Origin of the sequence: uncultured Roseobacter sp., from assembly GCF_947495275.1 — a bacterium.
Classification (GTDB): Bacteria; Pseudomonadota; Alphaproteobacteria; order Rhodobacterales; family Rhodobacteraceae; genus Roseobacter.
Map to the genome: position 1 here is coordinate 1 of NZ_CANLYL010000017.1, position 57,671 is coordinate 57,671.

Consider the following 57,671-nt stretch of genomic DNA (forward strand, 5'->3'; position numbering starts at 1 on the left):
ATGCCGCCGTCGCCATGGCCGGTGTCATCATCGTCGTCATCATGATCAGCGTCATCGTCATGGTCGTCGCCGCCGTGGTCCATGCCACCATCGCCGTGGCCGGTGTCATCATCATCGTCGTCGTCGTCATGATCATGGTCCGTTGCACTGTCTTCTGTGCCTACAACAACCCGACCGTCGTCATCATCACCGTGATCCATGTCGTCATCATCGTCATCGTGAGGCATGGCGAGGACATCGGAGTGCTTTGCAGTACCGGTTCCGGGTCTCTCTGAGATACCGGCAACAGCGGCGGCCCCAAAGCTCATCAAGCTAAAGAAAAAAGCCAACATCTTAACGGACCTCCAGAAGGAGGGCGTCGATCGATGGACGATCCGGGGTGATTTCACGACGTGAATTGGCATTCTGTGAGAATGCTATCACTTTTTTCAAAGTTGTAGACATTTGGCAGCCTGTTTCGGAGTTACAGCGCCCTCAAACGGTCAAATTTGAGGGATTGATGTAACCTATGGTTAAGTTTTGTGGTGCTTTATGGTTAACGGCGTGACCGTCAGTGGTTTTTTTTGTGCCCAAAATATGGCCACGAGTTGCCATACGTCCTCTTGGTCTGCTCTCTGATTTCAAAGGCTTTTTATGGACCTTGATTGTCAGGGCCAATAACAGGGGGCACAGGCAAGCATCAAGGCGCTTACCGGGTGGCAAGAAAATTCCGACCCGAATTTTCTCGCATTGGTTGTATGTGCCAATTCTTGCCCAATGAGGCAGGCAGAATGGAATCCGATCTACGGTTCGCTGGAAATATTTTGCAAATCACAACCCCAGAGCGAGGTTACTGCATGCATTAAATACAAGAGGTTAGGGCCCCGCGGCGCGGCGCGCGCCGCTGTGAGCGGTAACAGAGGCATGTGGCGTTGCGGCAAAAAACTGCCGATATACGCGCTGCGCGATTTTAAGCGGATTACCGCTGCTGCAAAACAGGCCGTTTCGGGTGCAAAGGCAGGTCAGGCCCTCTCAATGATTTTCGCAGGCCATATTTTGCCTCACCTGACCCCGGGTAAATACGGGATTTCCGCCGATAACCTGCGCCTCAGATCTTCATTTTCTTGAAGAGACTCTCCGGAATATTGCGGATCACCAGCATAATTATGCGCCAGAGGCCCCGCACATAGATGACATTCTGGCGGGTAATACTCGCGCGATGCACGGCATCGGCAACCTCCTCGGGGGCTGCGGTCAGCTTGGCAGGCAGCTCCATATCCTCGGTCATCTTGGTTGCGACAAAACCGGGGAGCACGGTCACGACATGCACACCTTCCCTGGCCAGACGGTTGCGCAGCCCGGACAAAAAGGCGGTAAACCCGGCCTTGGCGGACCCGTAGACATAGTTGGTCGCCCGGCCCCGGTCGCCTGCAACCGAGCTGATGCCCACAAGCACGCCCGAGCCCCGCGCCTCAAACCGGTTGGCAAGCTCGGACAGGATCAGCGCAGGCCCTTCGAAGTTGGAGCGCAGGACTGTTGTGGCTGCCGACATATCGGTCTCGTTGTCGGATTGCTCCCCCATCAGGCCCACAGCACAGATGGCAACATGCGGCAGAGACGGCAACCCGTCGACAAATCCGGCAAAGCTGCCTGTGTCCAGAGCATCGAAATCATGCAAGCTGACCTCTGTGCTGTAGCGCAGGGCAATGTCGTCCCGCTCGGCGCTCAGGGATTGCGCATCCCGCGCGGCCAGCTGAATGGGATGACCCGCCTTGGCAAAGCGGTGGGCAATCGCCAGCGCCATATCAGAGCGGGCACCAAGAATGAGAACCGGGCGGACGGTCATAGGGCCAGCCTCCGGGCCTGTGCCGACATAAAGGCCACCTGTCGCTGTTTGTCGTCTCGCATTTTCAAAAAATCCTCTGTTCGGGGGTCGGAGTGCCGCAGGGTTTCAGCCGTCATCCGGCTGTCCTTGGCCAGATAAAACCGCCCGCCATGTTCCAGTGTAATCTCATCAAGCCGGGTCATCAGGGCCAGTGTGCGCCGGTTGACCGGGAAATCGAGCGCCAGCGTGTAGCCTTCCATCGGAAAGGAAAACCGGCTTTCCTGCGCGCCCATGCGTTTGAGTACGGCCAGGAACGATCCTGCCCCGGCATTTGAAATCTCTTCCAGCAGGCGGTGCATGCCCTGGCGCGAGCTTTCCAGTGGCAAGACGCATTGGAACTGGGCAAAACCGCGGCGTCCGTAAATCCGGTTCCAGTTCAGAATGGCATCCAGCGGATAGAAATAGCTGTCCCAATCGACCAGCCCTTCACCCGCATTCCGGGTCCCGTTCCAGTAATAAAGCGCGTTGAAGGCCCGCACGGTCCAGCCGTTCATCAGCCCGGTAGGGGGTGCGAAGGGGACGGACAATTTGCGTTTCGTACCGGTTTCAAAAGGTTTGCGCCTGCGTGGTTTGGGCAAATCTTCCAGCGTGGCATGCTCGCCCAGCATCACCAGGGACCGCCCGCGCCCAGCACCTTTGCTCAAACAATCAATCCAGGCCACGGAATAGGTGGCGTCCTGAGCGGCCTCAAAGGCGTCAATGGTCGTCTCCAGATCAGGTGTTGGGTGCAGGGTCTGGCGGATCCAGCCCGTTTCCACCGCCCGCAGACGCAAGGCCGCGCGCAGGATCACCCCGGTCAGCCCCATGCCGCCCAGTGTCCAGGAAAAAAGCTCTTTGTTTTTCCGGGGCGAACAACGGATGATCTTGCCATCCGCACCCATCAGGTCGATCCAATCGATAAAATTGCCCAAGCTGCCGTCAACATGGTGGTTCTTGCCATGCACATCCGCAGCAATCATGCCCCCCAAGGTCACGAATTTGGTGCCAGGTGTGACCGGCAGAAACCAGCCCCGGGGCAGAAAGCCGGAAATGATGTCGGCCGCCAGCACCCCAGCCTCAGCCACCAGCACCCCGGTTTTCTCATTAAAGGAAATCATCCGGTTAAAGTGGCGCATGTGGATGGTATTTTCGGTGCTGATCGCACTGTCGCCATAGGCACGCCCATTGCCGCGCGCGATGCCATCACCTTCTGCGACAAGGGCTTGCAGCCTGTCCTCGTTCCGGGGGGCAGAGACGCGGGCGGCATGCTTTGGAAACAGCCCCCAGCCCGACAGGGTCATGTTGCAGGCTCCAGAGCGTGATCGGTGAACACAAAGCGCCGGTCGAGGTTGTATTTCACCACATAGCCGACCGCGAGCCCCAGCACAGCCCCCAGTTCCCGCATGGCATCGGTCTGCCAGATCATCCAGAAAGCCGTCTCGGTCCCCCAGAAGATTGCCGTCGTGATCAGACCCATCGCCGTATAAAGCGTGAATTTCTTGCCATGGGCTTTCACCCCGGTGCTGTGGTCGGCAAAAATCCAGCGTTTGTCGAGAACGTATTTCACCACCAGCCCCACAAGGGTACCGGCTGCCACTGCCGCCATGAACCACAGGGCGGTTTCTCCCCCCGACAGCACCAGTCGCTGGGTGGCCAGATTGGCCAGTGTCGCGATCACCGCAAAGACAGTGTAGCGAAAGACAAGCGTGCGCAGGGTCAAATGACAGCTCCGATCGCGGCGCAGGCAAAGATCACCAGCGCACAAATCCGGCTGTTGCGGTCTTTGGCTGCAAAAAGGACCGGGTCATCATCCATATGCCCGCGGTGGGTAATCATGACGATCCGGCTGATCCAGTAGAGCAGCACAAAACAAATCCCCCAAAGGGCTGCCGGGGTTGCGTAAAGCTCAACCACCCCTGGCGAATTCACATAAAGCGCCATCACCAGAACCGAAACATAACCCGCCCCCAGTGACATCATCGAAATGATCTCCAGATCCTTGACGGTATAGCCGCGTCCGCTGACGTCGAGCTTGCCGCGTTCAGCCATATCCACCAGTTCCGCCTGACGTTTGATCGCCGCCATCGAAAAGAAAAAGAAGATCGAGAAAGCCAGAAGCCAGACTGACAGCTCAAGCCCCGTTGCCACGCCACCGGCGATGATCCGCATGGTATAAAGCCCGGCCAGCACGCAGATATCCACCACCGCCCGCCGTTTGAGAGTGATCGAATAGGCCAGTGTCGCCAGATAATAAACCAGCATCGTCAGCGCAAAGCCCCCCCCCAGAACCAGGGACAACCCGGCCCCCACCAGCAGAAGGCCACCCGCCATGCCGGTGCCATGGGCGATCTTGATGCTGCCTGAGGCAAAGGGCCGGTTGCACTTGCGCGGATGCAATCGGTCAACGCGCAGGTCCAGCAGGTCATTGAGCACATAGACGCTGGAGGCAATCAGTGAAAAGGCGATGAAAGCGGCAAAGCTTTGCATCAGGGTGGCCCCGGTCAACTGATGCGCGGTCAGCATGGGCAGGAACACCAGAACGTTCTTGAGCCATTGATGGGGCCTGAGCGCCTTGAGATAGGGCTTGAGGCTTTGCGCGGTTGTGGTGAGCGCCTCGACCTCAACACCCAACCCGTCAACTTTCGTCTGCAGAGCGTCGGAGATATTGACCGGGATCGCCAGATCCGCCGCCTGCCAGACCGGCAGATCAGCCACGGAATCGCCCATATAGGCGAAGCGGGAGCCCTTGAATGTCTCTTTCAGAAACTGCGCTTTTGCCGCCCCCTTCAGATTGGTTTTTCCATCTGATCCGTGCACTTCATCAAAAATATCAAGATGTTGGCCGATCTCATCTGCAAGGGACTGATCTGTGGCCGTCACAAGAGCGGTCCGCACACCTTCGGCGCGGCGTGCCTGAACATAGGCGATCACCTCGTCGTCATAAGGCAGGGTCGTGACGTCAACGCCGGCAGTCTGCGATAAATATTGCTTCATGGCGGCTTTGCCGCCGGTGAGGGCTGCTGCGGTACGCAGAGGGCTGCGCCAATCCTGCCCTAGGGCTGACCAGAAGCTCTCGTAGAGCATATCCGACCGCAGCAAAGTGCCATCGAGATCAACAATCAGGATGTCTGTGGGGAAGGGAGTGTTGCTCAATTTGCCTGCTCAATCTTCATGTACGAACCATGGTCTGGCATAAGGCACCATAGCTTAACCGATAAATAAACGATAAATTGCGGCCCTAACGAGGCGCTTGCGGGATAATTTTGATCTTCTGGGGAACCGTTAGCATATTTCGCCAGCACCCTGCCAGACTGGTTTTCGCCAGACCCATCAACCGTTGAGCGCTAATCAGCTGCCGACCAGAAAGACATCCATTCTTTCTGAAGCGCCTCATTCAGGCCGCTGTCTTTGAGCCCTTCTGGAGCAAAGCGCCGAAAAGAACGGCGGGCCAGATCCTTTGCCTCGCTTCTTTCCAGCATATCCAGTGCGATATGCGCCCAGATGTCCCGCTCCTCGGCTGAGCCTGCGGATCCGCTGGCCAGATAAGCAAGATAGCCAAAGCGATAGGTGGCATCCGTTTGATTGAGCATTGCGTGTATGCGCGCGCGCAGCTTGGCCACCAGAGGTTTTTGCGGATCGGTAATGACCGGCAGGTTCTGCGCCGTCTGTGCCGAATACTGACCTTTGAGCGCGGCCAGGGCAGAAGGGATTTGCCCGTGGTATATATGACGTCTGTAACCCCAGTAGTGATCAACAAGATCATCTGCCAGTTGCATCTCGCCATCCCGAGGCAACAAGGCACCCAGGACAAATTGCTCGATGTTGAAGACCGGCTCGATTTCATAAAGCCTGCGCATCAATGTACAAGCCTCTTCCAGTGCCTCCGACATTGTCGGCATGACGCCAATCAGCCCGGAATTATACATCCGCGCTGACGGGGAGACCACGTCATCCAGACCCGCTGCCGCCGCTTTCCCCAGAAGCGATGACCAGCTGTGCAGATCACTCAACGCCCCTTCTGTGGCATGCATCACAGCACTGGTTTCGGTAATCCGGTCAAAAAGGAGCTGCGGGCTTTTCCTGAACGCGGTATCGGTGTCAACGAAACAGACCTTGCCGCCTGCAATCTCCAACGCCTTCCTGAGCGCGAAAATCTTTATGGCGTGATTATAGGTGCCTTCGAGCGTCCAGAGCCTGCGCTCTTCGTCACTCATGACATAGGATGTCACCGGCAGGTCGGGCCGCTGATTTGCCGCATCGCAAAACAGCAGGACCTGCAGGTCGGGCCGCTCTTCTTTTGCCTCGCGAAACGCAGACAGCACACTATAACTCAGTTCCTGCTGATACTTCTGGTTCGACCCGTAGACGAGATAGAGGAGTGTGTGCCCAGCATCTGCGCGCGGCATGGAAGCGTTCCTTCAACTGTTCCGGAAAACGGGTAGCCCAAGGCGCCCTCAGGTAACAACCACAAACGGGGTCCGGCAACGAAAAACGGCGGCCCGAAGACCGCCGTTTTCAAAACTGTTTTGATCGCAGATCAGGCTGCTTTTTTGTCCTTGCGACGGCGTGCAACGCCGAAGCCTGCCAGGGCTGTACCCATCAGCAGGATACCTGCTGGAACTGGTACCTGGCTGACGCTGATGTTCACGTCGAGGAACTCACCGGAGAAACCGGTCCAGCTCAGAACCAGGTACTGGTCATCCTGTGCAGGGCCAGAGAAGGCTGTCCCCAGGCTACCTGAGAAACCAAAGCCAAGATCGGCCAGGTTGACTGAACCCAGGGAAACATCGCCTGGCTCGTCAAACCACTCCAGTGTGGCTGTTGTGAATGTGTCACCAAACAGACCGAGGTTCACAGTCGCTGCAACGGCAGAGGCTGGAATCACGTTGGAGAAGAAATCCAGACGAACGCTGCCGCTGGACGGATCAGCTGGCGCTTCTACTGTGAAGTCGCAGTTGTACGAGTCACCATTGGCGATGTCGAAATTTCCACCAAGTGGGCCGCCGGCGTCGCAAGTCTCAACGACTGCTGCACTGGCCGCGAAAGGAGCTGCCATCACGATGGCTGCGGCTCCCAAAGTTGTTTTAAAGTTCATACTTATAACTCCTGTTAAATTTACGATACGCAATATTTCTACGTACACTACGAACGTTACCCAGTGAGAATTTACCTTTCTTTAAGGAATAACGGAAGGCATTTCTGGCTTGCGGCAGCAGAAACAACCTTTAGTAGAAAAAGCCTCGAACAGGGCGCCTGAAACCCGATAAATTGTCCCTGACGTGGAAACAATCGGTTAGAATCTGTGAAGTTGACGGCAAAAACCACCAATCTCTGCGCGTATTTGTGCGAAGGTGCTTCGGGCATTTCGGCTAAAATTAGCCCATTTATGGGCATTCACACGAATCATTTGATTATTTTGATTCTTCTGGTCTGGCGGGTTTGGAGGCCGGGATTTCAGCCCAGAGTTGCGCCACAAGGGCGGTTGTGGCACAGCAATATGACGACATAGTACCGCCGTATTGGCGTGCAGATATACGTCAGGTAATTTTTTGGTTCTCAGGGTCATTATGAAACGTTCTTACTGGTTGCTATTATTCTTTATTGCCCTTCTGGGCGGGCTCTATTTCGGTGGTACCTATGCGTATAAGAACCGCCTCTATGCGCCGTTCAGCGATCTGATCAGCGATGAAACGAAAAAGACCCTCAAGGATACGGTGCTGATCTTTCAGAGAAAGGCCGAGCTTGAGGGAGAGGTCGCAGCGCTTGAAAGACGGATTGATCAGTTTGACGACGTGCAGGAACTCTTTGAGACCGCGTTGCTCAACAACCCGAACCTGCCCGAAGACCTGCCCTTCTACTTTGTCTCCGAGCAGAGCTTCGAGACCGATCGGGATCGGTTCTCCATGGTCAGCTACGAAACCCCCTTCGTCCCGCTTTCCCATTTCGGCCGCCGGGCCTATGTCGAATTCCATGACGGTGCGTTGTTGCTGATCACGGCAAAAGGCACCGTTGGACGGGTGCCGCTTGAAAAGATCGAGGGCGATGCCTTCAGGATGGAGGCGCTGCACACCAACCTGCCGGAGCTGATCCCGAACCCGGAATTCTATGAATTCGGACAGCTGAGCATCAAGGACGCGCTGGTCAAGGATGACCGGCTGCTTCTGTCTTACTCCAAAACCCTGTCCGAAGGCTGTTATACGCTCGCAATCGCCGCCGCGGACCTGGGCGGTGACACCCTGACTTTCGCGGATATCTTCGTGCCGGACGAATGTGTCCGGGAAGAGAACGATTACGGTGAATTCGCCGCCAATCAGACCGGCGGCCGGATGCTGTCGACGGGGCCGGACACGCTATTGTTCTCAACGGGTGAGTGGATGGTGCGGGACCTGGCACAGGACCCGCAGAGCCTTTTTGGCAAAATCGTCGAAATTGATCTGACCACGTCCGAATTTGTGGTGAAATCCATGGGGCACCGCAATCCGCAGGGGCTCTATTTCGATCCGGAGGCAAATATCATCGTGACCTCGGAGCACGGCCCTGACGGGGGGGATGAGGTCAACATCAACCGCACGCCGGATGGTGATCCTGAAAATTTTGGCTGGCCCATTGCCTCTTATGGAGAGCACTACAACACCGGCCAGAAATATTACGACAAGGCCCCGCTTTACAAATCGCACGCAGATCACGGGTTTCTGGAGCCGGAACTGCATTTTGAGCCGTCCCTCAGTCCTGCGCAAATTCTCAGAATGGCCCCCGATCCGCGGGATCCTGACCGCTATGCCCTGCTGATGGGCTCCATGGGGTTTGACTATCGGGAGGGTGACGAGTCCTTGTATATCTTTGACCTGGATGAAGATTTCAGGATCACGTCGCGTGAACGCATCGTTGTGGATGACCGGGTTCGCGATATGATCCACCTGCCGGGCACGCAACGCTATGTGCTGTTTCTCGAAGGGGAAGCCTACGAGCTTGGCACCATTGCGATGGTGACCGTGAACCCTTGAGAAACCCTGTTGGCCCTCAGCGGGCAGCGGGCGGTCGTTTTGCCAGAATGGCACTTTTGTGCCGGGGCGATCTTTGGCATGTGAACCCGGCCTGAGACAGGATTTCGGTGCAGTTCTCGATTGTGGCAGGTGCATGGACCTCAAGGTTCAGCGCGCCGGTACGCTGAAGCCAGCCCGCCTGCGGGTCGAGAACCGCGTGCTCGGCACCCTCGATGTCCATCTTCATGAAATCGATCCAGTCGACACCCACTTCCTGCATGAGCGTATCAATGGAAATCGCCCGCACGGTCACCTGTGAAGCGCTGCTTGCGTCCTGATCCCCGGAGATATGATACCCCCATTCCTCATCGCTTTTCGAATAGGTCACCTCGCCGTTCTCGGACCAGATGGCCGCGTGAACAATCTCGCAGCGCGCACCAAGGGCTGCCGTGTTGCGGCGCGCCATGGCCACATTATCCTGATCAAGTTCGACACCAAAAACCCGTGCGTGAGGGTAGAGGGTTCCGAAATCAAAGCACGAAAACCCCACATTGGCGCCCAGATCGAATATCACCGGTTTTTCCGCCAGGGGGTCTGCGGGCAGATGGTATTTCCCCCAGAAGACATCCCATAAAACCTCCGCGTCGCTGGTTCCGGGACGACAAAAGAGCGTGGCCCCAGGCTTGCGGCGCAGGTTCAAGGCCACCTCCTGCGGCCCGCCCTTTGCAGCGGGTGCCACCTGGTTTTTGCGTAGCGTGGAAAAAGCGCGCACATCGTCGATGCCGGAAAAAAACATCATGTAGCGCATGAACCAACCGACTTTTGAAACCAATGACATGAAAGATGACCTTTTTCAAAATGAGCCCGGGCGCGCTAAAATTATCACCATATAACACATCTGGTGGCGGCCTGCGTCTCACCAGACTGTCCTAGAAAACAAGGCGGGTTCAAAATACATACTTCAAGAGTCGTGAGGCAGGCGAATCTCCGCTATAGGGAGGTAAGACCGGGCACCCGATAACCGGGTGTCCCTGAAACGAGAGTAATGAGTCCCGATGACACCTGGATCCGTCCTTTTGTTTGTGCATCCGCCCTTTTACAAACAGGGCGACAAGGTATTTTTCGACACGCAGGCCCAGAACGGATTGCGTCTGTGGGCGGATAATTTCGAGGCGGTCAGGATCATGGCCCCGCTGGTGGATGCCCCCCCCGAAGGCCCGCCTTCCGATACGACAGACCTGCAACCCTTTCTGGACAAGCACCCGACCGTTGAACCGGTGATGCTACCCCGCCGCGGCACGCTGCGGTTCATGAAAGACCTCGGACCGGGCAAAAAGGTTATCCGCGCGCAGATCGAGGCCTCGCAATATCTGGTTTTCGGATTTTCCGGCTACATCGGGGACTGGGGGACCGTGGCGTGCCGGATGGCGCTCCGGATGGGACGGCCCTATGCGATTTTCAAAGATGGCGTGGCGCATCGCGTGGCCCGGGTCTCGCAGCAGAAAGAGCAGAGGTCTTTGCTGCGCCGCCTGCGCAATGGTCTGGAAAACACCTTGATGAAATACAGCGACCGCCATGTGGTACGGGGCGCAAAACTGGCGCTTCTGCATGGGCAGGACACGATGGAGTATTACGGTCCTTTCGCCAGCGACCCGCGTCTGGTGCATGACATTCACATCTCCAAGGCGGACCGGATCCCGCAGGCCGATCTGGATCGCAGGCTGGCGGAACGCGATCCGGGGCGTTTGCAGGTGGCTTACGCCGGTCGTGTCGAAGAGATCAAAGGGCCCGGTCACTGGATTTCCGCGCTTCGGAATGCCCTGCGCGATGGTGTGCAGATCACCGCTAAATGGTATGGCACCGGGACCCTTTACGACGAGCATAAAGCGCAGGTGGCCGAGCAAGGGCTGGAGGAAGCAATCCGTTTCATGGGCTTCGTCGCCCATAAACAGATGCTGTCCGAAATCCGTCAGGCTGATGTCTTTGTCTTCACCCATATGACAGAGGAATCGCCCCGCTGTCTGATCGAAGCGCTGTCAGCGGGGCTGCCGCTGGTGGGTTATGACAACGCTTTTGTACGGGATCTGGTAGGCTCCTCGCAGGCGGGTCTTTTTGTGCCACGCGGGGATGTCGATGCGCTGACCGCAGCCCTGAAAGGGCTGGCCAATGATCCCGAACAGCTCAAGGCCATGGCCCTGGATGCGCGCAGGGTAGCCGAACCTCTCAACGACGAAGATGTGTTCCTGCATCGCAGTGACATTATCAAAAACGCCCTTTAAACCGCCTCGGAAGGCCCCGGGCAAAGCCGCGGGCCAGCGCGCGGGAAATGCAACCATGTTCAGACGCATCTTTATTACGGGGACAGCCGGCTTTATCGGCTTTCACCTGGCAAAACGTCTTCTCGCCGAAGGGTTTCAGGTCCATGGCTATGACGGCATGACCGATTATTACGATGTCACGCTGAAACAGCGCCGTCATGCCATGCTGTTGCAGCATCCTAAATTCACCATGACCGAAGGCATGTTGGAAGATCACGCCTTGCTGGACCGCGTCACGGATAGTTTTGCCCCGGATGTGATTGTGCACCTCGCTGGTCAGGCGGGGGTGCGCTACAGCCTGGAAAACCCGCGTTCTTATATCGACAGCAATGTGGTCGGCACCTTCAACGTGATGGAAGCTGCCCGCAGGCTGAAAGTGCAGCATCTGCTGATGGCCTCGACCTCCTCTGTCTACGGGGCCAACGAGGATATGCCCTTTGCAGAGACTGAAAAAGCCGACACGCAGCTCACCATCTATGCCGCAACCAAGAAAGCAAACGAGAGCATGGCGCATTCTTATGCGCACCTGTGGGATCTGCCCACGACCATGTTCCGCTTCTTTACGGTCTATGGCACCTGGGGTCGGCCGGATCTGGCGCTTTACAAATTTGTCGATGCCATCCTCGATGACCGTCCGATTGATATCTACAACCACGGCGACATGTACCGCGATTTCACTTATGTGGACGATCTGGTGCGCGGCATCCGGTTGCTGATGGATGCGGTGCCTGAACGCCCTGCAAGCCGCGATGACATTCCGGAAGGGGATAGCCTGTCGCCGGTGGCGCCCTACCGGGTGGTCAATATCGGCAATTCCGACAAGGTGCGGTTGCTGGATTTCGTGGATGCCATCGAAGACAGCCTCGGCAAGAAAGCGCAGCGCAACTATATGGACATGCAAATGGGCGATGTGCCTGCCACCTGGGCCAATGCCGATCTGCTGCACAGGCTGACAGGCTATCGCCCCCAAACAGATTTTCGCGAAGGTATCGAGGCCTTCGTGACGTGGTTCCGTGACTACTACGGGAAATGATGAACGAAGGGTATGAATGTGCACCCCCTGGATAAGCTGACCCTTGCCGTCATCGGCCTTGGCTATGTCGGCCTGCCCCTGGCCGTGGAATTTGGCAAATCCCGCCCGGTGGTTGGTTTTGACACCAATGCCCTGCGCATCACCCAGCTGCGCGCGGGCCATGACGTCACGCAGGAGGTCGCCCCCGGAGAGCTGTCAGAGGCGCGACATTTGTCCTTTTCCGACGCGCTGGAGGATCTGGCGGGCTGCAATACCTATATCGTTGCGGTTCCGACCCCCATCGACGTCAACAACCGGCCCGAGCTTACCCCGCTCATCAAGGCCTCGGAGACCGTGGGGCAAGTCCTGAAACAAGGCGACATCGTGATTTACGAATCCACCGTCTTCCCGGGGGCGACCGAGGAAGTCTGCGTCCCGATCCTGGAACGGGTTTCGGGTCTGAAACTGAACGCAGGTTTTTTCGCAGGCTACAGCCCCGAGCGGATCAACCCCGGCGATACCGCACATCGGCTGCCCTCCATCTGCAAGGTCACATCAGGCTCGACCCCGGAGGCAGCAGATCTGATTGATGCGCTTTACGCCAGCATCATCACGGCGGGCACCTACAGGGCAGAAAGCATTCGTGTCGCGGAAGCGGCAAAAGTAATCGAAAACACACAGCGCGATCTCAACATCGCGCTGATCAACGAGCTGGCTGTCATTTTCAACAAGCTTGAGATTGACACCGAGGCGGTCCTGAAAGCGGCAGGCACCAAATGGAATTTCCTGCCCTTCCGCCCCGGTCTGGTGGGGGGGCACTGCATTGGCGTCGATCCTTATTACCTGACCCACAAGGCGCAGGCGATCGGCCATCATCCCGAAATCATTCTGGCCGGGCGGCGGATCAATGACGGGATGGCCGATTACGTGGCCAGCCAGATGGTGAAAACCATGCTGCGCAAGGATATCTCCGTAGGGCAGGCCCGGGTACTGGTGATGGGCATGACCTTCAAGGAGAACTGCCCGGATGTGCGCAATACCAAGGTCATCGATATGATCACCGCCCTGCAGGACTATGGCATCACAACAGATGTCATCGACCCTTGTGCAAATACCTCCGAGGCAAAGCGGCAGCACGGTATTGAGCTGATAGAGACGCCAGAACCTGCGTCCTATGACGGGATCATTCTGGCGGTGCCGCACGAGGGTTTCAGAAGCATGGACGTTGCTGAAATACGCGCTCTGGGCAAAACCCCCCATGTCTTTTGCGATCTGAAAAGTGTTTTTGACAAGCGCGACAGTGACCTGCGGCTGTAAACCGGCGCCCTACCCCGTTTTCATATCACCGGCGGCCCGACACATAGGACATCAGGTCGGAGACGATCTTTTCCGGCGTGTCAGCCTTCAGCCAGCATACCTGCCTTTTTGCTTCCAGCGTATGGGTTGAACGTGCATAGGTGAAAGCTTGGCATTTGCTGTTGTCTTCACAGGCTGCCACACATTCCCCGAGATTGCGCACCCGCATCATCTGGAAATCATTACTGCCTGGAATATCCGTATTATCGAGGATTTCCAGCTGGTCGCTCTCGACCACCTGATCTGCCTGCGCAAAGGCGTCCAGATCCTCGTTTGTCAGCAACCATCCTTCCGGCGCGGGAGGCTGCGGCGGTGCCGATTGCTGATGATAGGGCTTTATTCTGGTATAGTAGTGATGCAGCCCTGTTGCGGTGGCGAGCGCGCCCCCAACGGTGCCACCAATGCCCAAAGCCAGAAAATCACGGCGCGCCAGTTTCATGAAGACTCTCCCAGATGGTCCCCCAGCCGCAGGGCCAGGGCAACAAGTGTCAGTGTCGGGTTGGCATATCCGCCGGTGGTAAAGACGGATGATCCCGCGATGGACAGGTTGCTGTAGCCATGGACCCGGCAATTGCCGTCCACAACGCTTGATCCCGGATCATCTCCCATACGCGTGGTACCCATGATGTGCCCGCCCCCTTCAACCGCACGGTAGATCACCTCGTTGTCGATCCTCATGCGCCCCTTGCCTTCGCGCGCAAGGATGCCCCCCATTTGCCGAAGATAGGTGTCGATGGTGCGTAGCGTGTCACCGGAAATCACGCAATTCGCCCGCAGGCGCGGCATGCCGGAAGGGTCGTGCCCTTCGGCAAGTGTCACGCGGTTCAGCGGGTCAGGTGGCATTTCAGAACGCGCCCAGACATCATAGGCACGGGCGCTCCCGCCTAAGGCCCGGACAATATATTGCTCCACATGATCTTCGAGATCGACGTCCTGCTCGAGCAGTTGAAAAGAGGCATCAAGCCGCCCGTTTTGCTCAAAGAGATCATCCGTCGGCACCAGCGCCGGCTCCGCCGAGCCGAAACTCTCCGGGAGTTCCTCGAAAACCATCTCCTGCGCCACAACCATGCGCGCGCAATATAAGAAATGCGGATGCTCCATCAGGTAACGCCCGACCTGATCGTTTTCATTGCCAACGGCCACATCCCCCCCGGACCGGGATGCCAGCAGGATATGTGCATTGCCCAATCCGCCTGCGGCCAGAACAAGCTCCTGCCCCTCCTCCAGCGATATGTCCCGCTGGCCCGCCTGTGCGGTGAACACCCTCAGACCGGTGATCCGGGTGCGCGCCTCATTTGCAAAAAGCGCCGTGACATTGGTTTTCAGCAAAACATCGATTTGCGGGTTCTGCTGCAAATCTTCCAGATAGGCATCATAGATCCGGAGCGGCTCGTCACTTGTCGAGAACGGGCGCGCGGCGAACCCGGTCATGAAAGGGGCCTCATAGGTCAGGAAATCCGTGGTCCGCCCAAGTATCTGGGCCGCCTCCGGGTAATAGAGATCAAGTTCCGCCGCCGTGATCGGCCAGGGTGCCAGGTTGCGCGCCGTGAGCGGTGCGCACCACCCTCCCCAGACAGCGGAAGTGCCCCCGAAGGCCCTGATCCAGTGTAGCCCCCAGTGATCTTCGCCGTAATGACCGTGGGCATAGACCTTGCTGTAGTGATCTTGCAGATCGCCTTCGAAATCCTCCGCTCCGGTTTCGATGATCAGCGATTTCTTTCCATGGGTTTCCAGCCGTTTTGCCAGGGTAACACCGGCCGGGCCTGACCCGACGATGAGAACATCATAGGCCTCAAAAGATACCTCAGCAGCATTCACAAACATCCGGCTCTCCCCTCTTTAACAAAACCGCTCTTTTAAAAGGCATCCAAATTTTCAGCAAATCGCCTGAATGGGTGTTACAGGCAAATACATTTGGTCTTCAATGCTCATCAGACAGCTTCATCCCGCGTCGCCCATCCGAACAAAGTCTGAGCGGCATAAACAGACGCAAAGACGATCGAGAAGACATAATGCCGGTCCGATCCCAACGGAAAGAGCAGAAAATGCCCGGCCAGAAAAACAACGGCAATGATAGCTCGGGCAGTAAGGGGCGTCACATGCCTGTTTCTCCTGATGTCCGCCGCGATCACCAAAAGGATCACTCCCGGCAACAGCAGGGTCGGGGCAAATCTGATCAGCGCAAACACGTATATCTTCACGTAAGCCACGACATCGGTTTCAAGAGCCATCGTCGCCGGATAGGGATCAGGGGCATCGTTCATCAGCGTGAAGTTAAACAGGGTCAGATGGCCGTAATTTCCGTAATGGTGATTGACGAAAAAATAGAGCGCGACAGAGAGACCGGCGAGCAGGTAGTAGCGGACCCTGGTCTCGCGTTCCGCCAGCAGCAGGATCACCGCCAGTCCTGTCAGAAGCACGCCGTCGGTTCTGATCAGCACAAGCAGCACCAGCAGAATGAAGGCAACCAGCCTGTTGCTGTGCATCAGCAAAAGCGCCAGAAGTGCGACCAGCGACGCCAGCGCATCCGGCGTTTCCATCTGCCCCGCCCCGATGACACCTGCACCCGCCACAAGAACGGGCACAATCCCCAGAGCCAGCAGCGGCGGCAAGGCCCGGGGTCCCTGCATCAATGCCCATCCTGTAACCAATGTGATGAGCCCGGCACTGAAGGCACTGATGATCTGGGCGGCCCCGACAAGACCCCCGGTCACCGGCGCGAGGATATTGAGCAGAAAGATATAGGCCACCCGGATGCGGTAGAACGGCAATTGCTGTTCCAGAGCAATCGGGTCACTGAAGATGGTATATCTGTACTCCCCATGCCCGGATGCCTCCGGGCTGCCCGCCAGAATGCCGAATATCGCCGGATCGTAGGCGTTCTTTATGATCACATAGGTTTTCTGATGCAGTTCCTGGCCACTCAGCCCGAGGCTTTTGAGTGCAGAGGCGACATATGTGATGACATCCCAATGTGCGACAGGTCTTGAAAGCGCGAAAGCCACCACGGCGAGGCTCAATACGATCAGCGATACGACAGAAAACAAGAAAACAGACTTACTCAAAATACTCTCTCCCAACCGGGGCTTTGCGTCACATATCAAAATACTGATAGATCAGCGGATCATATAATGCGGGGACCGGAAAACCGATTACTGAATGTCGATGCGCACGCTGGCAAGCGCCCCCTTATCGTCATACACAGGTTCTACCCCTTGGGCTTCTCTGACCCGGCTGCGGCGTATATATGCCAGATCGCTGCGCATATGGGGCATGTCGATAAATTCCAGAGGGGCGTAATCCGCAGCAAAGGCCTCTGTATCGGAAAACCCCGATGCCGCGGCGAAATTCCGGCCCCCAAAAAAGAAATCCGGTTGCACATCTTCCAGCAGATAGGTGGTCAGGAACGCCTTGTCGTCCATGTTCTTGGCAATCGTCCGGTTGATCAGGCCGCCCAGATCCGCCAGCCGGATCATCCGGTGATACGCGATCCCGCCCGCATCGTGATGCGCCAGCAGCGGGTCTTCGATCTCCAGCCGCTCCGACAACGTCTGAAAGGTATTCCCGACAGCCACGACAGCGGCGAGCGGTGTTGTCGGGCTGGCTTTGAAACCTGCCAGTTGCAGGGCGGTTGTATGCAGCACAATCAGGACCGCCACTGTGCTGAAACCTGCCCGAACCGCGTAAGAAGACAATCCGCGCAGACCCAGGGAAGCGACAAGCAGGGCAATGGGCAGAACCGGCATCAGGAAGCGGTATTGCCCCATCCAGTCCCCCTTGGCCCAGATCACGAAGAACACATGGGCCAGAAGGATCGCGATCGCAACGATGATCCAGGACGGTAACGGCCTTGTCCGGATCACAAACGCCAGCCCCAGAACCGACAGCAGCGCCGTGTCGCGCAGACCTGACAGAATATAGGCCCAACCGCCGCCAAGCGGATTGAACAGGCCGGTCAGGCCGGTGCCTGACGATTTGGCATAAAACGGATTGGGCATCGGGTCCCCGAAATAGGCCATGCGGAAGGCGATCAGCGCCAGAAAGCTCAGAAAGGGCACAAGCGCCACGGCGATATCCGCAGCGTTGATCAACCGCCCCCCCCTACGCCGGGTCAGAAAGACCGCCGCACAAAAGACACCGATCACGATGATCGGGGCTTCGGGACGGGTCAGGACAAAGACGGACAAAATCACGGCGACAGGCCAGCGCCAGTGCTCGAAAAGGTAGACGCATAATACGGCCAGAAGCAAAATCAGAGCCTGCAAGGCATGTTCCTGCCCCGATACCGCCCAGACGACGGTGGGTCCGGTGGCAATCCCGATCCCGCAGATCAGAAGGGCCAGCGGGCTGCGGGTCTCGCGGGCAACGATCCAGGCACAGATACAGATGCACAGAACGGAACAGCCGATGCCGAGGTATTTGGCCGCAATCGGAATATCCGCCCCCAGACGGGCCGCAAATGACAACAGCAGCATCCAGGTAGAGCTGGAATACCCTTCCTCAGCAGGCAGCCAGGGTTGTGCGACAAGCCCCAAGCCATCCGCCAGCGAGCGACTATAGGCGAATGTGATGCCAGCATCATCGATCCACCAGTCCTGCAGGTGCAGACCGAGCACCAGAAAATAGCAGACCGTGACCCCCGTGATCAGCAAAAGCGCCCAGGAAGGCGGGGCGGTATCGCTCCGCGGGTCTGTGAGGAGTGCAAGGCCGGTCCCGATCAGGGCAACCCCAAGCGCCTGGATCAGCCAGATGTTCGCTGTCGGAGCCTCCGCCAGCAGGTAGGCTCTTGAGACCAGTTGTTCGGGGAAAACAAGGTTCAATGCTCCCAGCAGGATCACCCCGCCACTGAATATCCACCTTATGCTCAAGAAAACACGCACCATCGTCACCATATTCGTTCCTGATCCGTATATCAGGTGATCTACTGCTGGCCCAGAAATCCACCCTTAACAAGAGTGTGCCAGACAGAGTGGTGCAAAAAAACGGCAATCAGGGGGTCTGATGCGGGCCGATCCGGGGAGGCATGATCCCCGCAAACGCCAAGCGCTGCACCCAATCAGGACGCAGCGCCAGCGAAGGATCACAAGGTTCGCATCTGCGCGATCAACCGGCCCAGATGGCGCGTCTTGGCCAGCAGAACGGCGTAGGTACCAACGATCCAGGGCACATGGGCCAGCAGTCCAAGCGTGGGTGTGGTGGCGCAGAAGGTGACCATATAATCCAGGATCACCCACATGTACCAGAGCATGGCCAGACAGGTGAACGCCATGGCCAGTTCCGCCCAGCGATACCGGTTGCGCTGCTTGGTATCCGGCATGATGCCGGGGTAGCGCGCAACGATTTCCCGGCACAGAAGATGCACAACTGTCAGAGGCAACATGCCCAGAACCATCGAGGCGAAATATATATGTGCTGCTGTCATTTACCGATCCCCTAGCTGACCGTCACGGCATCACTGGCGGAGGCGGGCGACATGGTATGATCGTAATCTGTCTTGTAACGCAGGCGGAGACTGTAACTGCCCGGTGTAAGGGCAGCCCCGTTGCTCCGTGTCGTGACGGTGACCGTCATCGGATGCCAGCCATTCACCAGGCGTTTCCATGTTGCGCCGGCATCGGTGGAATACTCGGTGCGCACGATCCGGCGGCCCGATGTGTCGGGCTTGGCAATCATCCGGACATCCATCGCATTTGCCGTGGCGCTGTCGGAGCCCGCAAAATGGGTACCTACGACGGGTGTTGTCACACCATTGTCTGCATCTGTCACAAGGAAGTTGACCTTGACGGTCTTGTACTGACCTTCCGAGTAGAGGAACACATACATGAAATCCGCAAAGGAGCGGCCTTTGACAGGGGTGTATGTGAGCATCGTGGCCGCAGCATCGTCAATCGTTGCACGACCTCTGTTCACCCCTTCCATATCCTCATACCCGTCCAGATCAGCCAGCGTGAAGCTGCTGTGACCTGTCCCGGCAGCGCCGGACAGAGCGGCCACATCGAGGGTGACCGAACCATCCACATCGACCCGCTGGTAAATGTCATTGGCGGTGATCGGGTTGGCATTGTAGTTCAGCGGTCCATTATCTGCCCAGGCAGCGCCACTGGTGGCATTGATCTGCGCCAGGGTCATGGGGGAACCGTTCGAGGCATACCCCAGCAGCCACAGTTTCAGAACCTTTGCCGGGCGCCCCGTCAAACGGTCCGAAATGATGGTGGAAACCGCAGCATAGTAGTTGCCATCGCTGTGCCGCCAAAAGCCATGGCGGGTCAGAAACCGCCCCAGCGTGAAGTTGCTGGTGGCCCAGATGCTATCCTGCCAGACCTTGTCCTGCCCTGCCGCGTCTTTTGACAGAACCCCCCGGTTCGACAGGTTGTCGACCTTATAGCCGTCACCGGCTCCGGGACTGACCAGGGTCAGCGTTGACTGGTCATTCAGACCGATGACCAAAGGGAAGGTCTCGGACGGATCAGCCGTGAAATCCACGCTCGACCCATCCTCATCGACATAGGTGACCTCCGGCCCGGTTTTCGTACGGCTTGGCGCAGTGGAGAAATCGTACTTACTGGGGCCTGTCGAGTTGTGGTGATCTGTCGAGATCGCCCCCCAGCGAGGTTCATCGGCATTGTCAAACAGATCATGAGCGGCCTGCGCATCGAGGCCATCATGGAAACGGATTGCCTCATTACATCCTTCTACAAAAGCGCGGTGCACCATTACCTGATAGGTATTGCCGCCCACCTGCGCGCCCCAACCGAAATTTCGGTTCAGGCCAACGGTGACCGGATCCTCGTTCACATAAGTGCCGATATATTCCAGATAGAACCCGTCTTCACAGCCCAGCGACGTGGTCTCTCGCAGGATGTTCTGAATGTCGTGGTGCTGGGTGCCTTTTGACTTGGTGATCTGCCCGGCCATCAGGCAGCCCATGCTGACATTGCCGGTGAAATGTAAAATCGGGTGATCGATGAAAGACCATTCCACACCATAAGCCCCGCCATTGCTGACATTGGACAATTGTGGGGATCGCAGCTCTGTCTTGGCGCGTTTTATATCTGAGGGCGCGCCAACGGAGTTCTCGGGAGGGTTCTCCCTGTAGTAACCCACATGGCCAAATGGCACGCCAATCGCAATGTTGTCGCAAGAGATGATGCCCCGGCTGCGGTAGCCGAACCCAACCCCGTATCTGAAGGTGTCATTGGCCTCGCCAAAAGGCCCTTCTGCGGTTTTGGGGCCAGTGCGCAGGCCGTTCAGCTTTCCGTCGCTGCGCGCTTTCATGGAAACGCAGCTGTCCCATATTCCCAGCTCGTCACCATCCTCTGCCACAAGCCCCGCGCCCACGAAATCGTAGTTCACGCATTTGATGACATCCATGAAGGTCGAATGCTGCACCAGCCCCCAGCCCGGGGATCCGCCTGTGTAACAGCCCCGCGCCACCCCGTAGGTTGTGTGATGGAAGTGAATGGAATAGCGGCCTTTGACATTGCTGCTGGCATCCGCAGGTGTCGATCCGATTGTATCCGCATCCACCACTTCGCGAAACTGGCCGTTGCTGATGAACCCGGCTGGCAACGCCTTGTTCGTGCGCCCCATGCCAATGGTCTGAATGTAGTTCATCTGCCAGTCAGCATGGTGGTGCATGATGGTCAGATGTCCGAATTGCGGTGATTTGCCGGGATCGGTGACCTCTGAACGCAACGAGATGTTACGCCCCTCTTTCAGAATGACAAAGGGCTTGATGACATAGGTTGAGCCAGACAGCTGGTTATCATGCCGGTAGCCCAGACCTCCGGTCCAGGTCAGCGTATTCCCGGTGATATCTGTCAGCGTGACCTCTTCGTCCTGGCTTTCCCAGGGATCGCCGCCAAGAAAGGACGCAAATTTTGTAGAACCGATGACAATCACATCGCCGACCTGCCATCCGGTGGGCACCTCTTGAAGCGTAAGAGAGGTGGCCCCCGCTGGAACACCTGCTGTTGCGTAGCTGCCGTGCAGGACCTCCTTGCCCCACATGTGACATTCGCCCTGCGAGATAAATCCCCGCCCCCAGAGTTTCGGGTCATTGCCGTAGTTCAGATTTGTGGGAATGAAACTGCCCTCGGCGTAATCCCTGCCCGAGATCACAATCTCGGCCGTATGGGCTGCGGGCAGGCTCCCCGCCGATGTGCCGATCCGGATCGACGACCCGCGGGTGCCAATCACTGTTTCCACAAGCATCTGTGTCGATTGATCCAGCGCCCATATCAGAGCGCCATCCACCCGCACCCGGTCCAGCCGGATATTGGCCATGCTGTTGTCATAGATGATGCTGCGGCCATGAGGGATCAGCACACAGGCCCCATTGCCCGGCACCCTGCCCCCCAACCAGGTCGCAGGGGCCGTCCAGGCACCATCCGCCACAGCGATATGCGTGGCATCGGTATGGGGCATCAGCGCAACCACCGCCGCATCATCTGCAATGTGCGAAGCCGGTGACGCCATGCCCATATGGCTTGTGCTGTAGACCATGAGAGGCGGTGACACCACATCCCCCTGATCACAGGAGACAAGGCATTCTATGCGGCTACCCCCCAGACCTGTGCTGTCAAGCGTCGGACCCGTGCCTTGTGTCGCCCCTCCGACGACCCGCCACAGGTAGGCGCTGACACCTGTCAGACCGCTGGTATCCACCGTGAGCGTATCGCCGTCAAAACCGTCACTAATGCGCGGCAATCCCGCCACCGCAGAGGGTTTTCGGAAGGCGGCCACATTCAACGACCCGCTGTTAGCTCCCACCCTGAAGGTGCTGACATCTACTCTTGATCCGGTTTGAAAACCCTTGAAACGTAGCTGCGCCATTATGCTGTCCACTTATCGCTTAGATACGTCTGATAGCTGGCGGCATTCGTGAGGGTCTCTGTTACGATCAGCTCACACAGGGCGCCTTCGATCGGCTGGCTACCGTTATGGGTCGCGCCGAAACGCAGGGTACCCGTGGCGGCGGTGAGACCCGATGCCAATGGCCCGGTGCCGCGCGAGGCACCATTGATCAGCACCTCCCACTGGCCGCCCGAGGTATCGAACACCATTGAGAACACGACCAGCCCGGAAAACGGGCCCCCTATCAGGTTCCCGCTTGTCCCGACAGATGCGGACATGTCCAGCCGCCCCTCGAATTGGGTGCCGTTATTGGCGCGCAGGTTGATCGTTGCTCCCCCGCCGGTGATGCCCAGCAGTGAATCAAAGGTGTCGCTGATGGCGTCTATCATGACTGCGCCATGGATGGCGAAATTGCCACTGCCGCTTCCGGGGAAGGCGAAGGTGTTGAGGAAACGGGCCATATCCTTGGTGCCGTCGAGATCGATGGTATTGAGGCCGTTCTGTGTTCTGGCCCCGGAAACCGGATTCCCCAGGAAGGGCATGATCTGCGATCCGACCTGATCCGCCCAGGCGGTTGGCGGGGTTGTGCCGGTGATGGAGCCTGTATCCGACGCATCCCAACCGCCATAAGCCGCTGTATCATCCGTATAGGGGTTGAACCCTGTCAAAGCGGCACCTGATGTCGCGCTCTCGCTGTTCCCGGCCGCGGCAGTGCCCACACTGTTTACCGCCCTCAAGCGTATCGTGCAGACCGTGGCGGGGGCCGCCATGATCACGGTTGTTGTGCCGGGGGCGGCACTCCCCAAGGAAACCCATGCGCCGCTTGCATCAACGTCATATTCAATATCGGTGATGGCAGCGCCACCATTGCCCGGCAGGCTGGCAATGGTGATGTCCAGCTCGCTTGCATTACCACCGGTGGCCACCGACCAGTTCGCATCGGCAAAGGCCGCTGGCACGGTTGCCGGACCAAAGGCGATCGCGGTCGCCCCGCTCTCTACCGTTACCCCGCCAAACCGCTCCTCAGCGGTAAACTGAGCGCCATCATCGGCTGGCTGAATGACATAGGTAAGGTCGGTACCGCCTGCAACATCCACGCCCCCCAGCTTTTGCTGCCAGGTTTGATCACCCGGATCAGATCCTTCGTAAAGCCAAAGCCCCGGCGTGACTGTCAGCACATCACCTGCATTTGTTGTGCCCGAGATGGTTGGCAGTTTAAAACAGGTTGCTGAGGTCGCGATCATTGCAACGGTCAGGGCCGCGCCATCCGGTGCGCGCTGCGTATAGGTGCCTGCATGAACACCCGATGCGATGGTCACGCTGACGTTTCCGTCTGTTGCCGTGACAACAGGTTCTTCACCCACATCTGCAAGGGCAAACTCTGCGGAGATTTTCGTCACCGCAAAACCCGAAACCACTTTCTGGTAGATGTCATATGTCCCGTCAGCGACATTCACGGTTTCCGCAGGATCGAACCCCTGAAACTCAAGCGCATTGCTGAACACACCCGATCCGTTCGAAGACGGTTTGAAAATAAAATCGGCCATTATGCGGTCCTCTCGACTGTACCATCTTCGTTGTCGTCAAATATTGGGGATGGGGGTGGTGCGGCGGTCATGAACGTCACGGTGCCATTCATATTGTTGCTGAAAACATATGAGGCACTTGGCGTCTGTGTGGTCACGCTTGCCGACGCCGACCAGGCTCCCTCACCCAGATAATTCACGGCCCGCGTCTCTACGTAGTAGATCGTGCCTTCCAAAAGTCCTGGAAGGGAAAGCGGGCTGGAGACATCATCAATTTCGGTCCAGATCGCCTGATTCGTTGAATACCGCAGGTCATAGGAAGAAATCTGCAAACCATCGAGCGGCGGAGCCGCGCCAAGCGTCACCGTGATTTGTGTGGAACTATCGGCAACAAGCGACGGCGCGCCCATGGCTGCGGGCACACCAACACCTGCATCATTCAGGAACCAGCCTGCATTGATCAGGGCGGTACGTGCGGCTTCTGCCGCCCCGCCGCGCGTGTAATCTGTGCCGATACCTGCCCCAAAGAAAATGGGGCCTGCCGGCAGCGGCGTTTGCGCTGCAAAATTGATCAGGCAGGCATCATAGACCGCTTGCGAAAGCGTAAAGCCTATGACGATGTCGAACATGCCCCTTTGCTCGCCACCGCTGGGGGAGGCCAGGGACCTGATGTCAAATCCAGAGATGTCCAGAGCGCCGTCTAGACCCGCGCACCCCAGGAACGCCTCGTCCATGCGGGTCACATTGCCCGTGTCCATACCGGTTGCATCGAAGGCGGTCAGAGCAGAACAGTTGCCCCAGGTATTCTGGAGATTGGTCGCCGCGGAGAAATCAAAGCCCGCAATGTCGCAGGTTGTCATCGAGGTGCAGCCCGCGAATGCCGAGAACCAGTTCTGAGCAGCACTTGTGTCGGTATTACCTGCCGTGAAGGAGGTCATGCCGGTACAGCCGGAAAAGGCGTTTACCATGTCGCGCCAGCCCAGTTGTCCGAAATTTTCGACGGTCCTGATCCTGGCCGCATCCGCAGGATTTGCGGAGCAATTCATCCCGAAGGCTGTCCCGGAAATCCGGATGGTATGGGTGCCCGCGGTGGGAAATGTGATGCTCAGATTTGCATCATTGTGGCTGTTATAGGGCCGCACACCATTCACGCTGTCTTCGATGGTGCCGCTGTAAAACCCAGCGGACGCATTGCGAAATGGCACCGTGAAGGTTTCATTGGACGTCGCGGTCTCGACGGTCAGGACAAAACCCGTTTCGACAACATCGACAATTGTCAGGCTGAAACCCGACTGGGCCGTTCCACGCGCATTGGTAGCGGAGACAACAATGGCGGTATCGGCCTGAATGCTCATTGCATCCGTATCGAATGTGACAAGGCCGGTGTTCTGGTCGATCGTGACGCCCGGGATGGCATTGACCGAATAGACCAGATTCAGACCTGTGAAATCGCCAGAAACATCATAGGTCTGCGCACCTGTATTTTCCGCGAAGCTCTGATCGGTCAGGTTTCCGGCCGACAGCGGCGCGGAAAGCAATGTGCGCCCGGATGCGCTGGCGCTCCAACTGCCGGTGCCGACGCTGTTGCGGGCCCGGGTCTGTACGTCATGATCGGTATCTTCGGTCAGGCCGGTCAGCAAAACCGTGCTCCCGACGTTGGCCTGTGTTGTCCAGCTGCCACCGTTTTCACGGTATCTCAGATCGCGCTGCGTAATTGGCGCGCCGCCATCATCCGGATCAGCCGCAAGGCTGGCGGTTATCTGGCTGGCACTGTTAACAACCAAAGAGGGCGCATTCATCTGCGCCGGAGCTGTTACAGGCGCTGTGATCGTGACACTCAGATCGACCTCTGCCGATCCACCCGAATTGGTCGCGGTGATCCTGAGCGTATCTGTGCGTAGCTCATCGTTGATCGTCAGCGTACTGCCGGTGATCGCAGCCCAGGCGACATTCTCGCTGTAGGTCAGATCGCTACCGGTGAAACCTGCGGCCAGATTGACCGTCGGGGTGCCTGTGCCTTGGGTCTCGACGACCGCGGCCAGCGATCCGGCAACGGGGGGGGCATGACGGACCCTGTGGCCGGGGCTGAGCACGTCTTCTCCGTTGACGTTTGGCGCATAGCGGATGGTCTGCAGATCCTGTCCGGCGACAGGCGTGTAGCTGGCCGCGGTCGCGCCGCTGATCAGCCCGCTGTCATCACGCCAGCCGTGCACAACTGTCTCCCCACCCTGAAGGTTGGGAATGAGGCCCGTCAGTGGCACCCCGATCTGTGCTGTCAGGCCATGTGTGGGATTGGCCGTCAGCCCGGTAATCTGCGCGGTATAGACAATGGGGGCGACACTCTCCAGCTCAAGGGAGCTCTGTATGCTGCCCCCTGAATTGGCAGCACTCACCACAATTGTCACCCCGGACTGGGGTGTCATGACATCGGTATCAAAGGAGATCACGGCTGTTGTGCCATTGATCGACACACCGGGGGTGGCACTGACCGAAAAGGCCAGCCCGTCGCCTGTGAAAGCACCCGAGGCGTCATAGGTCTGAACACCTGTGCCAAGGGTCAGGCTCTGATCTGCCAGCGCCCCTGTCACGGCGGGAGCCTGATAGACAACAATACGCGGGGTGACGGTGAAAATACGCGTATTGCCCCCGGTATCCGTGACCGTAAGGGCAAAGTTGTTCACATCCCCATCGGCAAAGACCTCTGCAGCGGTTGCAGTATCACCGATATAGGTGACAACAACGCTGGCAATTGTCTGCCCCGGGGCTGTGGTCGCGTAATTCGCCGGATCGGTAAAGACCGCCCAGTTCGCTGTATCATTCAGCGCATCCCCCACAACCAGCGCCGAAGACGCCGGGGGAACAGATGCAGAGATGGAGACAGGGGGGGTTTGCCCCGATCTCTTACGGCGCCGCGCCGCGACGGGTCCGACAAAGCCTATTCCGGGCATCAGGACCAACCATAGTAGGTACCCGTGGTGCCAGTGCTCATCACACGCAGGCCCCGGAAATCAATGCGATCACCTGCAATCATCGTATACGGCAAAGACACCCCTTCGCTGTCACGAATGACAATGGTGCCTTCGGCCTGACAGTAAATCACGCGCGGCAGGATCGGCAGATCGGTATTGTCATCAGGGATGATGGCAAAATGTTTCGTGGCAGGGCTGGTCAGCCCCTTGGTGAAGGCTTCAAACTCATCCATTGTGTTTCCTCGTGCGTGAAAGGGTGCGCCAGATGGCGCGTGTCAGGGATTACATGCGGCGCAGTGACGAAGAGGGCTCTTGCCAGATGGCCAGGATCATCCTGAAGGCGCGCACGACAGAGCGGCGCGCCGATCACAGCAGCAAGGGTCATGGCCATGGGAGCCTCCTTAGAGGGCTGTATTGAAGGTGCACGGCATTTTCGGGAAAGAGTGTAGTGAATGCCCTACCTGACCGCCCGCACGGGTAAATGAAATCTGTATCCAGCGCCCGGTCATGAGGCCGGGCACATGGGGTGATCCGGAAATTTCCCTCTCTCTCAAAGACCTTGCATTCTGACGGGATGCCGGTATGTGCTCTGAAACGGGTCCAATACTGGTGATGTGCACAATGGTTGAACCGAAACTCCAAAAACACGTCGTCATTGTCGGACATGGCAGATCAGGAACAAATATGGTCCTCGATCTCTTCGATTATCATCGCAACACCTTCTGCCGTAACGAGCCCAACGAACTTGTCGGCACCGCCTTTACCGGCCTTGGCGACAACATGTTCCCAGAGCCCGGAGCAGGTGATTTCGACGCCAGATGGCGCCAGGCCATTGCCCATACGATCCGCGCAAACGGCGCCCGCGACCGGTTTGGTACCGAAAAGGATTATTTTCGCGCACCCTGGCGGGCCCATCTGGGGCAATCGCTGATGTCGCGGCAGAAATTCCGCGCCCGCGTTCTGCCCCGACCCCAAGGCCAGCTGGTCGAGGAATGGTTCTGCCCGGCACTTTATTATGACGCTGCGGCCCAGGCCCGCGCCCTGCCGGTGCTCAAGATACTCCTGTCACCGGCCTGGGTTCTCAAGGCGCATGATCTGATCGATACGCAGCTGGTTGTGCATGTGATCCGGCGCCCCCAGGGGTTCGCACAATCCTGGTGGAGCAGATACGTGACCGGCATTGGCGGCGGCCCCGAAAAGGTCTTTGCAGACAACCAACCTTCCCTGATCCGGATTCTGCAGCATTTCGGTCGTGAGGAGGAGATGCCCTCGCATTATTCGCTGGCCGATCTGGTTGTCTCGGAACTCTGGCGCTGGCGGTACATGAATGAAGTGCTGCTCGATCAGATGTCCGGGTCCGACCGCTATCTCACGCTGGCCTATGAAGACGTGATGCACAACAAGCTGCCCTGGGCGGAGAAGCTTTACGGGTTCGCCGGTCTTGAGATGACGCCAGCCTGCCGCCAATCGATCAGTTCCATGCAAAATACCCTGTTCAAAGCCAGAAAATCCGATGGGCTTGACCCCAAGATGGTAGAAGAAGCGGTTGCGCAGGTGATCGGTGACAGCCCCTTCCGGGACAAGCTCCTGAATGTGGACCCGGGCGCGGTTTCCTGAGCCAAAGCCCTTTTCAGGGTCTATTTATATTCGATAATGCGGGGGCCTGCGCCTTTCAGGCGCGCCATGTGATAGCCCAGCACACCTTGAGCTTCCGGCAGCTTTCCCAAGGTCAGGAACAGCGCCTGTATCCAGTCTTCTCCGCGTGCCTTCAGGCGCAGAACCTGTGCGGGCCAGACCAGCAATAGCGCACCTGCAAAAGGCCAAACCAAGGCGCCTATCCCTGCCGCCAAAGGCACCCCCAACCCCCAAATCAGCGCCCGGCGGGTCTGGGGTCTGCAATACCCCTCAGGACCGCTGCCATGCAGAAAGGCCCCTTCGGCAATCGCATGCCCGTGCCGGCGCGCGCGGCGCCACCACTGGGAAAACCGTGTCATCGCAATATCGTGCCAGGCCATTTCCGCATCACACCGCCAAATCCGCCAACTCGCCCGGCGCAGCCGCAGGCAGAGTTCGGGTTCTTCGCCCGCAATCAGGCTGTCACGGTACCCGCCAACCGCCTCAACGGCTGTGCGGCGCAGAATGGCGATGCCACCAACCGCCTCCGTCTCTCCGACGGGTGTGTCCCACTCCGCATCCGCCAGTTGGTTCCACAGGCTTGCCTCGGGAAAGCGTTCCCGCAACCGACCTGCTATGATGGCCACATCCGGGTGATCTGCCAGAAAGGACAGGGCCGTCTCCGTCCAGCCTTCCCGCAATTCGCAATCTCCGTCGATGACCTGAACATATTCCGCTTCGCTGAGCCCGCGCAGATGCGCCAGACCGGCATTGCGGGCCCGGGCCGCCGTGAACGGAAGGGTCATATCCAGTTCAACCACGGCAGCGCCTGCCGCCTTCGCAGCAGCCACAGACCCATCGGTAGAGCCTGAATCGACATAAACAACCGGTGCGGTATGCCCCTTCAGCGACGCAAGACAGCGGATCAGCCGCGCCCCTTCATTACGTCCGATGACAACAGCCGCCAGCGTCACGCGTCGGACCCTGGAAAAACGAGCGGACGGATCACGTATCGGATCTGGTCGCTGATGAAACTGCGCGGCATGGTCGGGGGCCGTCCCCGCAGCCGTCGGTGCAGGATGTTCAACAGGGCCGCAAAAAGCATCAGGACCGCGAGGGACAAAGCCCCTGCCCGCCCATAGGCCTGCGCAAAGTAATGCGCCCAGGATTGGTACAGGTAGGCCGGATCACGCTGACGGCCGACGCTTCCTGCAAACTGCCCGGTGGCCGCCCCCTCCTCGTGAACAACGCGGGCGCGGGGTTCATAGAGGACGTGCCAGCCTTTTTCGTGCAGGCGGCGCATCAGGTCGACCTCTTCGTAATAGAGGAAAAACGCCGGGTCGAAAAAACCGACATCCCGAAGCGCTGTGAAACGAAACATGACGCTGGCGCCAGAGACCCAGTCAACGGGGCCTGCGGGATGATCCGGCGGCAAGGGCACCAGCCGGTCCTGTGCGATCCGGTTGAGCAGGCTCAGGTTGATCATGCGCGCCATCTCATTGACAGGACCGGGAAAGCGGAACGCGGCTGTTACCGGGGTCAGGTCCGGCCGGAGAACACTGGCCCCCACGGCTGCCGCCTGCGGGTCCGCCTCCAGCGTGGCGGCAAGGAGGTCGATCGTTTCATTCTCAAGCCGGGCATCCGGATTGAGCAGAAAAACCTTGTCAGGCGGCGTCGCCTGCGCACCAAGCGCTTCAAGAACAACATTATTTCCACGTCCAAACCCATGGTTCTCAGTTTCCGGCCAGAACGTGACCCGCGCACCCCAATCGCGGTCTGCATGGGCTGCGCGCAGCACTTCGGCATCCCCATTCGGGGAGGCATTATCGACAAGATGCACATCCACTTGCCGGTGGCCATGCTGGCGGGCCAGAACACTTTCAACCGCTTCGATTGCAAGATCTGCGGTCCCGTAATTGACCACGATCACCGCGATACGGTCTGCGCCGTCGCCACCATCAGGGTCTTTCACCTGCGATACCCCGGCGATGTTTTCGGACGTTTGTAAAAGATGCTGCGGCGGGCCTTCGGTTCAGCCTTGCGCCCCGTGGGCCCCTCCGCCTCGTCTTTCTTTTGGGAAAAGTCGCGGGCATATCTGAGATCTTTGGCCGGCCGGCCCTCATCCGCGGAGCCGGTTTTTCTTGCATAGCCCGGCTCGACCACTGGTTTTTCAACGATCTGTTGACCGGTCACGGCTCCCCGCTTCATCTCCAGTCGTCCGATCAGCGCCCCAACCATCAGCCAGCTTATGGGGGGAATCCCGGAGTTGGGAATAAGATCCACAAGTTTGGCACAGAGCAGAAGCGCCAGGGCGGCACAGATCGGATCGATCTTTTCACGCGGCCCCAAAAACAGACCGATGACCGGCCAGCACAGCAGGCCGAAAAGCCCGATATAGCGGAACCATCCGCCCGCCCCCAGTTCGATGACCCAGGACCCGTCCGTGACCGAAAGGTTGTTGCCGAACTCGTCAAAAATCCGCTGACGCCCCCAGCCACCCCAGCCGAACACCGGTTTCTCCCGCGCTCTTTCAAGAAGCAGCTCTTCATTCTCCAGGCGGGTCATGAAAGAGGCGGCGCGGTTTGGATTGATCTGCTCGGCAAAAGCCATGATCCGGTCCACCGGCACCTGATCAGCGGCGCGCAAAGCGGGGTAGGTCAAGACCATGCCCGCGATACAGGTGGCCACCAGCAACTGCATCCGGGTCTTGAGGAACAGCAGGCATGGCAGCAGGACAACTGCAATCATCAGCGCGCCCAGCGATTTGCTCAGAACCATCACCGCAAAGAGCCACGCCATCGCCAGACCCCATTTCATGCGGTCCCCCTCTTTGGCGGATCGAAAGAGGCCCGCCGCCGCAAGTGTCGCGAATGTCAAAAACAGCGACAGTCCCAACCCGTGCCCGAAGAAAACGACAGGCCGGAAACCGCCCCCCCGCATGTGCTGCGCAAACTGGTGTGGGAAAAACCCGTAGATCATCATGTTGAGCTGCGGCGACATCCGGATCTCGTAGAGCGCCAGGAATGAATAGGCCACGGCAGAGACCACGATCGCCGTCAGAAGAATGCGCTGCCCGTCCGGAAAAGACAGCAACCGGCGTGCCAGAAAGAGAGGGGCGATCACCATCCCGATCTCCAGCAGCATCGACCCGGCGTCATAAAGGCTGTGGCCCTGCAGGACCCGGGGGCCAAAGACCAGAGCTTCGCGGTTGGTGAACACGGATCCGAGGGTCCCGACCACCAGCAGCATCAGCAGCCCCAGCACAACCGGATCGCGCGGAATCCAGCCCGGGAGCACCTGGATATTCCCGGCGTCTTTCCGGATTGCCACGGCTGTGAATATGAAAGCGACAATCGTCGGAATGGTTCTCTTGTCGAGCGGTGGCAGGATCGGCAGGTCGAGCCCGAAGCGGGTTGGTAAAAGCAGATACCCCCCCACGATGGTCGCGCATAACGCCACAGGTGCCGTCAGCTTGTTGTAAAAGACGAACGAGACAATTGGCCATATGATCAGGGCAGCCCAGGCGGTCATGACAGCTTCCCGCTCTGACGCCGGGCCAGCAGAGCTCTGCCGGTCAGCTTTGGCAACACCAGAAAACAGGCCCCGTAGCGCGCCGCCAGACGTCTGGGACTGCCCAGCAGACGCCAGAGCCACTCCGCCGCCACCGCCTGCACCCAGGCGGGCGCGCGGGTTTGAGTGCCCGCGATGAAATCCAGCCCCGCCCCGATGGACACGAACCCGGTACCGGGCAAGGCTGACCGGGCACGGGCCGCGAATATCTCTTGTTTTGGAGCCCCAAGAGCCAGAAAACACAAACGCGCGCCCGAGGCTTCAATCGCCGCGATATCCGCCGCCGCCGCATCGGCCAGCGGATCAAACCCCATGGCCGGTGCCCGGCACAACACCACATCAAGCCCCGGATGCTGCTGGCACAGCGCAACCGCAGCAGCCGCAAGCGCCTCGTCGGTGGCCCCGAAAAGCGCTACCGGCACCTGATGCCGCGCCGCCAGATCTGCCACCGGGCTGATCAGTTCCGATCCCGGCACCAGGGAGACATCCTGACCGGCCAGACGCGACAGCCAGACAATTGGATTACCATCGGCCGTGATGTGGGTCTGATCCCCATATGCGGCTCTAAAAGCCTTGTTTCGAGACAATTTGACCACATGATCGAGGTTCAGCGTTGCCACCGAAAACCCCTGCCCGGATTGAAAACACTTTTCCAGATCCGCCAGCAGCGCAGCCTGATCGGGCACGGTCACCGTGATGCCTGCCGTTTCGCTCTCGCTCCAGATCATCATTACCTTTGTACCCTTGTATCCTGTCTGCACCGTTCGCACCGCAACGATGCCTGTCTAAATCTATACGACCATTTAATGAAGCATATCTGTAAGCGTCTTATTGGGCAGCATTTGGAAAATCCTGACACAAATCCCCAAAAGCGGCATGGGAGCCCCCCTGCATTGATCATACCACGCAACTGCCTCTCTCCAAAAGAAGCGCGTTTCGAAACCTCCTTTGCCCCTGACATGGGAGCTGCGTGATTTGTGAACAAAAAATCACTGTCCTGTCACTTTTTACAAACTTCTGAGGTTTCAAGGTCGCTTCTGCGGGTTTATCGCTGAATTTACCTCTGGTCACATATGAAATAGGGGGTGATGATGTGCTTTTGGGCGACAGGACGAGTGAGATACCAATGACGGCAGGTCTGCAGACATCTTCCGGGGCCCCGGCTGAGGACAGCACTCATATCCCTTATGTCCCGGCGCTTGATGGGGTGCGCGCGCTGAGCATATGTCTGGTGATGGCCGCACATATGTTGCCGCTGGGGCCCAAATCGCTCGAAGTAAATGCGATGGTGGCGAAAATGGGCATGTCCCTGTTTTTCTGCCTCTCGGGTTTTCTCATCATCTCGATGATCCGGCGCAACCCAGACGTGGTGACCTTTCTAACGCGGCGCGTGTTGCGCATTGTTCCAGCGCTGGCAATGTACCTGCTCATCCTGGTTCTTCTGTTCGATTTGAGCGGCCGTGTGGTTCTGATCAACCTTTTGTTTGCAAACAACTATTTCACCGAAGGCCTGACCGGAGGGCCCTTGGGGCATTTGTGGTCCCTTTCCGTCGAAATGGGGTTTTACATGGCCATCGCCGGGCTCACCTTGTTTCTGGGCAGCCGAAGCGTGTGGCTTGTCCTGCCCGCTGCGCTAATCGTGACCCTGATCCGCATTGATGCCGGCGCTTACGTGAACATCAAAACCCATCTGCGGGTGGATGAGATATTGTCAGGCGGCATTCTGGCCCTTGTGGCGCAGCACTACGGAAACCGCATCAAGGCCTTTCTGGCCCCGACCCATCGCACCCTCTGGATGCTTTCCATCACAACCGTTTTATGGGTGATCTCCTGTCGCATGGACGGGGGCGCGCTGAACTATCTGCGCCCTTATCTGGCTGCCGGGTTTGTCGGCATTGTCATGCATTGCCAGTGGCAGCCACTACTGCGCCTGCTGCAAAGCCGGATCGCCGCCTATATCGCCAATATTTCCTATGCTCTCTACATCTACCATTTCCTGACCATATCGGGCTGGATGAACACCGGCAGCGATTGGGAAAGATACTTGCTGAAGCGGCCTTTGAGCTTTGCCTTGCTGCTGGCGCTGGCCCATGCATCAACCTTCTGGTGGGAGCATCCCTGGCAAAACCTTGCGAAGTCACTGACCCGAAAACGGCAGAAAAAATACGCCCCTCCCCCGGCGCCAAGGACTGATTAACCACGATAAAGGCAGATATGCCCTGGAAACACAGTGTTGACGGCATTGTGAGCAGCGTTTTGTCTGGGCGGAAAGCCGCTGAACTGCTATAGGACGTTGCATTGCTACAGTAGTCATTGATCAGGTTAATTGAATGTCAGACATCTCTACAGAAGCCCCGAAAGGCTGGACAACATGGCTGGTACCCGGACTTTTCTGGCTGGCCATCGCCATTCTGGGAGCCGCCGTTTTCTTTGCAGAAGGCCTTGATGCTCTTCTGGTTGCCTGGCAACTGCCCGAATATAGCCACGGGCCCCTGATCCCGATCCTGTCTGGTTTGCTGTTCCTGCGCCAGCTCAAGGAGTTTCCCATCGACCAGGGTGCCAAGCGTAACCGCTGGATCGGTGTGCTGGTCATTCTGGCCGCGATCGGGTTGGGCGGTCTGGGTCGCCTGGCCGGGATCAATGACATCGTTGCCTATGCCACGATCCTGTGGGTTGGAGGTCTGTTGCTGGTCAGCTTTGGCTGGAGCACAGGCAAGCATTTCTGGCCGCCTGTCCTGCATCTGGTCTATATGCTGCCGCTGCCCGGCGTGCTCTATTACAAGATGTCGGCCTGGTTGCAGCTGATTTCCTCTGAGCTGGGTGTCTGGTTCCTGAAGCTGCTGGCCGTCCCGGTTTTCCTGGAAGGCAATATCATCGATCTGGGTGTGCTCAAGCTGCATGTGGCCGAGGCCTGTTCGGGTCTGCGCTACCTCTTCCCGATCCTGTCGTTTTCCTACATCTTCGCGGTGCTCTATCGCGGGCCAATGTGGCACAAGGCCGTGCTGTTGCTGGCCGCTGCCCCGATCACGGTGCTGATGAACTCGGTGCGGATCGCCGTTGCCGGTGTGCTGGCGGACCGTTTCGGCATTGAATGGCTCGACGGGTTTACCCATTTCTTCGAAGGCTGGGTGATCTTTATCACCTGCATCCTGCTGCTGTTCCTGCTGGCCCGCATCATGCTGTTCTTCCAACCGGAAAAGATGACCATCACCGAAGCGCTGGATCTGGACACGGACGGTCTGGGGCAGCAATTCGCGCGCCTGCGGCTGACACAGCCCTCAGCGGCCATGATCACCACCGCCTTCATGATGCTGGCAGTTGCCCTGAGCTGGCCGCATCTGGCCCCGACACGCGGCGAAATGACAATTGAGCGCGAGAGCCTCGCGTCCTTCCCGCGGCGGCTGGGAGAATGGCGGCAACAAGGGCCTGCACAACGGCTTGATCCCGGCATCGCCAACGTGCTGGGTGCCGATGATTATCGCTCGGTCCACTTCACCAAACCCGGAACCTCCTCCTACGTCGAGTTTTTCGTCGCATGGTACGCCGATCAGAGCCAGGGCGGTGTCCATTCGCCCGAGATTTGCCTGCCCGGTGGCGGCTGGGAAATTGCCTGGCTGGAACGCTCCGACATGACGCAGGTGATGAACTGGGACACGCCCTTCGACATCAACCGTGCGATCATCCAGAAAGGCGAGACCCGGATGATGGTCTACTATTGGTTCGAACAGAAAGGTCGCAAGATCGCCTGGGACTTTGCCGCCAAATACTGGCTGATGGTCGACGGCATCACCACCGGGCGGACCGATGGCGCGCTGGTCCGTCTGACCACACCCATCGAACGTGGTGAGACCGAAGCCGCCGCCGAAGCGCGCCTGATGGAAATGCTAGAGGAAACGGTGGGGCCCCTGCCCCGGTTCGTCCCCGGCATCTGAGCCGCGCTCAGCGCTCTATCAGCCCCCTTGCAGGTTTGCGAAACCTCCCCCCCTCAGGAGGCGGCGGCAAGGCGCTTGCGCAGCCAGCCCAGGAAAGCCGCATCCGGCGCACGGGGCGGCCTGCGCCGGGCAAAGCGCTGCCATTCAGCCTCCAGCGCATAGACATCCACCCCCGGGGCCATAGCCCGTGCCTGCTCCAAGGTCTCGGAGGACAGGAGCAGTTTGCCCGCCTCATCGATCACCACATCGCGGCGGCTGACAAAGATGATATCCCCCGGTTCCTCGGTCAGCTGATAATCCGGCAGACCGTCGCGGGCGATGATGTCCCGCAGCATGGCCCGAAACACCCGCCGCGGACTGGCGGAGCCGGATTTTTTCAACAGCACTGCCACGGAAACGCGCCATCCCGGTTGCTGGCCGCAATGTTTGCGCGCCAGAGCGTAGATTCGCCGCTCCAGCGGGCGACGCAGACCGAAATAATCCCTGTTCAGGGTCAGTACCGACCGGGCCAGCACCGCCTTGTAAATCCAGTCGCTGAGCGTGACGCTGACCGACACCATGCGCCCGGCCCGGGTTTTGCGCACAATCTCCCAGGCTTCAATCAGACCAAAGCCGCTGGTCACCTCCGTATCCCCGGTGGCAATATTGGTGGTGACCCGGGTCCCTGCCAACCGTTCGAATGCCTCCTTGAGGCGCCGGTAGGCATCGCCACTAGTCTCCCGGCCGGTGGCCAGCAGCAGATCATGCGCCGTCAGGGTCAGACGTCGCGATATCGGTCGGCCCGCATTCAGCGCCGCCATAAGCTGGCTGATACAGAAAATCAGAATATCGGCATCAAAGATCGTGGCCCGCCCCCGGACCGACGGCGTGACCGTCACCGCCACATCATTGTGGGTGTAATTCAGAATGCGCCTGTCTGGCCGGGTTGCCAGCGAGAAAAGCGGATGCTCCATCGAAGCCAGATCATGTTTGGGGCTCGCTGCGAAAAAATCGCAGACAAAAAAATCGTCCCGCCCCAATGGAGGTGCCACGCCTGTGTTCATCTGCCCAAATGTCCCTTTATGGGATTCGTTGTTTCAGTGACACCCAACTTATCCACAGGGGCGCGTGGGGTATAGTCTTTTACTTTTGCTTATCGGGGGATCAGAGTCGCTACAACGGGGGATCAGAGTCAGTTTATCGGGTTTTCAGAGTCGCCGTTCTCTTTCAAATCAAGTATAAATCATTTATTCTCAAAGCCTTAGAAAAACCCCCTTTACCCTTAACATTTAATAACGAAATAATAACTGAAGTTTTCCTGATCCTTCGAACCCGAACACAGTTCTCCAAAGGAAAACCCCTTTATTTCCTTAGAAAAACCAGGGAAAAGCGGATATCTCTTCCATGTGACACGTTTTGTGGTACATAGAGGAAAACATGATACATGGATGGCATCGATGAGCAGTGATGACCCCGTTCCCTATTTTGATATAGCGCCCGACAATGCCCTTGAAGCGCTTGGTGCGCCGGTGGATACCGCCAGCATCGCGGCCATTGCCGGGGCTTGTCGCAAAGGCCGCGATGACCTGGCCGCACGTGGTCTGAACGAACAGGGCCAAAAAACCCTGCGCCGGTTTTCCACCTGGGAAATTACCAAATACCTGATCCCTGTGGCGCCTGCACATTTTCGGCGCGTGCTCCGCCAGAACCCGGATTTGCCACAAGGGCTGACCGAAACCGAAGGTGGGGCCAAGTGGTTCACCCTTGATGAGGTCCTGCGCCTGCGAGCGCATTTCGCAAGCGAAGGGTCAAAGTCCCGCGATTACCTGCCCTACCGGCCCAAGGGCCTGCCCGCCAAGATCGTCGCGGTCGCCAATTTCAAGGGCGGCGTCGGTAAAACCTCCACGGGTGCGCATCTGGCCATGTCAGCGGCTCTTGATGGCTACAAGGTGCTGGTGCTTGACCTCGACAGCCAGGGGTCGATGACCTCGATCTTCGGCGGTCAGGTCAACGATGAATGGGGCACGGTGTTTCCGGTCCTAGCCCGTCATTATGGAGAACACCTGCGCCGTGAAAATCAGGGGCGTCTGGATCGTGGCGAAGCCCCCCTGCCCCTTGATGATACCGTGGCCCAAGCGATGGAAATGCGGGTGCAGGATGTGGTGCAAAAGACCCATTGGCCCAACATCGACCTGCTGGGCGCGCAGCTTGATCTCTACTGGGCAGAGTTTCAGGTGCCGGTCTGGCGCATGCAGGCACGCTCCTGGAAGCTCTGGGACGCCCTCTCGGAGCGTCTGGCGGCCGATGGGGTGCTGGATGCCTATGACCTTGTGGTGCTCGATACACCGCCCGCCTTGGGGTATCTGACGATCAATGCTCTGGCGGCGGCTGATATTCTGCTGGTACCCACGGGGGCGAGCTTTCTCGAATTTGAATCCACGGGCCGGTTCTTTGACATGCTGCATGCGACCTTCGCCTCCATCGAGGATGCAGAGAATACCGCCGCGCGGGCTTTGGGGCGTGCCGGGCTCGCCTTTGAATGGGATGCGGTGCGCGCGGTTGTCACTCGGTTCGATTCCGGTCAGCAGGCCGAATTTGCGGCCCTCATGCAGGCCTGCCTGGGAACGGCGCTTTCACCTTATCGTCAGGATTTTACCGCTCTCATCGGTCAGGCGGGGGAACAGGTCGCCGGCATCTACGAGGCGGATTACCGCGACTTCAACCGTGAGACCTACGCGCGGGGGCGGTCTGCCTTTGATGCGACCTACGCGGGATTCAAGCGTTTGCTGATCGGGGCGTGGCGACGGGACGAGTTGGCGGCGCAAGAGGAGAATGCACATGGCAAAGCGCAAGCGTCTTGAGATACCCAATGAGGCCCTAATAAAGCCATCAGAGACCAATCCCGTGCGGCCTACGCACGGGCGGATGCCCATTGCAGAGGTGGCGGGGGATACGGCAGCGCGGGCGGCGCTGGATGAGGTAAGCCAGGCCATGGCCACGGCCGAGGCCGAGGGCAGGGTGGTGCGCAAGCTGGCCATGGACAGCATTGAGGTGGATCATCTGAACCGTGACCGCATGGTACTCGATCCGGACGAAATGGCCGCTCTGACCGCATCCCTGACCGAACGCGGCCAGCAAACGCCGATCGAGGTGTTGTCCTTGTCGAAAGGGCGCTTTGGTCTGATTTCTGGTCTGCGCCGCTTTCATGCTCTGCGCGCGATGGGAATGACCGAAGTGCTGGCCTTTGTGCGCAAACCCGAAGGGGCGGCGGCGTCTTATGTGGCCATGGTCGAGGAGAATGAAATCCGCGCCGGGCTGTCCTTTTATGAGCGGGCCAATATTGCCGTACAGGCCGTGGGGGCGGGGGTCTATCCGGACGTGCGCGCGGCGGTGAAAGGGCTCTTTGCCCATGTGCCTGCGGCCAAGCGCTCCAAGATTCTGCGTTTCGTAGTGCTGCGTGAAGCGCTGGGGCGTCAGCTACAGTTCCCGACCGCGATCCCGGAAAAGCTGGGTCTGGCATTGGCTACGGCCATTGAGGCCGACAAAAGCATCGCCACGCGCCTCAGCGATGCTTTGCGCAAGACACCGCCAGCTGATGCAGCAGCGGAGCGCCGGGTGCTGGAGCGGCCCCTGAAAGCGCCTGTAGCCCCGCCTTCGTCGCCCGAGGAAATCGCCCCCGGTGTCACCCTGAAGGCAGGCCGTGGTAAGCTGACACTTTCCGGCCCGGCGGTAGATGCGGGGTTTGAAGCGGCCCTGTTGGACTGGATCCGGGCCCGTTAAAGTTTCGCACGCGAAAACGGGGCTTACAGGCCTTTGTAAACAAATGATTTTTTCGAAATAACCCCGGAATTTAACCGGTATTAGCTGTTTTTCCGAAGCAAATAGGATTGCCACCGCCAGGCATCTTCGCACATGGCGTCAAGATCGCGGCTGGCGGTCCAGTTCAGGCGATCCGCGGCGCGACCGGGGTTGGCAAGCGATGTGGCAACATCGCCCGGGCGGCGCGCGACAATATCGAAAGGCACGGGTTTCCCGCTCGCCCCTTCAAAGGCGCGCACCATTTCCAGCACCGAATAGCCGCGGCCAGTGCCTACGTTGATCGCCTGAACGCCGGGGGCTGTCGCGGTCAGTCCAAGGGCTGCCAGATGGGCCTGGGCGAGATCGACAACGTGGATATAGTCACGCACACCGGTACCATCCGGCGTGTCGTAATCATCGCCAAAAACCGACAGACGCGGTCTCTGTCCCGCCGCGACCTGTGCCACATAGGGCATCAGGTTGTTGGGCGTGCCCGAGGGAGCTTCACCGATCTGCGCGGAAGCATGTGCGCCCACTGGATTGAAATACCGCAGGTTGACGGCCGCGATCTCGGGGTTGGCGACGCCCCAGTCTTCGATCACTTGTTCGATCATGCGTTTGGAGTGCCCATATGGATTGGTCGGGCGTAATGGATGATCTTCGGGGATCGGTACCTGATCGGGGTCGCCGTAGACGGTTGCTGAGGAGGAGAAAACCAACCGGCGACACTTCGCGGCTTGCATCGCCTGTAACAGCACAAGGCTGCCGGTGACATTGACGCGGTAGTATTCCAGCGGATTAGAGACGGCTTCACCAACCGCTTTGAGCCCCGCGAAATGCAATACGGCCTCTGGCGCGAATTCTTGCAGGGCAGATGTCAGGGCAGGGGCATCCGTGATATCAACCCGAACGATCCGGGGCGCGTGTCTGGCGATGGCCGTGATACGGTCCGGGACATCCGGGGCAGCATTGGCAAAACTGTCGAGGATCAGGACCTCGTGCCCCTCTTCAAGCAGTTCTACGACTGTGTGGCTGCCGATATACCCGGCCCCGCCTGTTACCGCTACGCGCATCGTTACATTCCCTTGTCTTTTCGCAGGCTTTCTAAACCAGAAAATGGGCGTATTGAAGGCGTGTCCGGATTTGCCGGGGTCGGTGGAACTGGCGGGCAGGGCTCTCGGTCCACTGTCTTACGCGGTCATCACGTTAAAGGACGCTGAGCGCAACCTGCAGCCTTTTAAAGGCGTGTTTTCGGGGGATGCTCTATGTTTTGGAGGTGAAATTATTTATGACCGATAAGGCAAGATTATCGGACATAACAGAGAAAGGCAGGGCGGGGCGGTTTGGGTAAGTCATTATGTCAAAAAGCGCCGCGATATATTGGGCAGGTACTGACCGCTATTCGGTCGCGCACCTTGATGTGACCCCTTGCATCCAAGCCGGTTTTGGCCTTTACCTGATCCACTTTGGTGATCTGTGGCAATAGGTTTTCCCTCATCCTGGTTTCAGGATCACATTTGCTGGCGGGCGGGTGATGGGTGTGGTCAGCGCCGGATTTATCCTTTTAAAGTTGGGTATGACGCGTAAAATTTTCCTCACGCTGCTGATGGTTTGCCTGTTGGCGGCCGGTGCCCTGTCTGCACAGAATGCGGCTGAAAAAATCCTGCCCCTTGATGGCTGGATCAACCCCGATGGCAGTGCCGTAGAGCTGAACTGGTTTGATGCCAAACCCCCACGCGTAGGAGGGGTGACGGTCAAGCGACGGCTTTATGGGCAGATCGGTGGGGAGACGTGGCAGGTTATTTCGCCCCCGCTTGGGCCTGCCATGCGCTTTACCGACGAGACAATTGAGCCGGGCGTGGCCTATGAATACCAGGTGCTGCGGAGCGCACGGGACATCGTTGATGTCGGATATTGGGTGACGGGGGTCAAACTGCCCGCACAGGCGCAGCGCGGCAATATCTATGTCGTGGTGGATGAAACCATCGCAGAAGAGATCGCTCCCCGCTTGCGGCGCTTTGAGCGCGACCTGACCGGGGATGGGTGGAAAGTGCACCGCCATCTCGCGCCCCGCGGCAACAGCAGGAAGCCGACTGAGAATCTCAAAAAGGTCCTGAGCATCAAGACCTGGCTGCATGAACGTTACCTTGAAGATCCCTTTGGTCAGCATGCCGTGGTTCTGGTGGGTCATATTCCGATGATCAAAAGCGGCAGAGCCAATCCCGATGGGCATGAACAGGTCGCCCATGCCAGCGATCTTTTCTATGCGGATATGGATGGCAGATGGGCCGTCACCCGCAAGGGGGTGCTTCTGGACAACCGGGTACCGGGTGATTTCATCGAAACGCAGATCGGCCGGATTGATTTCAGCAATGTCAGCGCTGGCAAGCGTGATGCCGAGATTCACCTTCTTAGAGCCTATTTTGACAAGAACCACCATTGGCGCATGGGCCTGTTTGGAGACCTCAGGGAGGCTTATGGCAAGATCGGGCATCTGACGGTTGAAGCTTTCGGTCTGCGCAACGTCGTGGGCCCCAATGCAGTGGCGGAAGGCGGGCACCATGATGTTGGCGAACAAAAGCCATGGCTCTGGGGCGTCGATTTCGGGGATTGGAACGGATATATCTATGCTGAGCAATATGCCAATAAGGCGGTTTTTGCGATCAACTTCGGCAGTGGCAAACAAAAGATTGGAAGCCCTTTCAACCCGATGACGGCCCTGTTGGCCCAGCCTTGGTACACCATCGCTGTCGGCTGGGGCGCGCGCCCGGCCTGGTGGCTGCATCACATGGCCCTGGGGGGGACGATCGGGGATGTGCACATGCGCACGGTGAACAATGGGGTCGCCGACAAACCTTACCGCGAAACGATGGATTACTACCCGACGGGTGGGTATTTATGGCGCAACCCGGTTTGGGTGAACCTTCTGGGGGATCCCAGCACACGGGCCTTTATGCTGGCCCCGGCAACCGGGCTCAGCGCCCGGGAAACAGACCAGGGGGTGCGGCTTTCCTGGGCGGCGCCTGCCGATCCTGACGTCATTGGCTACCGGCTTTACCGCGCGGCACCGGGCAGCATGGATTTCACCGCATTGAACGAAGGCGCGCTGGTCGAGAACCTGACCTTCCTGCATGAGACCTCGGAGAGATCCGGGCGGTACATGGTGCGCGCCTATGGGCTCAAACGTGTTCATGCGGGCTCTTTTTATACGCTCTCCCAAGGGGCTTTTGCCGAAACCGGGGCTGATCCGGAGCAGGGGACGGCGCTGACACTCGCGACCCCCTCTGATCAGGCGGTTGCTCTGCCCAAAGCCTTCAGTCAGGTGACAGATGGTAAAATTCACGCCGTCATCGAAGGCCCCCTCACGGGGCAGCTCAGCCATGATGGCACGGATTGGCTCTACACACCGCCTGCCGGATTTGCCGGGACGGTGCCGCTGCGGTTCACTGTTTCAGATGCCCTGCAAACCGTTGAAGGGGTTCTGACCATCACGGTTGGGGGATGACCCGGCGCCTTTGATCTTACTGCCGTGGCCTTGGATCGATGACCATGGCCGCCAGCCAGCCTGAAACGAAACCACCCAGATGGGTTTCCCAGGCCAATTGCCCGTCCAGGGCCCACCACATCACGACGTTGAGGGTCAGCAGCAGGCCCGCAGCCCGGGCCACGGGCCAGAGCGCTTCCTGCAGGGTGAAGCGGTCGACATAGCCCCAGGCCAGCAGCCCGCCTGCAAGTCCAAAAAGCGCGCCCGAGGCTCCTACCATCGGTGCGGTTGTCGAGGCCAGCAGCGCAAACCCTGTCGCCCCGCCCAGAAGGGCTGCGCAATAAAGCATCACGAACCCCTTGAGACCGACCCGGTCCAGAACCGCAAGACCCAGCGACCACAGAGTGGCCATATTGATCACAAGGTGCAGCAGGCCGCCGTGCAGGAAACCGTAAGTCAGAAACATCAGGTAGGGCTGGCTGGGATAGTTCGGCACCCAGGATTGCAGCAAGCCAACCCAGAACCCGCCGTATTCATAGGCGATCAACCTCAGACGGGGGGCATTGAGCACCTGCCAGTCGGCCAGTTGCAACACCAGTTCGATCACGCTGCACAGCGCGATCACGGCGATCAGGATCCAGGGCCTTTCGGGGAGATCGGCAGGAGAGGAAGGCTCAGACGGAGCAGGCGTGGTCATGCGCCACAATGGTCCGTCTGTTGCAGGCAATGCAAGATAGGCGCATCAGGGGGTCCAGTTGAAACTGCGCTGGAGGCCGACAAAAACTGTGTTTGACCGGCGGTCCCGGGCGTTATCTTCGGCGGAGAAGGAATGAGAGAACCCGCTGACCAGCCCCCAGTCACGGGTCAGGTCGTAGCGGTAGGTCAGGTTGACATCCAGACGTTTACCGTCACTGCCGTTTTGCTGTAATTCGTTCCGGTTAAAGAAGGAAACGCTCAGCCCAAAGCTGGAGATGCTGTTGATCCGCTGATCGTAGCTTGCGCGCAGGCTGGTGTTGATGTCCTCGTCGTTGTTGCTGTCGGTGTTCACGCTTTGCGCCAGACCAAAGCTCAGAACGGCGGTTGGCAGCTCATGGCGGTATTCAATATCGACCAGGGGATCGGTGCCGACCACATCAGCCCCGGTCACGCCCAGGGTTACGGACAAAGCGCCCCGTGGCAGTTCCAGGTTCCGGCTGACATTCAGGAAAGACCGGCGGCCATCGTCGTTGCTTGAGACATCGGAGGCAAAGTTCAGCCCCACAGAGCCATTTGGCAAAGCACGGGTCAGGCCAAAGCCAACGCTCACCCCTTCATCTGTCCCCACCTCGTTGCCAGAGCGTTCAATACTGTCATAACTCAAGGAAAGATCGGCCGTGAGGATGGGTGTGACCTCCAGAACAACCCCGGCCCCGAAGCCGATGGTTTCCCGGTTCACCCCGTCGCCTTGCGCGTCGAAATCCCTGTAACTGGCGGTCAGGTTGGCAGTGATGCGGCGATCAATGCGAAAATCAATCTGTCCTGAGACCTCATTGGTGCTCTGATCTGTCAGATCGGGATCATTGGTGCCGCTGAAGGTCAGCTCGCTATAGCGCCAGTTGAAACTGGCCCCGATGGGGGCTTCGCGTCCGATCGCGCCTTCAAGACCAAAGTTATAGCTTTGCCGCGTGCCGCTGTCCTGGTTGATGATATTGCCGTCCTGATCGAAATCCGCATCCAGCGCGGAGTTGTTGGTATCGGACTCGCGATAGCTGGCATTAAGGCCCAAGAGAGCATTGCGCGTGTTGCGGTCATAGTTGAGCCCGACCGTGGAATTCGTCAGATCAAAACTGGACTGGTTATCGCGGCCTTCCTCGATATCTGTACTAAGGTTCAGTGCAATGCGGTCAACGGAGGTGATGCTCTCAAGACCGAACCCCAGCACGGTGCGGCCAAAGAAATCAGATTCCCCATCTGCTTCGAGATCAGGGTTGTCGCTGTATTCCAGACGCTGCGTGACATCAAAGCGCGCAATAAAGCCGGGCGGGGCCACATCCTGAGCCCGCACCACAGCACCAACCGTGCACAAAATCAAAAACGCCCCGGTTCCCTGGTGCGTTCTTGTGGTTTTCCGCCTGTGCGAATGCCTGTTATTCGAACAGACGCCGTTCTGGTACCAGAATGACATCTCCGTCCTTCAGCTCGATATCGTTTGTCACAGCCCCGTTGGCCAGGGCTTTATAATTCAGGATCGTCACACGTTGTACACCGCTTCGATCCGTGCGGCGCAGCTGAACGCGTTTGATCGCTGCAAATCTTGATACACCGCCACTGATGGCGATGGCCTGCAATAATGTTGTTCCCCGTTTGACCACAACCATGCCCGGGTTGTTCACTTCTCCGACGAAGTAGACGTCAATGCTGGGGCCGGTAATGCCCGTGCGGGCCGCATCCTGCGGATCCTGACGGGGTTGCACGCCGACAAAGACCGTGGGTGGGCTCGCGAAATTGGAGCTGATGGCATCCCGGATGGAGATTTGCACTTGGCTGATCGTGCGTCCCCCGGCCGTCAGGGTGCCTGCAAAAGGAAAGCTGATCTGCCCACTTGGCAGAACAACAACAGCCCGGTCGAGGCTTGGGTCTTCAAGCACTTCCACCTGTAGCACATCACCAGAGCGGATCCTGTAGTCGCCCTGCGCGTTTGCAGAGACAGCACAGATGACAAAGGCCATTACGGCTGACAACAGAGGTATGAGTTTCATATCAGATCACCTTCCCGACGCCTCGGGGCTATTGTTGGAATGAACCGTTCCATAAAAACAAGCTGAAACATCGCGGTGCCCTCATTTCGGCACCGCATTGTAGTGAATACATCACGCTTGCGGCGGGTGGTCGATCACTGTTCGACCAGTGCACGCAGGCGTGCCATTTCTGCACGTGCCTTCTCGATTTGCGGATGGGTATCCGCCGGTCCGGCAATGGTGAGGGCCTTCTGTATCTGCTCCAGCGCTTCGTCATTGCGCTCCAGAGCGGCATAGGTGAAGCCAAGATGCGCCTGGACCACCGGATCTTCTGCCAGCCCGGCTGCAGCGCTTTCCAGATAGGGCAGGGCGCCTTCGGCATCCCCACGGCGGAACAGCACCCAGCCGTAGGTATCCTGAAGGGCGGGCACTTCGAAATCGCGCAGACGGCGGGCAATCACCCAGGCCCGCTCAAGGCTGTCGGCATCGTCTTTATACGTTGCAAGCAGGCTGGCCAGGTTATTGGCGACAACAACCGCGCTGGAATTCTGCTCGTAAAGCGTCTCGTAAATCCCGATGGCGCCATCGACATCTCCGATACGCTCAAGCCTGCTGGCCTTGGCCCACATGACATTGGGGTGGTTGTTCGTGGCATCCAGCGCTTCTTCGATGATCGCATCCGCCTCTTCAGGGTTGCCCTGACGCAGCGCGATGCGGGTCAGTTGCAGCCAGGCATCCAGCGCTCTTTCAGGGGCTGCTGTGGTCACTTCACGCAAGGTGATCTTGGCGGCATCCAGATCACCCGCTGCAGTCTGCGTGGAGGCCAGCGCCTGCTTGAGCCCAAGATTTTCAGGGTTTTCCGCGACCAGCGCCTGCGCCATGCGTTGCGCTTCCTCGACTTCCCCGACCTGCAAACGCGCGCGCATCAGCACCAACCGCTCGCGCAGGCCAGCATCTTCACCGCTGGAGAGTTCTTCAAGGAACTGCATGGCCTGTTCGGTGCCGCCTTCCTGATTGAGGGCCTGGGCCTGCAATCCATTGGCCACATTGCGCGATTGTTCCGTGTCCAGGCGTCTCAGGGTGTCGATGACCTGATTGGCCCGGGGCAGGTCTTCCATACGCAGATAGAGATCGCCCAGCACGGTCAGAAGTTCGAGGTTGCCGGGGCTTTGCCGGAGCGCCGGCAGCAGGACGTCTTCTGCCGGGAAGAGACGGCCTTCCTGGATCAGAACCCTGGCGTAGCGGAGCGAGGTTTCAGGCGCATTGCCGGAAGCTTCGACAGCCTGGGCGAGGAAATCGCGCGCCAGATCGGTCTCGCCTGTGCGTGTGTGCGCCTCATACATCAGGTTCATCGCCTGAACATCTTCCGGGGCCGTGTCCAGAGCCAGGCGCAGGTTGGCAATCGCAGCGTCGGTCTCGTCCGCCTGCAGCTGCCAGCTGGCCTGCATCTTCAGCGCATCAACCGCGGAAGGGTTTTGCTCAAGCACTTCTTCGACAAGACGGCGGGCCCCAACCTGATTGCCGGTGTTGACAAGCATCCGCGCCAGGGTGGCTTTGAACCCCGAGCTGTCCTCTTCATTGGCATCGCTCTGTTCCACGATGGCTTCCATCTCGGCGATCGCCTTGTCCTGCTCACCCGCCTGGAAATCCATCAGGGCCAACATCGCCTTGAAGCGATTGGGATTGGGGTTCACAGCAATCGCCCGTTCAATCTCGACACGGGCCGCATCCTCGCCGTGAACCTGCGAGACAAATTGGATCAGATTGACAAAGAGGCCGGGGTTTTCGTCGGCCGGATCGGAAATCTCCCGCAGGAAGGCTTCGGCATCCTCCAGTTTCTGCTGCGATACAAAGAACCGCAGCATCATGCGCTGGATTTCAGTATCGCCGGGGAAACGTTTGACCATGTCGCGCAACTGAACCTCGATTGCGTCGGTATCCTGCATCTGGCCCAGCATCCCCAACCGCTGGGTATAGAGCACACGGTCATCAGGGGCCGCGGCCAGCAGGACATCCATGCGCTCAAGCGCCTTGCTCAGCGCGCCATCCCGCGCATAGCGGTCCATCAGCAACCGGTTCAGGATGTTGCTGTCCGGCAGGGTTGCCAGCAACGTCTCTGTTGGCGCCGTCAAGGCCTGTAGGGCCGGATCGTCTTCTGCAAGGGCGGCTTCGCGGTATTTCAGTCCCAGGCTGATGGCCTGAACGCGCGGATCCTCTGCGGAGAGCTCTACCGCAACAGTGCCGTGGCGGATGAATTCATCCCAGTTGCCCGCTTCAAAGGCCAGTTCCGCCAAGGCCCGGCGCGCTTCGAAATTCTCCGGGTATTGCTCTGCGATGGCCAGATATTGACCATAAGCCGCCCGCGGATTTCCCTGGGTCATGAATAATTCGGCCATGGTCTGGCGGGTTGGAAGATGCGCCTTGTCAAACTCGAAGACATTGCGGAACTGAACCATGGCCCGGTCCGTATCACCGGATTCAATCAGGGCCAGCCCCGACTGGAAATATTCCTCAGCGCGGTCTGCATCTGATTTGCACCCTGCCAACGCAAGAAAGACCGCAGCGGCCAGAGCGGATTTGGAGAGGGTCGGAGCAAACATAACATTTCCCTGATAGATAATGAGATCGATTCAAAGAGTAATACATCGCCCCAAGCAGGGCCAGCATGCTGGCGGGGGCATCTTAAAACAATCTATTGAAAAAGAAGTGTCAGAGCAGATTTCGACCCGATTGGAGCCGGTGCCTCTGCTCTGATATATCTAGTGACCCGTCGCGCGCATGACGACGCCGGCAGTCTGGAACAGAATGCGCAGATCCAGTCGCAGCGACAACGTGCGGTTATACGTGTTGTCATAGGTCACGCGGTCGCCAAAACCACAGTCGTTGCGGTCAGAGACCTGCCACAACCCGGTGATCCCGGGACGCAGATCGTAATAGCCGCGCCCGTGATAGAAAGATTCCTGCCCAACCATCATCGGACGGGGGCCCACCAGGGACATGGTTCCATTGAGCACATTGAAAAGCTGTGGCAGCTCGTCAATCGAGGTTTTCCGCAGCAGGCGGCCAACAGGCGTGATGCGCGGGTCTTTCTTGAGCTTCTGGGTGCTGTCCCATTCCGCCCGGGCTTCGGGGCATTTCTGCAGGTAGCTTTCAAGCTGGGCATCGGCGTTCTTGACCATGGTCCGCAGCTTCCACATGCGGAACTGCTCTCCGTCTTTGCCGACACGCAATTGGGAATAGAAAGGTTTGCCGCCGGTCAACAGCGCAACTGTGACGGCGAGAAGCACAACAATTGGAAGAACAATCGGGGCGCTCAGAAGTACCAGTGTCAGGTCGAGCAAACGTTTGAACACATCGCGATACAGCCCGGAATTAATGGCCTTAGGCGGTGTAATGCTGGTTCGAGAGCTTCCTTCAACATCGGTACTAAGATTAGGAACATGTAAAGTCATAAGCAACTATGGCTGGCAGCCGACCCTATTAAAAAAGTTACAATTAAGCAGGAGGAAAAGGACTAATAATCAGACCCCCAACTCACGAACTGGTTACGGTAATTACCGAATGACTCTAACATTGAGACAAAATTTAATAAAGTAATGAATGCTTTGTAATGATCTGAAATGACTAGCTATTTGATTTTTAGACAAATTTCATTCTGTTTTGCAGCATTACTTGGTAAAGAAAACACCCCCCATACACCCATAGCGGGAATGACCCGCAGTCTGGCCCGTACAATCCGGCGAAAACCCGGATATTGCTGAGGAAACAGAGACAGCACGTCCCGTGATGCGCGAATCATGAAAAGGGTGTCTTGATCTGGCGGATCGGCGTGAACATCTCTGCAACGGCCCATGAAACAACGGCACCGCCATAAAATAGCCGTGTTAATCGAACATGGATCACTTATATATTAGAGATACTTCCAGCAGTTTGGGAGGGCCAATGAGTATGATTAATAGTGTGATGTTGTGAGCCCGGACCTTTATACAGACTACTTCAATTTCTCGGAGCGACCGTTTTCGCTCCTGCCGGACCCGGATTTTCTGTTCTGGTCCCAGGCACATGCGCGCGCGTTTTCGATCCTGGAATACGGGCTTGTAACGCGGGCCCCGCTGACCGTGGTGACCGGTGAGGTTGGCACCGGCAAGACCACCCTGGTGCAGGCCCTGCTCAAGAACATCGAAGAGGATGTGACCATCGGGCTGATCTCGAACGCCCAGGGCGGGCGCGGGGATTTGCTGCGCTGGGTTCTCAGCGCGCTCAATATCGCCCCGAACCCTTCGGGCGATTATGTCGCCCTCTTTGAACAGTTCCAGGACTTTGTGATTTCGGAATATGCCGAGGCCCGTTTTGTGGTGCTGATCATTGACGAGGCGCAGAACCTGACCCACGAGGCTCTCGAAGAGCTGCGGATGCTGACGAACATCAACTCCAACAAGGACGAGATTCTGCAGCTCATCCTGCTTGGACAGCCGGAATTGCGGCACAAGATCACGGATCCTGCCCTGCGCCAGTTCGCCCAGAGGGTCACGGCGACCTATCACCTGGAACCGATGGACCTGACAACCGCGCGCCAATATGTGCACCACCGGCTGATGCATGTCGGGGGCACGGGCAAGGAAATCAGCCCGCAGGCGATCCGGCTCATTCATGAAACCTCCCAGGGGATTCCCCGGATGATCAACAAGATCTGTGACCTGGCGCTTGTTTATACCGCCAGCGCAGGTCACCGCACGGTGAGCCTGACAACCGTCAAGGAACTGATCCGCGACGGGGTCATCTTGCCCACGAGACCGCTTCCGTTGTACCTGAAAAACCCCATAGATATTCCTGAGAAAGCCGCGGAATGAACCTGGATCTGCAATTCTACTGGGGCCTGCTTTTGCGGCGCCTGCCCGTCATGATGGCCCTGTTTCTGGTCTGCGTCGTCAGTGCCGGTGTCACCGCGCTGAAACTGCCGCCCACCTATTCCACCTCTGCCCAGTTGCTGGTGGAGGAGCCTCAGATTCCCGACAGCATGGTTGCCGCTATCGTGCAGACGGACGCAAACCAGCAATTGCAGGTGATCGAGCAGAAACTGCTGACCCGCGCCAATATGCTCGACATTGCCCGCAAATTTAACGTCTTTGAAGGTATCCGGAGCATGGCGCCGGATGCGATTGTCGAAGGAATGCGCGGTCAGACCGATATCCGCCGGACCGGTGGACGGGGTCAGGCCACGCTGATGAGTGTTGCTTTTGAGGCCAGATCAGGGGCGATCGCGGCCAATGTGGTCAATGAATACATGACCCTGATCCTGCAGGAGAGCAGCGATTTCCGCATGAGCCGGGCGGAAAGCACGCTGAGCTTTTTTGAGCAGGAGGTCGAGCGCCTCGGGGACGATCTCGACCAGCAAAGTGCGCGGCTCGTAGAGTTCAAGAATGCAAATTCCGAAGCGCTGCCGGGGGATCTGAATTACCGCCAGAACCGTCAGACCCTGCTGCAGGAGCGCCAGGCCCGGCTGGAACGGGATGTCGCCGCACTGGTGAAACAGCGGCGCGATATGGTGGCGATCTTCGAAGCTACCGGACGGGTGAATGCGGAAAGGAATATCCAGCTATCCCCCGAAGAAGAACAACTGGAAAGACTGCGCTTCGATCTGGAGCAGGCGCTGGGGATCTATTCTGAAACCAACCCCCGGATCAGCGTGCTCCGCAACCGTATTGCGAAGCTGGAGAAATCCCTGCAGGACCGGGCGGACGCCGCCCCAAAACCTGAGGAGGGCGAAGAGCCCCGGACCGTGACCGTGCTTGACCTCACCCTGGCCGAGATGGACCAGCGTCTGGAGAGCATGGAACAGGAGCTGGGCACTGTCACCAAAGAGCTGGAAGCCCTGGAGGCCTCCATTCAGGCAACGGCCGGCAATGCCATTGTGCTGAGCGGCCTTGAGCGGGATTTCGGAAACATCCAGACCCGCTATAACGAGGCGGTCAGAAATCTCAATCAGGCCCGCGTGAACGAGCGGATCGAGGTGAGCGCCCAGGGTCAGCGCATCAGCGTGATCGAAAGTGCCAGCGTCCCGCAGGAGCCGTCAGGCCCCAACCGGTTCAAGTTCATCGCTGCGGGGATTGCGGCCGGTGGCGGGCTGGCTGTTGGCTTCTTCGTGCTGCTTGAACTGCTCAACCGCAACATTCGCCGCCCCTTCGAATTACAGTCGAAATACGGGATCATACCGCTGGCGGTCATCCCTTACATGGAAGCCCGGCGTGAACGGATGATCCGGCGCCTGGTTCTGGTCGGTGCCTTTGTTGCGGTGCTGATCGGTGTGCCGGCCGTGCTGTGGTATATCGACACGAACTACATGCCCCTCGACATTCTGGCCAATAAGGTCTTCGACAGGCTTGGCCTGACCTAGGTTTACCAAAGCGCGTGAGATCCCCCTCCTCCTCAAAAACGGATTTGTGACGATATGGAGAAAATACAAGCCGCCCTTCAAAAGGCCCGAACCCGCAGGGAAACCGGCGCGCAGGCGCCTGCCGCACCACGCACCTCCACGACGACCGGGTCACCCATAGCAGGGCGGCAGGCACGGCTTTGGGCCGAGTTGCCGGAGATCGCGCTGTCCGGAACGAAGCTGGCGCATCACCATGTGGTCACCCAGAAAGCCTCCGAAAAGGCGACCCCTTTCGACATCATGCGCACCAAGATTCTGTTGCAGATGCAGCAGAACGGCTGGAAAAGCATCGCGATCACCTCGCCCATGCCCAAGAGCGGAAAAACCACGACAGCCTGTAATCTGGCGTTGGGGTTGGGGCGGCAAAGCGGTCTGCGGGCGATGCTCTTTGATCTGGACCTGCAGGACCCGTCGATCGGCCATTTTCTCAACCATACACCCGAGGCGCCGATCTCCGATTTTCTGACCGGGAATACCCCCTTTGCAGAACAGGCTGTGCGGGTTGGCGAGAATGTCGCGATCTCCCCTTCGAACCGGATCGAGACGGATCCGACGCGCATCCTGCTGTCGCCCAAGACAGGGGAAACCCTGGACGCTGTTCAGGCGACCTATGCCCCCGACATCATGATCTACGACATGCCTTCGATTCTGGTGAATGACAACACGCGGGCGTTTCTCAAGAACGTGGATTGTGCCTTGATCGTGGCACGCGCCAACCATACGCGATACGGGCATTTTGATGCCTGTGAGCGGGAAGTCGCGGAGTATACGAATGTTCTGGGCGTTGTCCTGAATGCGTTCAGAACGAAAGACGTGCAAAGCTACATGGACTAAAGCGCGCGTCGGCGGCACGTCAGGAGAAGGCCTGTCTTTTCGTCTGTCTGCGGCGTAGATAGGCAAATGCGCCGGTCCCGCTCAGCATCAGCAAGAGCCCGGCGGGCAGGGGCATCGTCACAAGGGTGTCCCCCCGATCAACCGTCCAGGTGCCGGTTCCCAGCAGAAAGCTTTTGCGGATATTCGGCGCGGTCTCTCCGTTGGCGCAGATGTCGTCGGTATGTGCGGGATCAAAGCCGTAGATATAGGTGCAGTAAAAGGCACCCGAAGACACACCATGGGTTTCCCAGTTCCAGGCATCGCCCTCGCTCGACAGGTTGAAATCCCCAATGCCCGAGGTTTCCGTCCCGAAAAAATGCCAGCTGCTGACCTGTCCGGTCGCATCTACCTGGAAATCCCAGGCATATACCCCGTGGTCAGAAAACCCGCTCTTGGAGGCCAGGGTCACGCCCCCGATGGTATCGATGATGGATGTGTAAAAGAGGCTGCCGGTGTCGCCGCGCCCTTCAATGTCAGCGCAATTCCAATGGGTTCCGCTGATGTCACAATCGACTTCCAGCACCATCTCGGCACGCAGGCCCTGCAGGCGTGCCGGGGACAGATGCCCGGCGCTTTCCAGCCAGGCCTGCTGCCAGTCTTCCTCGAAGATTGCCAGGTCAATGGCATTGCTGCGGTAGGTGAATGTCACGGGTGCCGCCACGGCTGCCGAACAAAGCCCGATATTGATCAGGGCGGCGGCCAAAATGGCTTTGAAGTCAATCATCCTGTTACCTCGCACAAAGAGCACGGCCGGTGTGAAAAAGAATTAACAAAAGGTTAACAAGGCATATGCGGCACACGCTATGCAAGTCAAGCCTTTGAAAAAATTCAACTTTTGGTTGAGGTGGGCGCATGTGGCTGCGCTGGAGCCTCTGTCATCATGCGGCCGCAACACAGGAAAACGCCGTTCTGAGGGGGGCGCTTCACCCTTATTGCCCCACATTCGCCAACCATAGATCAGGGCAGGCGATCCGCTTCTGCGGCATGGATTATTGAGTGTTCTGGCGGTTGCTAATCCCGCGCGTAGACATCCTCGTAACGGATGATGTCGTCTTCTCCCAGATAGGTCCCCGTCTGAACCTCGATCAGCACCATCGGCACCTTGCCGGGGTTTTCCATCCGGTGCACCGCCCCGAGCGGGATGTAGACCGACTGGTTTTCCGAGACCAGCCGCACGTCCTCGTCGATCGTGACTTTGGCGGTACCTTCCACGACAATCCAGTGCTCCGCTCGGTGGTGGTGGCTCTGCAGGGACAGGGCCGCTCCGGGGTGCACAACAATGCGCTTGACCTGAAACCGGTCTCCGATGGCGAGGCTTTCAAACCATCCCCAGGGCCGGTGGTCGCGCGGGAAGGTCTCTGCCTGCACCACCTTTTTGTCCTTGAGCGCCGTGACCGCCAGTTTGACATCCTGAGCGCGGGATTTATCCGCCACCAGTACCGCATCCGGCATGGCCACGACGATCATATTGTCCAGACCGAGCCCGACAACCACCTGTCCCTCTGTCTCCGAACGCAGCAGGGTGGTGTCGCAGTCAATGGCCGTTGCAGGCCCGTGCAGCGCAACCCCGCGGTCATCCGGCCCCGCTTCCCGCCAGACCGCATCCCAACCGCCGAGATCGGACCAGCCGGCCCTGAAGGGCACAACAGCCAGCCCTTGCGCTTTCTCCATCACCGCATAGTCGATGGAGACATCCTCCGCCTCTGCCCAGGGCTTGGGGGCCAGCCGCAAAAAACCCAGATCGGTCTGGGCCTGCTCAACCGCTGCGGTCACCGTTGAAATCAGCTGTGGCGCATGGGTCTCAAACGCTTCCAGGATCGTGCGCACAGAGAAGAGAAAAATGCCCGCATTCCAGAGGTAATGGCCGTCTTGCAGCATCTGTTCTGCCGTCGCCAGATCGGGTTTTTCCACGAAGCCCTTGAGATCAATGGCAGCATCCTGCCCGGGGGTTTGTGCCATCTCGAGATAGCCATAGCCGGTTTCCGGCCTGTCAGGGGTGATCCCGAAGGTGACCATCTGGCCTTTTCGGGCGGCCTGGGCGGCAACATCCACGGCAGTCTGGAAGGCCACTGCATCGGGGATGACGTGGTCAGACGGGGCGACCAGCATCAACCCGTCGGGGTCGGTTTGCGCCAGATGCAGTGCCGCGGCCAGTACTGCCGGTGCCGTGTTGCGTCCCGCAGGTTCGATCAGGATTGCGCCCGGGTCCACGCCCACCGCTGCCAGCTGTTCTGTGACGATAAATCGGAAATCGGAGTTTGTGACCACGGTTGGGGCCGCATATCCTGTCCCGCTCAGGCGTAATGCTGAGGCCTGAAACAGGCTTTGATCCCCTAATAGAGACGAAAATTGTTTGGGATAGCTCTTCCGCGACAAGGGCCACAGACGTGAACCTGAACCGCCTGCCAATAAAACCGGGTAGATCATCTGTGTCATAAACATCCCATTCTCTTTGGCCCGGCAGCGATGCAGAACACGGTGCGACCGCTTTCTTTTAGGAGCCTGCGGGGCGGGTTTGCAATGGGATTGCGGCAGGAATTCGACGCCTGTGGGATATTGTCCCGGGAAACACCGCTTGAGGGCTGGCTTGGTATGGCTGGCGGGTCTTCGTGGAGCCTGCTAACAACCGGGTCAGACAGCCGCGTGTTTTGCCCGTACATAGCTTGATGGACAGGCCCCCCGCTGGCCGAAACGATGGGCAACAGGGCAACAGATGAAAATTGCAATGATCGGTGCAGGGTATGTCGGGCTGGTGTCTGGCGTCTGCTTTTCAGATTTCGGGCATGATGTAGTCTGCGTTGAAAAAGACCCCAAAAAGCTTGCCCGGCTGCAGGCTGGAGAGGTCCCGATCTATGAACCCGGTCTCGATGAGTTGATGGCCCGCAACGTGGACGCGGGACGGTTGTCTTTTACCGATCGTCTGACCGAAGCTGTGCAAGGCGCCTCGGCAGTATTCATTGCGGTTGGCACGCCCACCCGGCGCGGTGATGGACATGCGGATCTGACATATGTGATGACCGCCGCTGAAGAGATCGCCACCGCCCTGTCCGACTATGCTGTGGTGGTTACCAAATCCACTGTGCCTGTCGGCACCAACCGGCAGGTGGAGAAGGTCATCGCAGCGGCCAACCCCGTTGCTGAATTTGATGTCGCCTCGAACCCTGAATTTCTGCGTGAGGGGGCGGCGATTGATGATTTCATGCGGCCTGACCGGATTGTGGTGGGGGTGCAGAACGCGCGGGCTGCAGAGGTGATGCAGGCCATCTACCGTCCGCTGTATCTGCGGGATTTTCCGATCATGGTGACAGATCTGGAAAGTGCCGAGATGATCAAATACGCCGCCAACGCCTTTCTGGCCACAAAGATCACCTTCATCAATGAGATCGCAAGCTTATGCGAACGCACCGGTGCCGATATAAAATCGGTCTCCAAGGGCATGGGAGCAGATGGGCGTATCGGGTCAAAATTTCTGCATGCAGGCCCTGGATATGGCGGCAGTTGTTTTCCCAAAGACACCCGGGCATTGGCCCGCATCGGACAGGAACATGCCGTACCGATGCAGCTGACAGAGACTGTTATTAAGGTGAATGAGGAGATCAAGCGCCGCATGGTAGAGAAAGTGTTCGATCTCTGCGGTGGGTCCCCTAATGGCAAGATCGTGACTGTTCTGGGGGTGACTTTCAAACCCAATACCGATGACATGCGTGAGGCACCTGCCCTGACAATCGTGCCGGCACTGGTTGGCAATGGTGCCCAGGTACGGGTTGTGGACCCTCAGGGACGTCAGGAGGGGGCAGCCCTGTTGCCGGGTGTCACATGGTATGATGACGCCTATGCGGCTGCCGAAGGGGCCGATGCGGTCATCATCCTGACCGAATGGAATGCTTTTCGGGCGCTGGACCTGCCGCGACTTGCCAACACAATGCGCATCCCGGCCATGGCCGACCTGCGCAACATCTATTCCGCTGAAGACGCTTCTGAGGCTGGATTTACCGCCTACACGTCAATCGGGCGTCGGGATTTGTAGGGTGTGGGTTTCCGATCTGGAATGCTGACAACGCGGTATCGTCATATTGCTCACCATATTTTGGACATAGCAGCCTCCGAAAGCCCTGTGGCTGGCCACATTATGTCTGATCAGTATCGCCTGTGCGATCCTTTACAGGTTGAGCGATCCCCCCTACGTAGTACGCTGTACGGGACCCGGATGGTATACCGATGATTAAGCGCCTTCAGGCCAATATAAACAGTACGATGCTTGGGCGGCTTTTACGCGAGAATCTGCGGCTTCAGGCATTCAATTATGGTGTGGCTATAGTCGCTATGGTGGTCATTGCTATTACTACGGCGCTGACTGCCTGGATCATGAAGGACATCATCGATTCCATGGTCGCGTCAGGCAACCAGG

At 58.3% G+C, this 57,671-nt stretch carries 46 protein-coding genes (1 of these 46 running past the window's edge); 16 read left to right on the forward strand and 30 right to left on the reverse strand.

The genetic code is table 11. The features are described 5' to 3' along the window. The coding region (locus Q0802_RS21800) for a hypothetical protein (RefSeq protein WP_298921997.1) at positions 1-275 on the forward strand (275 nt) is incomplete at its 5' end. An 812-nt stretch (positions 276-1,087) separates the two neighbouring features. Here the strand turns inward: Q0802_RS21800 and Q0802_RS21805 are convergent. From Q0802_RS21805 to Q0802_RS21830, 6 genes are all read right to left on the reverse strand, one after another. Then, on the reverse strand, positions 1,088-1,825 hold the full coding sequence (locus tag Q0802_RS21805; RefSeq protein WP_298921998.1) for an SDR family oxidoreductase: 738 nt from the start codon (positions 1,823-1,825) through the stop codon (positions 1,088-1,090). Then, the gene (locus Q0802_RS21810) at positions 1,822-3,144 is read right to left on the reverse strand and encodes an FAD-binding oxidoreductase (RefSeq protein ID WP_298921999.1); all 1,323 of its coding nucleotides are present in this window, start codon (positions 3,142-3,144) and stop codon (positions 1,822-1,824) included. Before Q0802_RS21810 ends, Q0802_RS21805 begins: the two co-directional genes overlap by 4 nt. Continuing rightward, a complete protein-coding gene (locus Q0802_RS21815) occupies positions 3,141-3,563 on the reverse strand; it encodes a GtrA family protein (protein ID WP_298922000.1) in 423 nt (140 codons plus the stop codon). Before Q0802_RS21815 ends, Q0802_RS21810 begins: the two co-directional genes overlap by 4 nt. Continuing rightward, positions 3,560-4,996 (reverse strand): UbiA family prenyltransferase, encoded by a 1,437-nt coding sequence (locus tag Q0802_RS21820; RefSeq protein WP_298922001.1) that lies wholly within the window; start codon positions 4,994-4,996, stop codon positions 3,560-3,562. Before Q0802_RS21820 ends, Q0802_RS21815 begins: the two co-directional genes overlap by 4 nt. A gap of 191 nt (positions 4,997-5,187) precedes the next feature. Beyond that, a complete protein-coding gene (locus Q0802_RS21825) occupies positions 5,188-6,249 on the reverse strand; it encodes a hypothetical protein (RefSeq protein ID WP_298922002.1) in 1,062 nt (353 codons plus the stop codon). Positions 6,250-6,380: 131 nt separating this feature from the next. Further along, positions 6,381-6,938, reverse strand: a complete 558-nt coding sequence (locus Q0802_RS21830; protein ID WP_298922003.1) for a VPLPA-CTERM sorting domain-containing protein — start codon at positions 6,936-6,938, stop codon at positions 6,381-6,383. 472 nt (positions 6,939-7,410) lie between these two features. On the opposite strand from Q0802_RS21830, the gene Q0802_RS21835 reads away from it, so the two are divergent. Beyond that, entirely contained in the window at positions 7,411-8,847 is a 1,437-nt protein-coding gene (locus Q0802_RS21835) for a PQQ-dependent sugar dehydrogenase (RefSeq protein ID WP_298922004.1), read from the forward strand. Between the two features lie 16 nt (positions 8,848-8,863). Here the strand turns inward: Q0802_RS21835 and Q0802_RS21840 are convergent, their stop codons facing one another. Beyond that, positions 8,864-9,664 carry an FkbM family methyltransferase gene (locus Q0802_RS21840; RefSeq protein ID WP_298922005.1) on the reverse strand — a complete coding sequence of 267 codons (801 nt, stop codon included), beginning with the start codon at positions 9,662-9,664 and terminating at the stop codon, positions 8,864-8,866. Between the two features lie 217 nt (positions 9,665-9,881). On the opposite strand from Q0802_RS21840, the gene Q0802_RS21845 reads away from it, so the two are divergent. The 3 genes from Q0802_RS21845 to tviB are packed head-to-tail and all read left to right on the forward strand — an operon-like array spanning position 9,882 to position 13,473. After that, on the forward strand, positions 9,882-11,105 hold the full coding sequence (locus Q0802_RS21845; protein WP_298922006.1) for a glycosyltransferase: 1,224 nt from the start codon (positions 9,882-9,884) through the stop codon (positions 11,103-11,105). A gap of 55 nt (positions 11,106-11,160) precedes the next feature. Further along, positions 11,161-12,177, forward strand: coding sequence for an SDR family NAD(P)-dependent oxidoreductase (locus Q0802_RS21850; protein ID WP_298922007.1), 1,017 nt, complete (start codon positions 11,161-11,163; stop codon positions 12,175-12,177). Between the two features lie 12 nt (positions 12,178-12,189). Beyond that, complete coding sequence (tviB, locus tag Q0802_RS21855; RefSeq protein WP_298922008.1) at positions 12,190-13,473, forward strand: Vi polysaccharide biosynthesis UDP-N-acetylglucosamine C-6 dehydrogenase TviB; 1,284 nt, start codon at positions 12,190-12,192, stop codon at positions 13,471-13,473. Positions 13,474-13,498: 25 nt separating this feature from the next. On the opposite strand, the gene Q0802_RS21860 is transcribed toward tviB, so the two are convergent. From Q0802_RS21860 to Q0802_RS21905, 10 genes are all read right to left on the reverse strand, one after another. Further along, positions 13,499-13,951, reverse strand: a complete 453-nt coding sequence (locus Q0802_RS21860) for a PAN domain-containing protein (RefSeq protein ID WP_298922009.1) — start codon at positions 13,949-13,951, stop codon at positions 13,499-13,501. Beyond that, on the reverse strand, positions 13,948-15,336 hold the full coding sequence (locus Q0802_RS21865; protein ID WP_298922010.1) for a GMC family oxidoreductase: 1,389 nt from the start codon (positions 15,334-15,336) through the stop codon (positions 13,948-13,950). The genes Q0802_RS21860 and Q0802_RS21865 overlap by 4 nt, the downstream gene beginning before the upstream one ends. Before the next feature lie 107 nt (positions 15,337-15,443). Beyond that, positions 15,444-16,577, reverse strand: a complete 1,134-nt coding sequence (locus Q0802_RS21870) for a hypothetical protein (protein WP_298922011.1) — start codon at positions 16,575-16,577, stop codon at positions 15,444-15,446. An 87-nt stretch (positions 16,578-16,664) separates the two neighbouring features. Beyond that, positions 16,665-18,404, reverse strand: coding sequence for a hypothetical protein (locus tag Q0802_RS21875; RefSeq protein ID WP_298922012.1), 1,740 nt, complete (start codon positions 18,402-18,404; stop codon positions 16,665-16,667). 188 nt (positions 18,405-18,592) lie between these two features. After that, positions 18,593-18,934, reverse strand: a complete 342-nt coding sequence (locus Q0802_RS21880; protein WP_298922013.1) for a hypothetical protein — start codon at positions 18,932-18,934, stop codon at positions 18,593-18,595. An 11-nt stretch (positions 18,935-18,945) separates the two neighbouring features. Then, positions 18,946-22,347, reverse strand: coding sequence for a G8 domain-containing protein (locus Q0802_RS21885; RefSeq protein WP_298922014.1), 3,402 nt, complete (start codon positions 22,345-22,347; stop codon positions 18,946-18,948). Further along, positions 22,347-23,915 (reverse strand): hypothetical protein, encoded by a 1,569-nt coding sequence (locus Q0802_RS21890; RefSeq protein WP_298922015.1) that lies wholly within the window; start codon positions 23,913-23,915, stop codon positions 22,347-22,349. Before Q0802_RS21890 ends, Q0802_RS21885 begins: the two co-directional genes overlap by 1 nt. Continuing rightward, entirely contained in the window at positions 23,915-26,842 is a 2,928-nt protein-coding gene (locus Q0802_RS21895) for a BspA family leucine-rich repeat surface protein (protein WP_298922016.1), read from the reverse strand. The genes Q0802_RS21890 and Q0802_RS21895 overlap by 1 nt, the downstream gene beginning before the upstream one ends. Beyond that, a complete protein-coding gene (locus Q0802_RS21900) occupies positions 26,842-27,096 on the reverse strand; it encodes a hypothetical protein (protein WP_298922017.1) in 255 nt (84 codons plus the stop codon). The genes Q0802_RS21895 and Q0802_RS21900 overlap by 1 nt, the downstream gene beginning before the upstream one ends. Then, positions 27,063-27,254, reverse strand: a complete 192-nt coding sequence (locus Q0802_RS21905) for a hypothetical protein (RefSeq protein ID WP_298922018.1) — start codon at positions 27,252-27,254, stop codon at positions 27,063-27,065. The genes Q0802_RS21900 and Q0802_RS21905 overlap by 34 nt, the downstream gene beginning before the upstream one ends. Positions 27,255-27,547: 293 nt before the next feature. Between Q0802_RS21905 and Q0802_RS21910 the strand changes: the two genes are divergently transcribed. Next, the gene (locus Q0802_RS21910; RefSeq protein ID WP_298922019.1) at positions 27,548-28,480 is read left to right on the forward strand and encodes a hypothetical protein; all 933 of its coding nucleotides are present in this window, start codon (positions 27,548-27,550) and stop codon (positions 28,478-28,480) included. 20 nt (positions 28,481-28,500) lie between these two features. Here the strand turns inward: Q0802_RS21910 and Q0802_RS21915 are convergent, their stop codons facing one another. Genes Q0802_RS21915 through Q0802_RS21930 form a run of 4 tightly spaced genes read right to left on the reverse strand, consistent with a single transcriptional unit; the run spans position 28,501 to position 32,778 of the window. Next, positions 28,501-29,451 carry a glycosyltransferase gene (locus Q0802_RS21915; RefSeq protein WP_298922020.1) on the reverse strand — a complete coding sequence of 317 codons (951 nt, stop codon included), beginning with the start codon at positions 29,449-29,451 and terminating at the stop codon, positions 28,501-28,503. Further along, on the reverse strand, positions 29,448-30,449 hold the full coding sequence (locus tag Q0802_RS21920; RefSeq protein ID WP_298922021.1) for a glycosyltransferase family 2 protein: 1,002 nt from the start codon (positions 30,447-30,449) through the stop codon (positions 29,448-29,450). Before Q0802_RS21920 ends, Q0802_RS21915 begins: the two co-directional genes overlap by 4 nt. Then, positions 30,446-32,008 carry a hypothetical protein gene (locus tag Q0802_RS21925; RefSeq protein ID WP_298922022.1) on the reverse strand — a complete coding sequence of 521 codons (1,563 nt, stop codon included), beginning with the start codon at positions 32,006-32,008 and terminating at the stop codon, positions 30,446-30,448. Before Q0802_RS21925 ends, Q0802_RS21920 begins: the two co-directional genes overlap by 4 nt. Further along, the gene (locus Q0802_RS21930; RefSeq protein WP_298922023.1) at positions 32,005-32,778 is read right to left on the reverse strand and encodes a WecB/TagA/CpsF family glycosyltransferase; all 774 of its coding nucleotides are present in this window, start codon (positions 32,776-32,778) and stop codon (positions 32,005-32,007) included. Before Q0802_RS21930 ends, Q0802_RS21925 begins: the two co-directional genes overlap by 4 nt. Positions 32,779-33,173: 395 nt before the next feature. On the opposite strand from Q0802_RS21930, the gene Q0802_RS21935 reads away from it, so the two are divergent. Together Q0802_RS21935 and xrtD are read left to right on the forward strand one after the other, a co-directional pair. Then, a complete protein-coding gene (locus Q0802_RS21935) occupies positions 33,174-34,244 on the forward strand; it encodes an acyltransferase (RefSeq protein ID WP_298922024.1) in 1,071 nt (356 codons plus the stop codon). Between the two features lie 133 nt (positions 34,245-34,377). Then, positions 34,378-35,979, forward strand: coding sequence for a VPLPA-CTERM-specific exosortase XrtD (gene xrtD, locus Q0802_RS21940; RefSeq protein ID WP_298922026.1), 1,602 nt, complete (start codon positions 34,378-34,380; stop codon positions 35,977-35,979). A 53-nt stretch (positions 35,980-36,032) separates the two neighbouring features. Here the strand turns inward: xrtD and Q0802_RS21945 are convergent, their stop codons facing one another. Continuing rightward, positions 36,033-37,022 (reverse strand): replication initiator protein A, encoded by a 990-nt coding sequence (locus Q0802_RS21945; RefSeq protein ID WP_298922027.1) that lies wholly within the window; start codon positions 37,020-37,022, stop codon positions 36,033-36,035. 393 nt (positions 37,023-37,415) lie between these two features. Here Q0802_RS21945 and Q0802_RS21950 point away from each other — a divergent pair, with 393 nt between their 5' ends. Together Q0802_RS21950 and Q0802_RS21955 are read left to right on the forward strand one after the other, a co-directional pair. Next, positions 37,416-38,819, forward strand: coding sequence for an AAA family ATPase (locus Q0802_RS21950; protein WP_298922028.1), 1,404 nt, complete (start codon positions 37,416-37,418; stop codon positions 38,817-38,819). After that, positions 38,797-39,738, forward strand: a complete 942-nt coding sequence (locus Q0802_RS21955) for a ParB N-terminal domain-containing protein (protein ID WP_298922029.1) — start codon at positions 38,797-38,799, stop codon at positions 39,736-39,738. The genes Q0802_RS21950 and Q0802_RS21955 overlap by 23 nt, the downstream gene beginning before the upstream one ends. Before the next feature lie 80 nt (positions 39,739-39,818). Here Q0802_RS21955 and galE read toward each other — a convergent pair whose 3' ends face one another. Continuing rightward, a complete protein-coding gene (galE, locus tag Q0802_RS21960) occupies positions 39,819-40,829 on the reverse strand; it encodes a UDP-glucose 4-epimerase GalE (protein ID WP_298922030.1) in 1,011 nt (336 codons plus the stop codon). A 503-nt stretch (positions 40,830-41,332) separates the two neighbouring features. Between galE and Q0802_RS21965 the strand changes: the two genes are divergently transcribed. Next, a complete protein-coding gene (locus Q0802_RS21965) occupies positions 41,333-43,261 on the forward strand; it encodes a hypothetical protein (protein WP_298922032.1) in 1,929 nt (642 codons plus the stop codon). 16 nt (positions 43,262-43,277) lie between these two features. Here the strand turns inward: Q0802_RS21965 and Q0802_RS21970 are convergent, their stop codons facing one another. The 5 genes from Q0802_RS21970 to Q0802_RS21990 form a co-directional block, all read right to left on the reverse strand. Then, positions 43,278-43,937, reverse strand: a complete 660-nt coding sequence (locus Q0802_RS21970) for a rhomboid family intramembrane serine protease (protein ID WP_298922033.1) — start codon at positions 43,935-43,937, stop codon at positions 43,278-43,280. A gap of 45 nt (positions 43,938-43,982) precedes the next feature. Next, entirely contained in the window at positions 43,983-45,404 is a 1,422-nt protein-coding gene (locus tag Q0802_RS21975) for a hypothetical protein (protein WP_298922035.1), read from the reverse strand. Then, positions 45,367-45,978 carry a polysaccharide biosynthesis/export family protein gene (locus Q0802_RS21980; protein ID WP_298922037.1) on the reverse strand — a complete coding sequence of 204 codons (612 nt, stop codon included), beginning with the start codon at positions 45,976-45,978 and terminating at the stop codon, positions 45,367-45,369. The genes Q0802_RS21975 and Q0802_RS21980 overlap by 38 nt, the downstream gene beginning before the upstream one ends. A 134-nt stretch (positions 45,979-46,112) precedes the next feature. Next, positions 46,113-48,557 carry a tetratricopeptide repeat protein gene (locus tag Q0802_RS21985; protein WP_298922039.1) on the reverse strand — a complete coding sequence of 815 codons (2,445 nt, stop codon included), beginning with the start codon at positions 48,555-48,557 and terminating at the stop codon, positions 46,113-46,115. Between the two features lie 159 nt (positions 48,558-48,716). Beyond that, positions 48,717-49,310 (reverse strand): sugar transferase, encoded by a 594-nt coding sequence (locus Q0802_RS21990; RefSeq protein ID WP_366523349.1) that lies wholly within the window; start codon positions 49,308-49,310, stop codon positions 48,717-48,719. A gap of 615 nt (positions 49,311-49,925) precedes the next feature. On the opposite strand from Q0802_RS21990, the gene Q0802_RS21995 reads away from it, so the two are divergent. The 3 genes from Q0802_RS21995 to Q0802_RS22005 are packed head-to-tail and all read left to right on the forward strand — an operon-like array spanning position 49,926 to position 53,224. Then, entirely contained in the window at positions 49,926-50,807 is an 882-nt protein-coding gene (locus tag Q0802_RS21995; protein WP_298922041.1) for an AAA family ATPase, read from the forward strand. Further along, on the forward strand, positions 50,804-52,351 hold the full coding sequence (locus Q0802_RS22000) for a Wzz/FepE/Etk N-terminal domain-containing protein (protein WP_298922042.1): 1,548 nt from the start codon (positions 50,804-50,806) through the stop codon (positions 52,349-52,351). Before Q0802_RS21995 ends, Q0802_RS22000 begins: the two co-directional genes overlap by 4 nt. Before the next feature lie 54 nt (positions 52,352-52,405). After that, positions 52,406-53,224: a CpsD/CapB family tyrosine-protein kinase gene (locus Q0802_RS22005; RefSeq protein ID WP_298922043.1), complete on the forward strand. Its 819-nt coding sequence runs from the start codon at positions 52,406-52,408 to the stop codon at positions 53,222-53,224. A gap of 19 nt (positions 53,225-53,243) precedes the next feature. On the opposite strand, the gene Q0802_RS22010 is transcribed toward Q0802_RS22005, so the two are convergent. Both Q0802_RS22010 and Q0802_RS22015 read right to left on the reverse strand, forming a co-directional pair. Further along, positions 53,244-53,987: a VPLPA-CTERM sorting domain-containing protein gene (locus tag Q0802_RS22010; protein ID WP_298922044.1), complete on the reverse strand. Its 744-nt coding sequence runs from the start codon at positions 53,985-53,987 to the stop codon at positions 53,244-53,246. A 287-nt stretch (positions 53,988-54,274) separates the two neighbouring features. Beyond that, positions 54,275-55,690 carry a mannose-1-phosphate guanylyltransferase/mannose-6-phosphate isomerase gene (locus tag Q0802_RS22015; RefSeq protein ID WP_298922080.1) on the reverse strand — a complete coding sequence of 472 codons (1,416 nt, stop codon included), beginning with the start codon at positions 55,688-55,690 and terminating at the stop codon, positions 54,275-54,277. 286 nt (positions 55,691-55,976) lie between these two features. Between Q0802_RS22015 and Q0802_RS22020 the strand changes: the two genes are divergently transcribed. After that, positions 55,977-57,290: a UDP-glucose/GDP-mannose dehydrogenase family protein gene (locus Q0802_RS22020; RefSeq protein ID WP_298922045.1), complete on the forward strand. Its 1,314-nt coding sequence runs from the start codon at positions 55,977-55,979 to the stop codon at positions 57,288-57,290. 191 nt (positions 57,291-57,481) lie between these two features. Then, positions 57,482-57,671, forward strand: the 5' portion of a protein-coding gene (locus Q0802_RS22025; RefSeq protein ID WP_298922046.1) for an ABC transporter ATP-binding protein. 1,574 nt of this gene lie beyond the right edge of the window; 190 of the gene's 1,764 nt are visible here — the first part of the coding sequence; the start codon lies at positions 57,482-57,484; its stop codon lies off the right edge, out of view.

Excerpts from the sequence above, each read along its gene's own strand:
- Q0802_RS21805 (WP_298921998.1), bottom strand. The coding sequence starts at position 1,825 with ATGACCGTCCGCCCGGTTCTCATTCTTGGTGCCCGCTCTGATATGGCG.
- Q0802_RS21810 (WP_298921999.1), bottom strand. The coding sequence starts at position 3,144 with ATGACCCTGTCGGGCTGGGGGCTGTTTCCAAAGCATGCCGCCCGCGTC.
- Q0802_RS21825 (WP_298922002.1), bottom strand. The coding sequence starts at position 6,249 with ATGCCGCGCGCAGATGCTGGGCACACACTCCTCTATCTCGTCTACGGG.
- Q0802_RS21830 (WP_298922003.1), bottom strand. The coding sequence starts at position 6,938 with ATGAACTTTAAAACAACTTTGGGAGCCGCAGCCATCGTGATGGCAGCT.
- Q0802_RS21835 (WP_298922004.1), top strand. The coding sequence starts at position 7,411 with ATGAAACGTTCTTACTGGTTGCTATTATTCTTTATTGCCCTTCTGGGC.
- Q0802_RS21840 (WP_298922005.1), bottom strand. The coding sequence starts at position 9,664 with ATGTCATTGGTTTCAAAAGTCGGTTGGTTCATGCGCTACATGATGTTT.
- Q0802_RS21845 (WP_298922006.1), top strand. The coding sequence starts at position 9,882 with ATGACACCTGGATCCGTCCTTTTGTTTGTGCATCCGCCCTTTTACAAA.
- Q0802_RS21850 (WP_298922007.1), top strand. The coding sequence starts at position 11,161 with ATGTTCAGACGCATCTTTATTACGGGGACAGCCGGCTTTATCGGCTTT.
- tviB (WP_298922008.1), top strand. The coding sequence starts at position 12,190 with ATGAATGTGCACCCCCTGGATAAGCTGACCCTTGCCGTCATCGGCCTT.
- Q0802_RS21860 (WP_298922009.1), bottom strand. The coding sequence starts at position 13,951 with ATGAAACTGGCGCGCCGTGATTTTCTGGCTTTGGGCATTGGTGGCACC.
- Q0802_RS21865 (WP_298922010.1), bottom strand. The coding sequence starts at position 15,336 with ATGTTTGTGAATGCTGCTGAGGTATCTTTTGAGGCCTATGATGTTCTC.
- Q0802_RS21875 (WP_298922012.1), bottom strand. The coding sequence starts at position 18,404 with ATGGTGACGATGGTGCGTGTTTTCTTGAGCATAAGGTGGATATTCAGT.
- Q0802_RS21880 (WP_298922013.1), bottom strand. The coding sequence starts at position 18,934 with ATGACAGCAGCACATATATATTTCGCCTCGATGGTTCTGGGCATGTTG.
- Q0802_RS21885 (WP_298922014.1), bottom strand. The coding sequence starts at position 22,347 with ATGGCGCAGCTACGTTTCAAGGGTTTTCAAACCGGATCAAGAGTAGAT.
- Q0802_RS21890 (WP_298922015.1), bottom strand. The coding sequence starts at position 23,915 with ATGGCCGATTTTATTTTCAAACCGTCTTCGAACGGATCGGGTGTGTTC.
- Q0802_RS21895 (WP_298922016.1), bottom strand. The coding sequence starts at position 26,842 with ATGCCCGGAATAGGCTTTGTCGGACCCGTCGCGGCGCGGCGCCGTAAG.
- Q0802_RS21900 (WP_298922017.1), bottom strand. The coding sequence starts at position 27,096 with ATGGATGAGTTTGAAGCCTTCACCAAGGGGCTGACCAGCCCTGCCACG.
- Q0802_RS21905 (WP_298922018.1), bottom strand. The coding sequence starts at position 27,254 with ATGGCCATGACCCTTGCTGCTGTGATCGGCGCGCCGCTCTGTCGTGCG.
- Q0802_RS21910 (WP_298922019.1), top strand. The coding sequence starts at position 27,548 with ATGGTCCTCGATCTCTTCGATTATCATCGCAACACCTTCTGCCGTAAC.
- Q0802_RS21925 (WP_298922022.1), bottom strand. The coding sequence starts at position 32,008 with ATGACCGCCTGGGCTGCCCTGATCATATGGCCAATTGTCTCGTTCGTC.
- Q0802_RS21930 (WP_298922023.1), bottom strand. The coding sequence starts at position 32,778 with ATGATGATCTGGAGCGAGAGCGAAACGGCAGGCATCACGGTGACCGTG.
- Q0802_RS21935 (WP_298922024.1), top strand. The coding sequence starts at position 33,174 with ATGACGGCAGGTCTGCAGACATCTTCCGGGGCCCCGGCTGAGGACAGC.
- xrtD (WP_298922026.1), top strand. The coding sequence starts at position 34,378 with ATGTCAGACATCTCTACAGAAGCCCCGAAAGGCTGGACAACATGGCTG.
- Q0802_RS21945 (WP_298922027.1), bottom strand. The coding sequence starts at position 37,022 with ATGAACACAGGCGTGGCACCTCCATTGGGGCGGGACGATTTTTTTGTC.
- Q0802_RS21950 (WP_298922028.1), top strand. The coding sequence starts at position 37,416 with ATGAGCAGTGATGACCCCGTTCCCTATTTTGATATAGCGCCCGACAAT.
- Q0802_RS21955 (WP_298922029.1), top strand. The coding sequence starts at position 38,797 with ATGGCAAAGCGCAAGCGTCTTGAGATACCCAATGAGGCCCTAATAAAG.
- galE (WP_298922030.1), bottom strand. The coding sequence starts at position 40,829 with ATGCGCGTAGCGGTAACAGGCGGGGCCGGGTATATCGGCAGCCACACA.
- Q0802_RS21965 (WP_298922032.1), top strand. The coding sequence starts at position 41,333 with ATGACGCGTAAAATTTTCCTCACGCTGCTGATGGTTTGCCTGTTGGCG.
- Q0802_RS21970 (WP_298922033.1), bottom strand. The coding sequence starts at position 43,937 with ATGACCACGCCTGCTCCGTCTGAGCCTTCCTCTCCTGCCGATCTCCCC.
- Q0802_RS21975 (WP_298922035.1), bottom strand. The coding sequence starts at position 45,404 with ATGTCATTCTGGTACCAGAACGGCGTCTGTTCGAATAACAGGCATTCG.
- Q0802_RS21980 (WP_298922037.1), bottom strand. The coding sequence starts at position 45,978 with ATGAAACTCATACCTCTGTTGTCAGCCGTAATGGCCTTTGTCATCTGT.
- Q0802_RS21985 (WP_298922039.1), bottom strand. The coding sequence starts at position 48,557 with ATGTTTGCTCCGACCCTCTCCAAATCCGCTCTGGCCGCTGCGGTCTTT.
- Q0802_RS22000 (WP_298922042.1), top strand. The coding sequence starts at position 50,804 with ATGAACCTGGATCTGCAATTCTACTGGGGCCTGCTTTTGCGGCGCCTG.
- Q0802_RS22005 (WP_298922043.1), top strand. The coding sequence starts at position 52,406 with ATGGAGAAAATACAAGCCGCCCTTCAAAAGGCCCGAACCCGCAGGGAA.
- Q0802_RS22010 (WP_298922044.1), bottom strand. The coding sequence starts at position 53,987 with ATGATTGACTTCAAAGCCATTTTGGCCGCCGCCCTGATCAATATCGGG.
- Q0802_RS22015 (WP_298922080.1), bottom strand. The coding sequence starts at position 55,690 with ATGATCTACCCGGTTTTATTGGCAGGCGGTTCAGGTTCACGTCTGTGG.
- Q0802_RS22020 (WP_298922045.1), top strand. The coding sequence starts at position 55,977 with ATGAAAATTGCAATGATCGGTGCAGGGTATGTCGGGCTGGTGTCTGGC.